Source organism: Paenibacillus sp. FSL L8-0470, from assembly GCF_038008625.1.
Lineage (GTDB): Bacteria > Bacillota > Bacilli > Paenibacillales > Paenibacillaceae > Paenibacillus_AQ.
The window spans coordinates 737672-795342 of the sequence record NZ_JBBOZM010000001.1 but is presented as its reverse complement, the minus strand read 5'-3'; the positions used below and the strand labels follow the sequence as shown (position 1 = coordinate 795342).

General features: G+C 44.4%; 51 protein-coding genes and 4 pseudogenes (1 of these 55 cut by a window edge). 21 read left to right on the top strand and 34 right to left on the bottom strand.

The window, feature by feature from the left end; genetic code table 11:
- Nucleotides 1–172, top strand: partial view of a Sapep family Mn(2+)-dependent dipeptidase gene (locus tag NST99_RS03655; RefSeq protein ID WP_341089781.1) — the final stretch only. 1280 nt of this gene lie to the left of the window's left edge; 172 of the gene's 1452 nt are visible here — the last part of the coding sequence; its start codon lies off the left edge, out of view; it ends in the stop codon at nt 170–172.
- Between the two features lie 115 nt (nt 173–287).
- Here NST99_RS03655 and NST99_RS03650 read toward each other — a convergent pair whose 3' ends face one another.
- The 6 genes and pseudogenes from NST99_RS03650 to NST99_RS03625 all read right to left on the bottom strand — a co-directional run bounded on the left by NST99_RS03650 (nt 288) and on the right by NST99_RS03625 (nt 7041).
- Complete coding sequence (locus NST99_RS03650; protein WP_341097540.1) at nt 288–857, bottom strand: GNAT family N-acetyltransferase; 570 nt, start codon at nt 855–857, stop codon at nt 288–290.
- Between the two features lie 222 nt (nt 858–1079).
- Nucleotides 1080–1664: pseudogene (locus NST99_RS03645) on the bottom strand (aminoglycoside phosphotransferase family protein); the annotation flags it as partial.
- A gap of 119 nt (nt 1665–1783) precedes the next feature.
- Entirely contained in the window at nt 1784–2701 is a 918-nt protein-coding gene (locus tag NST99_RS03640) for an AraC family transcriptional regulator (protein WP_341089777.1), read from the bottom strand.
- A gap of 187 nt (nt 2702–2888) precedes the next feature.
- Nucleotides 2889–3677, bottom strand: a complete 789-nt coding sequence (yaaA, locus tag NST99_RS03635) for a peroxide stress protein YaaA (protein WP_341089773.1) — start codon at nt 3675–3677, stop codon at nt 2889–2891.
- 169 nt (nt 3678–3846) lie between these two features.
- A complete protein-coding gene (gnpA, locus tag NST99_RS03630; RefSeq protein ID WP_341089772.1) occupies nt 3847–6009 on the bottom strand; it encodes a 1,3-beta-galactosyl-N-acetylhexosamine phosphorylase in 2163 nt (720 codons plus the stop codon).
- A gap of 12 nt (nt 6010–6021) precedes the next feature.
- The gene (locus NST99_RS03625) at nt 6022–7041 is read right to left on the bottom strand and encodes a glycoside hydrolase family 88/105 protein (protein WP_341089771.1); all 1020 of its coding nucleotides are present in this window, start codon (nt 7039–7041) and stop codon (nt 6022–6024) included.
- Between the two features lie 435 nt (nt 7042–7476).
- Between NST99_RS03625 and NST99_RS03620 the strand changes: the two genes are divergently transcribed.
- Nucleotides 7477–8418: an AraC family transcriptional regulator gene (locus NST99_RS03620; protein ID WP_341089769.1), complete on the top strand. Its 942-nt coding sequence runs from the start codon at nt 7477–7479 to the stop codon at nt 8416–8418.
- A gap of 20 nt (nt 8419–8438) precedes the next feature.
- On the opposite strand, the gene NST99_RS03615 is transcribed toward NST99_RS03620, so the two are convergent.
- Nucleotides 8439–8804, bottom strand: coding sequence for a winged helix-turn-helix transcriptional regulator (locus NST99_RS03615; RefSeq protein WP_341089768.1), 366 nt, complete (start codon nt 8802–8804; stop codon nt 8439–8441).
- Nucleotides 8805–8994: 190 nt separating this feature from the next.
- On the opposite strand from NST99_RS03615, the gene NST99_RS03610 reads away from it, so the two are divergent.
- Complete coding sequence (locus NST99_RS03610) at nt 8995–9528, top strand: NAD(P)H-dependent oxidoreductase (protein ID WP_341089767.1); 534 nt, start codon at nt 8995–8997, stop codon at nt 9526–9528.
- Nucleotides 9529–9626: 98 nt separating this feature from the next.
- On the opposite strand, the gene NST99_RS03605 is transcribed toward NST99_RS03610, so the two are convergent.
- Entirely contained in the window at nt 9627–10793 is a 1167-nt protein-coding gene (locus NST99_RS03605; protein ID WP_341089766.1) for a DUF4317 domain-containing protein, read from the bottom strand.
- A gap of 98 nt (nt 10794–10891) precedes the next feature.
- On the opposite strand from NST99_RS03605, the gene NST99_RS03600 reads away from it, so the two are divergent.
- Complete coding sequence (locus tag NST99_RS03600; protein ID WP_341089765.1) at nt 10892–11494, top strand: DUF4304 domain-containing protein; 603 nt, start codon at nt 10892–10894, stop codon at nt 11492–11494.
- A gap of 4 nt (nt 11495–11498) precedes the next feature.
- Here NST99_RS03600 and NST99_RS03595 read toward each other — a convergent pair whose 3' ends face one another.
- From NST99_RS03595 to NST99_RS03570, 6 genes are all read right to left on the bottom strand, one after another.
- The gene (locus NST99_RS03595) at nt 11499–12833 is read right to left on the bottom strand and encodes a metal-dependent hydrolase family protein (RefSeq protein WP_341089764.1); all 1335 of its coding nucleotides are present in this window, start codon (nt 12831–12833) and stop codon (nt 11499–11501) included.
- Nucleotides 12834–13001: 168 nt separating this feature from the next.
- Nucleotides 13002–13610, bottom strand: a complete 609-nt coding sequence (locus NST99_RS03590; RefSeq protein WP_341089763.1) for a TetR/AcrR family transcriptional regulator — start codon at nt 13608–13610, stop codon at nt 13002–13004.
- 376 nt (nt 13611–13986) lie between these two features.
- Nucleotides 13987–14829 carry a hypothetical protein gene (locus NST99_RS03585; RefSeq protein WP_341089762.1) on the bottom strand — a complete coding sequence of 281 codons (843 nt, stop codon included), beginning with the start codon at nt 14827–14829 and terminating at the stop codon, nt 13987–13989.
- A 293-nt stretch (nt 14830–15122) separates the two neighbouring features.
- A complete protein-coding gene (locus NST99_RS03580; protein ID WP_341089761.1) occupies nt 15123–17132 on the bottom strand; it encodes a serine hydrolase in 2010 nt (669 codons plus the stop codon).
- A gap of 340 nt (nt 17133–17472) precedes the next feature.
- Nucleotides 17473–20118 carry a MerR family transcriptional regulator gene (locus NST99_RS03575; RefSeq protein WP_341089760.1) on the bottom strand — a complete coding sequence of 882 codons (2646 nt, stop codon included), beginning with the start codon at nt 20116–20118 and terminating at the stop codon, nt 17473–17475.
- A 125-nt stretch (nt 20119–20243) separates the two neighbouring features.
- Nucleotides 20244–21053 carry a hypothetical protein gene (locus NST99_RS03570; RefSeq protein ID WP_341089759.1) on the bottom strand — a complete coding sequence of 270 codons (810 nt, stop codon included), beginning with the start codon at nt 21051–21053 and terminating at the stop codon, nt 20244–20246.
- 212 nt (nt 21054–21265) lie between these two features.
- Here NST99_RS03570 and NST99_RS03565 point away from each other — a divergent pair, with 212 nt between their 5' ends.
- From NST99_RS03565 to NST99_RS03555, 4 genes and pseudogenes are all read left to right on the top strand, one after another.
- On the top strand, nt 21266–22207 hold the full coding sequence (locus NST99_RS03565) for an ABC transporter ATP-binding protein (RefSeq protein WP_341089758.1): 942 nt from the start codon (nt 21266–21268) through the stop codon (nt 22205–22207).
- A 31-nt stretch (nt 22208–22238) separates the two neighbouring features.
- Entirely contained in the window at nt 22239–22982 is a 744-nt protein-coding gene (locus NST99_RS33630) for an ABC transporter permease (RefSeq protein WP_445744944.1), read from the top strand.
- A gap of 21 nt (nt 22983–23003) precedes the next feature.
- The gene (locus NST99_RS03560; protein ID WP_341089756.1) at nt 23004–23837 is read left to right on the top strand and encodes a MerR family transcriptional regulator; all 834 of its coding nucleotides are present in this window, start codon (nt 23004–23006) and stop codon (nt 23835–23837) included.
- Nucleotides 23838–23951: 114 nt separating this feature from the next.
- Nucleotides 23952–24125, top strand: a pseudogene (locus tag NST99_RS03555) (dihydrofolate reductase family protein); the annotation flags it as partial.
- A 130-nt stretch (nt 24126–24255) separates the two neighbouring features.
- Here the strand turns inward: NST99_RS03555 and NST99_RS03550 are convergent.
- The 8 genes from NST99_RS03550 to NST99_RS03515 form a co-directional block, all read right to left on the bottom strand.
- A complete protein-coding gene (locus NST99_RS03550; RefSeq protein ID WP_341089754.1) occupies nt 24256–25980 on the bottom strand; it encodes an ABC transporter ATP-binding protein in 1725 nt (574 codons plus the stop codon).
- Entirely contained in the window at nt 25977–27680 is a 1704-nt protein-coding gene (locus tag NST99_RS03545) for an ABC transporter ATP-binding protein (RefSeq protein WP_341089752.1), read from the bottom strand. The genes NST99_RS03550 and NST99_RS03545 overlap by 4 nt, the downstream gene beginning before the upstream one ends.
- A gap of 184 nt (nt 27681–27864) precedes the next feature.
- The gene (locus NST99_RS03540) at nt 27865–29586 is read right to left on the bottom strand and encodes a helix-turn-helix domain-containing protein (protein ID WP_341089751.1); all 1722 of its coding nucleotides are present in this window, start codon (nt 29584–29586) and stop codon (nt 27865–27867) included.
- 30 nt (nt 29587–29616) lie between these two features.
- Nucleotides 29617–30393 (bottom strand): IucA/IucC family C-terminal-domain containing protein, encoded by a 777-nt coding sequence (locus tag NST99_RS03535; protein WP_341089750.1) that lies wholly within the window; start codon nt 30391–30393, stop codon nt 29617–29619.
- A gap of 1 nt (nt 30394) precedes the next feature.
- Complete coding sequence (locus NST99_RS03530; protein WP_341089749.1) at nt 30395–31471, bottom strand: ABC transporter substrate-binding protein; 1077 nt, start codon at nt 31469–31471, stop codon at nt 30395–30397.
- Nucleotides 31472–31730: 259 nt separating this feature from the next.
- Nucleotides 31731–32891, bottom strand: coding sequence for a cobalamin-independent methionine synthase II family protein (locus NST99_RS03525; protein WP_341089748.1), 1161 nt, complete (start codon nt 32889–32891; stop codon nt 31731–31733).
- Nucleotides 32892–33152: 261 nt separating this feature from the next.
- Nucleotides 33153–34067 carry a Fic family protein gene (locus NST99_RS03520; RefSeq protein ID WP_341089747.1) on the bottom strand — a complete coding sequence of 305 codons (915 nt, stop codon included), beginning with the start codon at nt 34065–34067 and terminating at the stop codon, nt 33153–33155.
- Nucleotides 34068–34163: 96 nt separating this feature from the next.
- Nucleotides 34164–34895: a CPBP family intramembrane glutamic endopeptidase gene (locus NST99_RS03515; RefSeq protein ID WP_341089746.1), complete on the bottom strand. Its 732-nt coding sequence runs from the start codon at nt 34893–34895 to the stop codon at nt 34164–34166.
- A gap of 165 nt (nt 34896–35060) precedes the next feature.
- On the opposite strand from NST99_RS03515, the pseudogene NST99_RS03510 reads away from it, so the two are divergent.
- Nucleotides 35061–35275: pseudogene (locus NST99_RS03510) on the top strand (hypothetical protein); the annotation flags it as partial.
- Here the strand turns inward: NST99_RS03510 and NST99_RS03505 are convergent.
- On the bottom strand, nt 35271–35582 hold the full coding sequence (locus NST99_RS03505) for a YbjQ family protein (RefSeq protein ID WP_038585821.1): 312 nt from the start codon (nt 35580–35582) through the stop codon (nt 35271–35273). The pseudogene NST99_RS03510 and the gene NST99_RS03505 sit on opposite strands and share 5 nt — an antisense overlap.
- Nucleotides 35583–35873: 291 nt before the next feature.
- On the opposite strand from NST99_RS03505, the gene NST99_RS03500 reads away from it, so the two are divergent.
- The gene (locus NST99_RS03500) at nt 35874–36608 is read left to right on the top strand and encodes a response regulator transcription factor (RefSeq protein ID WP_038585811.1); all 735 of its coding nucleotides are present in this window, start codon (nt 35874–35876) and stop codon (nt 36606–36608) included.
- On the top strand, nt 36605–38344 hold the full coding sequence (locus tag NST99_RS03495; protein ID WP_341089745.1) for a sensor histidine kinase: 1740 nt from the start codon (nt 36605–36607) through the stop codon (nt 38342–38344). Before NST99_RS03500 ends, NST99_RS03495 begins: the two co-directional genes overlap by 4 nt.
- Nucleotides 38345–38649: 305 nt before the next feature.
- On the opposite strand, the gene NST99_RS03490 is transcribed toward NST99_RS03495, so the two are convergent.
- Both NST99_RS03490 and NST99_RS03485 read right to left on the bottom strand, forming a co-directional pair.
- Nucleotides 38650–39759 carry a nuclease domain-containing protein gene (locus NST99_RS03490; protein ID WP_341089744.1) on the bottom strand — a complete coding sequence of 370 codons (1110 nt, stop codon included), beginning with the start codon at nt 39757–39759 and terminating at the stop codon, nt 38650–38652.
- A gap of 62 nt (nt 39760–39821) precedes the next feature.
- Nucleotides 39822–40319: a hypothetical protein gene (locus tag NST99_RS03485; RefSeq protein ID WP_341089743.1), complete on the bottom strand. Its 498-nt coding sequence runs from the start codon at nt 40317–40319 to the stop codon at nt 39822–39824.
- A 152-nt stretch (nt 40320–40471) separates the two neighbouring features.
- On the opposite strand from NST99_RS03485, the gene NST99_RS03480 reads away from it, so the two are divergent.
- From NST99_RS03480 to NST99_RS03470, 3 genes are all read left to right on the top strand, one after another.
- Nucleotides 40472–40717 (top strand): helix-turn-helix domain-containing protein, encoded by a 246-nt coding sequence (locus tag NST99_RS03480; RefSeq protein ID WP_341089741.1) that lies wholly within the window; start codon nt 40472–40474, stop codon nt 40715–40717.
- A gap of 564 nt (nt 40718–41281) precedes the next feature.
- Nucleotides 41282–41728 carry a helix-turn-helix domain-containing protein gene (locus tag NST99_RS03475; protein WP_341089740.1) on the top strand — a complete coding sequence of 149 codons (447 nt, stop codon included), beginning with the start codon at nt 41282–41284 and terminating at the stop codon, nt 41726–41728.
- A gap of 2 nt (nt 41729–41730) precedes the next feature.
- Nucleotides 41731–42978: an MvaI/BcnI family restriction endonuclease gene (locus NST99_RS03470; RefSeq protein WP_341089739.1), complete on the top strand. Its 1248-nt coding sequence runs from the start codon at nt 41731–41733 to the stop codon at nt 42976–42978.
- Nucleotides 42979–42998: 20 nt separating this feature from the next.
- Here NST99_RS03470 and NST99_RS03465 read toward each other — a convergent pair whose 3' ends face one another.
- From NST99_RS03465 to NST99_RS03430, 8 genes are all read right to left on the bottom strand, one after another.
- Nucleotides 42999–44597 (bottom strand): DNA cytosine methyltransferase, encoded by a 1599-nt coding sequence (locus NST99_RS03465; RefSeq protein ID WP_341089737.1) that lies wholly within the window; start codon nt 44595–44597, stop codon nt 42999–43001.
- Nucleotides 44598–45651: 1054 nt separating this feature from the next.
- Nucleotides 45652–47544, bottom strand: a complete 1893-nt coding sequence (locus NST99_RS03460) for a DUF2075 domain-containing protein (protein WP_341089735.1) — start codon at nt 47542–47544, stop codon at nt 45652–45654.
- 20 nt (nt 47545–47564) lie between these two features.
- On the bottom strand, nt 47565–47894 hold the full coding sequence (locus NST99_RS03455; RefSeq protein WP_341089734.1) for a MazG-like family protein: 330 nt from the start codon (nt 47892–47894) through the stop codon (nt 47565–47567).
- 171 nt (nt 47895–48065) lie between these two features.
- Nucleotides 48066–48635, bottom strand: coding sequence for an SF0329 family protein (locus NST99_RS03450; protein ID WP_341089733.1), 570 nt, complete (start codon nt 48633–48635; stop codon nt 48066–48068).
- 266 nt (nt 48636–48901) lie between these two features.
- Nucleotides 48902–49210 carry a hypothetical protein gene (locus NST99_RS03445; RefSeq protein WP_341089732.1) on the bottom strand — a complete coding sequence of 103 codons (309 nt, stop codon included), beginning with the start codon at nt 49208–49210 and terminating at the stop codon, nt 48902–48904.
- A gap of 42 nt (nt 49211–49252) precedes the next feature.
- Nucleotides 49253–49594: an endoribonuclease MazF gene (gene mazF / locus NST99_RS03440; RefSeq protein WP_341089731.1), complete on the bottom strand. Its 342-nt coding sequence runs from the start codon at nt 49592–49594 to the stop codon at nt 49253–49255.
- Nucleotides 49588–49818: an AbrB/MazE/SpoVT family DNA-binding domain-containing protein gene (locus NST99_RS03435; protein WP_038585771.1), complete on the bottom strand. Its 231-nt coding sequence runs from the start codon at nt 49816–49818 to the stop codon at nt 49588–49590. The genes mazF and NST99_RS03435 overlap by 7 nt, the downstream gene beginning before the upstream one ends.
- Before the next feature lie 193 nt (nt 49819–50011).
- Nucleotides 50012–51001: a tRNA dihydrouridine synthase gene (locus NST99_RS03430; RefSeq protein ID WP_341089729.1), complete on the bottom strand. Its 990-nt coding sequence runs from the start codon at nt 50999–51001 to the stop codon at nt 50012–50014.
- A gap of 279 nt (nt 51002–51280) precedes the next feature.
- Between NST99_RS03430 and NST99_RS03425 the strand changes: the two genes are divergently transcribed.
- The 5 genes from NST99_RS03425 to NST99_RS03405 are packed head-to-tail and all read left to right on the top strand — an operon-like array spanning nt 51281 to nt 55485.
- Complete coding sequence (locus tag NST99_RS03425) at nt 51281–51982, top strand: lantibiotic protection ABC transporter ATP-binding protein (RefSeq protein WP_341089728.1); 702 nt, start codon at nt 51281–51283, stop codon at nt 51980–51982.
- Nucleotides 51982–52743 (top strand): lantibiotic immunity ABC transporter MutE/EpiE family permease subunit, encoded by a 762-nt coding sequence (locus NST99_RS03420; RefSeq protein ID WP_341089726.1) that lies wholly within the window; start codon nt 51982–51984, stop codon nt 52741–52743. The genes NST99_RS03425 and NST99_RS03420 overlap by 1 nt, the downstream gene beginning before the upstream one ends.
- Entirely contained in the window at nt 52740–53471 is a 732-nt protein-coding gene (locus NST99_RS03415) for a lantibiotic immunity ABC transporter MutG family permease subunit (protein ID WP_341089725.1), read from the top strand. The genes NST99_RS03420 and NST99_RS03415 overlap by 4 nt, the downstream gene beginning before the upstream one ends.
- Before the next feature lie 17 nt (nt 53472–53488).
- Nucleotides 53489–54160 carry a response regulator transcription factor gene (locus NST99_RS03410; RefSeq protein ID WP_341089723.1) on the top strand — a complete coding sequence of 224 codons (672 nt, stop codon included), beginning with the start codon at nt 53489–53491 and terminating at the stop codon, nt 54158–54160.
- The gene (locus tag NST99_RS03405) at nt 54136–55485 is read left to right on the top strand and encodes an ATP-binding protein (RefSeq protein ID WP_341089722.1); all 1350 of its coding nucleotides are present in this window, start codon (nt 54136–54138) and stop codon (nt 55483–55485) included. The genes NST99_RS03410 and NST99_RS03405 overlap by 25 nt, the downstream gene beginning before the upstream one ends.
- A gap of 71 nt (nt 55486–55556) precedes the next feature.
- On the opposite strand, the pseudogene NST99_RS03400 reads toward NST99_RS03405, so the two are convergent.
- Nucleotides 55557–55912 (bottom strand): annotated as a pseudogene (locus NST99_RS03400) (hypothetical protein); the annotation flags it as partial.
- Between the two features lie 96 nt (nt 55913–56008).
- On the opposite strand from NST99_RS03400, the gene NST99_RS03395 reads away from it, so the two are divergent.
- Both NST99_RS03395 and NST99_RS03390 read left to right on the top strand, forming a co-directional pair.
- On the top strand, nt 56009–56695 hold the full coding sequence (locus NST99_RS03395) for a response regulator transcription factor (RefSeq protein ID WP_341089721.1): 687 nt from the start codon (nt 56009–56011) through the stop codon (nt 56693–56695).
- Nucleotides 56682–57671 (top strand): sensor histidine kinase, encoded by a 990-nt coding sequence (locus NST99_RS03390; RefSeq protein WP_341089720.1) that lies wholly within the window; start codon nt 56682–56684, stop codon nt 57669–57671. Before NST99_RS03395 ends, NST99_RS03390 begins: the two co-directional genes overlap by 14 nt.

Sequence of the window (57671 nt, the reverse complement as noted above, 5' to 3'; positions counted from 1 at the left end):
GTTCGGCCCTCTGCGCCGGGACAAGCCCTCCCCCTTTCCTGCCGGAAGAGGAGGAGGTCACCAGCCGGACGAGGCCATGTATTTGGAGGCCATATGGGATGCCTTCCTGATTTATGTTAAGGCGGTTCTTGTGATAGACAAGCTGTTAAGCGAGGAGAAAGAACAAAATTAACAGTGTGAAGCACCGGCCTTCCAGGCCGGTGCTTCCGTATGTCTCTGCTGGCATGAAACTCGAATGGCATTCGACACACACACAAGAAACCCAACTTATAATAGCGCTTTCTTCATCATTTTACATAGTCTTCTTTTAAAATACTGTATATCTCTAAATCGACGATTCCTTTACCTGCCCATAGTGTCGCTTGTCTTAATGTTCCTTCTTTGATGAAGCCATTCTTCAACAATACCTTTTTTGAAATCTCATTTTGAGGCATCACTTCAGCCTGAATTCTGTTGACGTTGACATCCACAAACAAAAAATCGATTAATATTTTCACCGCTTCGCTAGCAATACCTTTACCCCAATGTGCTTCCGACAAAAAGTAGCCAATCGTCACAGCATTTACCTTCTGATTAAAGTCGACTGCTTCAATAATTCCAAGCAACCGGTCAGGGTCAGAGCTGGCAAATATCCCCCACTTAACCCTTGATCTTTTATTATAATCTCTCTCGAAATGCCCGATCATGCTTCTCACAGTATCTTTATTGTGTTTGGGTATTATGCCACAGTATTCAAATACCTTTTTATTGTTATAGATTTCAAAGACTTCGTTAAAATGATGATCTTCAATCTTCTTTAATACGAAATTATCTGACTTCAGGCTAGGAAGCTGCTCATAAACTGCTTCAATGTTCATTCCATCACCGCTCCATATCTTCTTTATAATTGATAAATCTCTAAACTCCAGCTCTTTTAAGAATGAATTTTGGGCTATTAACCCCTTTACCCTCTCTATCGTATTAATCCCTTTGGGTACGCCACCATTTCTATGAAGTAATATCCACCTAAGACAAGCCAACGCCTCAAAAACTTCAAGCTCATTCTGCTGAATATCATTATCTAACAGATAAGCGGAACGAAATACATGTGCATATCGCTCTGAGATGTATATTTTTTGTAGAGTAAGTGACCACGCAAAATCATATCTGGAATCCCCTAATTGTCCGTTCGTCCAATCAATTACGGTGTATCGGTCATTTTCCTCTAGAATATTTCCTAAATGGAAATCACCATGAATGATCCGATCCAGCTTGATTTGACTGATATGCACAAGAGAAATTAATGCGCTATTCAAGTCATCATGTTCCCTTACTCCAGGAAAAAAATAATCAATGAAATCGTACTTAGGTAGATGTATATTTCCAATCTCTTCTACATGAATTTGATGTATCCTTGATAATATATTCGCAATCTCAATCATTTTCTTTTCATTCAGTTCGTTAACCGGCATCCCGTCAAAGGTAGTCAACAGCACCTTATCTGCATTTGGATTTACCCCCCAGCCCAATGGCTTAGAGACTGATAATCCTCTTTCAAAAAGGGCATTCAATAAATGAAATTGAAAACTAACATCAGGTCTTGAGCTCTTATTCCATATTTTCAATACAAAGCTCTCATGATCTGAACTTATCTTCATGACTTCAGCTTCAAATCCATGATCCACTGCATGTATGGTCCAGGTATTCTCTTGATTTAATAATTCCTCTATTTTTTCATTTTTTTCCACCCAATCCACGATCCCTATAGGAGATCCCAATCATCATCTTCCTTCCATACGGTTATTCATATTCTCTTCTTGACCGGTATATATAAATCAACTTTGCATTTCCCTTCCACATCTTTAGCAGGATCATTCATACAGAATTCTAGGCACGGCCTATCGTCGGCATCATACTCACTATCCGGTAACCATAGACTGAATACATTCTGATAGGCGAGAACAAACTTATCGATTGTGTCGTAGAATGGATATACAGCATACATTCCACCGGGTAGTGTTTTGAATTCCACATGTTTTGTATGTCCGGATTTCTCGAATCCATTTGGCAATGTGACACAAGCATCGTAGCGGCAAGCAAATTCTTCTACGAGATTTCCATCATCCAACGATATGCCGATAAAATAATGATTGTTCGGAGTAAGTCCCTGCCAGCTTGCCCAACGTCCCAACTTGTCCCATGCAACATGAGTATCCATGTAACTCCCGACATGCCTAACATACGCCACTTCATATTCAGGAAGTTCTTTGATTGTGATCACGTTTTTCCACGCCCTCTTCAGAATGTGATTTCTCCCAATCCCATTGTAAGCCTCAAACTGGGAGAACTCTTCTTGCTTATTGCTGAAGTGTAATGAAATATTGCGATTCTTCTTCACGCTATTTCTAACGTCACTTGGGGTCTTGCTATAGTGCTTCTTAAAGAGAGCATTGAAGGTGGATACCGATTCGAAACCGCATTGATTCGATATTGCCAAAATAGTCTTGTTAGTTTCAGCTAAAAGAAAAACAGCCTTTTGTAGACGCTCTTGATTTACAAACGCAACTGGAGTCACACCGACTATGGATGTAAATATTCTTGCAAAATGATATTTCGAAAAATTTGAAACGCCGGCCAAGTTATCGAGAGTGAGTTTTTGATTGCTATTTTCCTTAATGTATTTAATTACGTTATCAATTCTATTAAAATAGTCATTATTCATCTATCAATTCCCCAATATCTAAGTATTTATCATTTACTAAAATCAGATTACCAAAATTATACACTATTTGCACCCATTATAAGTGCTGATACATAAGTGAGAATGAACGGGGCTATTGCAGCAAAAAGCTCAAGCACCAGGCATATAGCCGCAGGCTTGAGCTTTTTAACTGTTTTAATTCCTTCAATCAATTTCCTGTTCCTGTGCGGACTTTATTACCACCAGTTTTCGTAGCTTTTTGTATAAACACATAGGTGCACTCATTTGACAACTCATCTACAAATTCGAAATCAAACCCGGTAAAACCTTTGATATCCTCCACGCACCTGATTTGCCGTTCAGCAATGAAGCGTACCATTTCACCCCGGGCCATCTTGACCAGGGTTGCTTTTTCGATCACCTTACCACCGATGTGCTGCCCGAATACACAAGTAACCATTCGAACATCTCTGCCCAGATAAGGGGAAATGCATTTGCTGTATTCCTTAGAGGCTAAATTCAGAATGCAGCCGCTCTCCGCAAGAAGCTGATCGGCCAGTTTTCTGCCCCAAAATCCATAAATCGAACTGAAGCCCGGTCCTGCCAGCTTGGCCTGCATTTCCAGTCTGTATGGAACAACCCCGTCAAACGGCCGGAGTATCCCGTAGAACCCTGACAAGATCCGTAAATGCTGCTGAAGATACTCCAGCTCTTCCGTTTGTAGCACCCCCGGTGCCATGTATTGGTACTGAATCCCTTCGTAGGCGAAGAGAGCAGGTACCAAATTGCGGGTTAAATCCATATTCTCAATCCGCTGGGCATTCAGCGTGGTGATAGCATCATTGCATTTCCATAGAGATTTTGCTTCTTCATAGTTCAGCTTTTTTAATGTGGCCAGCAGAATTTCCGACTCGTTTATAAACTGCGGCATCTGGCGGCTAGTAAAGACATCCGTGTCCGGCTTCATCTTTTTGGCAGGCGAAATAATAATTCTCATGGTACTCCCTTTTCTTGCCCCGTGGGGAAAATAAATGTACCCTTATCCTATCACAATTCACTCTCATAGGGCCTCCCTACTATTTATAAGCGCTGGTCAACCGCTGCATTGCAGCAAAAAGCTCAAGCATCGGCAGTATAGCCGCAGGCTTGAGCTTTTTGAATGTTATTTATTCGCCAATAGTTGAGATAATTGTGTCATACGGAGCTAACTCCATCGTTTGTTGCCCATACTCCGTATCAATCGTAGTGCTTTGAAGTTGATCACTATTGTTAATCACAACGAGTATTTTACTTTCTGGATAATAGGCACACTCTGTAAATAAGTTATCCGTAATGTACTTCGTTTCATGCAGCTCATTGCCCGCAAAGCGGATTAGATTCAGCAGCAATCTTGTATTCGCAAAACTAAATTCAAACGAAGGAAGGTAGATCCCCTTGCCTTTACCAAAGGCATGAGTAGACAGTGTGATCTTGCCGCCCGTTTCATCCACTACCGCAGCTGACCCGTCGGTAAGATAAATGCTATTCTTAGGTGTTATGCTGGCCCCTTCAGGCACCAAGCTGTGCTCGTCCCGGGTCTCATAAGTCCATTTGCCATGAGCGACCCTGGAGCCGGTATCCTCATCCAGACCGAGAACATGTGCCATTCTGAAGTAGCTGTCATAGCCATCGACCGCCGAAGGCTGGTTAATCCCGATAAAGGTACCGCCCTCATACACCCATTGGGTCAATATATCCACACACTTGTTGTCTTTCCAGTAGTCCCCGCCGCTCCAGGCAGATCCGGCAGAGCCGGCATTGATCACTACATCACAATCCTGCAATACGCCCTGACGGATATCCTCAAAATCAATGAACTGCACGTCAACCGGCAATCCGGATAAAGCTTCATTAAAATGAATCAAATCATGCATATACGTTTCATGGAAATGGCCGGACAATGTCCACGATCTTAATTTGCCCCAGCTGTGCAGAATGGCTACTCTCGTCTTTATTTGATAAGGCTTGCCTTGTTGATGCAGCTCTTTAATTTGTCTAAATTCACCCGCAATCTTTTCGATGTAATCGCAGAAATCCGGGTAAGGCTCTACCAGATGCAAATACCCGCCCAGTCCGATCCGGTCAATAGACTCCCGCAGGAGCGCGCGCCGGATGTTGATCCAGTACTTTTTGGCATCCAGCGTGGGGTCGCCGCCCTCCATAAAGGTAGGAAGTCCGCCTAGCCCGACCGGAAAAAGATACGGATGCAGCCGGATCTCATGTGTATCCACTTTTACACCTGAACACAGCCGTGCCTCATAACCCGAGAACACGCATTTAATCATCCCGTCAAAGCCAAACTCCTGAAAGCGGTCATTGTAAGGCTCTACGCCAACCCAGCTATCATCATAGAAGACATACGCCAGTTTGTCGTGCCGATGCACAATGTCAATCAATTGCTTGCCAAATCCGATTACAAAATCATTGATGAAGGCCATCCAGTCGAGCTTGCGCTGCTTAGCCGGGATGTGACTGACGCGATAGTTGCCGCCATTCACAAAATCCTCGGCCGTCAGCGAATAGCCATATCTCTTAGCGAACAGATCAAGCGCTCTTGAACTTACCGTGAAATCATATGAACCCCAGTCCGAGAACAAATGGCGGTTGCGCTCATTGCTGCCCCAGATCCAGGCGAAATTATAAAAAAGCGAAGTAAACCGGACAACCGTTGTTTCCTTATGCTGTACACACCAGTCTTCCATCCAGTCCAGCAGATATGCCTGCGTTTCCGGATAGATGGGATCAATCTGCATCAAATGCTCTTTATCCCAGTTGTTCGTCGTATGATTGTACATGGAGATCTCTTCCCAGATCCGGTAGGCCATGAAACTGACCGTGTATTTATGCCAAGGTGCAATTCCGGTAAGGACTACATTTCCCGATTCCCGGTCATAATTCCACTGTTCTCTCGGAACTTCCTCCCCGGTCGTCCGGTCTACAACCTGCCAATACTTAAACGCCTCTTTGGAATCATTCACTCTGAATTGTTCAGCAAAAAAATCCTCCATCAGATAGATGGATACATAATCTAGTACAGCCACCTTTGGATTCGTAATTAAAAAACACTGCTGCAGCTTATCCGGATTTTGCGACGCCCACACATTATGTTCCCTAATGATACAGATTGTAGAGTAGATACCGTACCCTGCATTGATAATCTCATCGGACAATTGTGTGCCGTCACTGTCACGGATGACATCGGCTCCCCACCGTTCAGCGAGTTTCAGGGTCAGCGCCTCATAACCGGATTCTCCCGGCAGGGTAAAGGCCCCCTTAGTTAGATTGGACAACCTGGTTCCCTCCTATTTAAGCATATCTGATAGAAAAGCGAGTGCTAGACCTTGACCCCAGCCTTGAATCCATTCTTTGGGGATATTGCGATACCCTTCCCGGTCCTTCATCACCGCTGTTCCGCCCGATACACCCAGCACCCGTCCATCTTCGCTGATATTGTCCAATATGCCTTTCAGGGCCTTTTGCACATATTTGGTATGCAGCGGATTACCGTTATTGATCATAGCCGCCGCAATCCCGCAAGAGGCGGATACTTCTTCATAGGACTCTTCGTCATCCAGCACCGTCCGCCACAAACCGTTCTCCGTCTGAACAAGCTTGAGTGCCGCCAGCTGATCCCGGAGTGAACACTCCACGTCCATACACTGAGGGTACAAATACCAGTCCTTCAAAAGCGGTTTGACCTGCGACATGGTGTAGGCGCCCCAAGCATTCGCTCTACCCCAATATAATCCCGACATGTGATCCTGCTTGATGTTATTGTAGCCGTGGTACCAGAAACCGCTGCTAGGGTCCTGCAGGTATTTGATATGCCAGTAATATTGATTCAGGGCATCCTGGATCATTTCCTGATCATTTAGCTTGCTTCCTACACGGAGCAGAAAAAATGCCGCCATAAACAACGTATCCGCCCAGGCCTGTTCCGGAAAATCATTCGACACAGATACGGTATGCTGCAGCACATTGTCCCCAAACCTCAGCGCATTGCTGCGGAGATAATCCACCTTGCTCATCACAATATCCCAATATTTCTGGTTGCCAGTCTCTTCATACAAGGTGATCAGCATGTGGCCCATGGCACAGGTGTTCACTGTCCAGTCCGGCAGGCCCAGCTCGATATATTCATCTGCCCACTGGACAAGCATATCCAAATACTCTTTATTCCCTGTGGTCTGATAGGCTCTGGATACCCCATAATATGCCACCCCGCAAGGCCATTCCCACGTTAAATCCATCGCAAGTGTTTTTCTGGTGACTTTGTCGATAACGCTTAATATTTCTTTCCTGTCATAATTGATTTGAAGCATCTGTATTCCCCTCTCCTTCGCACACGCCCCCAAAGGCGCCTTTAGAGCCGTCCGTCTTATTGTAAACGCTTTATAGATTCTATTGTAAGCAGTATAATGGTATACATCTAAGCACATTCGCAGCAAAACTGCGCAATTTCAACCATTTGTTGAAGAGAGGTATAAAGATTGAACTTGTGGTTTTTCTACTTTGGGGTTGGCAGTGACTCCAGAGAATGTTTGGACTTTCGGCCGCTGTTAGGTTTGGATTTCCTGAATTTAACCGCGATTCGCGGTAGAAATCCAAACCTAAAGGCGGACGCTATCGCTCCTACAGTTCCAAAATTCCCTTCCGCCACTTTTCCCTAAGTTTATATTCATAAATTCAATCTATATAGTTGAAGTTACCTACCTCCAACCCACACAAATTCACGTTATGGAATGGGAGCAGCGAATATGCCCAGAAAAAAGAAGCCTGTCATTGAGTACCGCCATTATAGCTTGCCTATCCATTTCCCTGTCCTGCTGTTAAGCGGGGACCGCTGGAGGATTTCCGATATCAAAAGCGAACATCTCCATTTCCATAACCATTTGGAGATTGGCATTTGCTATTCAGATAGCGGCATCATGGAGATCAAAGGAGAAGACGTCCCCTTTAAAGCCGGAGATGTGACCTTCCTTCCCAGATACTTGCCCCATACCACGTACAGTTCGCCGGATACAGCGAGTCTGTGGTCCTATCTCTTTTTTTCACCAGAGGAGCTGTTTCAGCATTCCTTCAAAAGTGCCTACAGCAGCTTCGAGCCGAACCTGTGGAGAGTGCAGGGAAAGAACTGTATTTTGAACAAGGAGCAATATCCCAAAGTCTATTCCCTTGCCACATCGGTCGTGGAGGAGCTCAAGGAGCAGAAGCCTTACTACCAGGAAAGCGCTTACGGATTATTGTTGTCTCTTTATATAGAATTGCTTAGAATTCATTCCACAAATGAAGCGCTGGCCGAACAAGAAACAGAGCATAGTATGAAGGGCTATTTCGCTATTTCTCCAGCTCTGGAGTATATCACGAAAAACTATATGACCCCCATCACCATTGATTTCCTGGCGGATTCATGCCACTTAAGCACAACGCATTTCCGCAGAAAATTCCACGAAATCATGGGAACGGCACCTCTCGATTTCCTGAGCAGCACCCGAATCGAAGAGGCCTGCAAGCAGCTAAAAAGCACGGATGATTCCATTCTTTCGATCTCTGAGCAGGTCGGATTTCGTTCTATTTCCAGCTTCAACCGCTGCTTCTCCAGGCTCATGGGAGAGTCGCCCAAACAATGGCGTAAAGGGGCACAGTCCGAAGCGCAGTCAGCGAAGGCGTCGATATTGGAGTTTACGGGGTGGGTCTGAGGTGGGTGTATATAGTTTTACTAAGGTATCATCGTGGACTTATCCTCCAGCAAGACGATATCTTCTCCTTGCCGTTGTCTCATTTTAATATTCTCTTTTCCCCAGGTACACATAACGTCAACGATCTTATTGGCTGTAACCCCATATTCCGTGAGGCTATATTCGACTTTTGGCGGCATCTGCGGGTATACATATCTTCTGACGAGTCCATCCTCCTCAAGCTCCCGAAGCTGCTGGATCAGAACCTTTTGTGAAATGCCTTGAATATTCCGCTGTAATTCGCTTGTTCTCTTCGCACCGGGCATCAGTAAGCAGATGATCAGAGATTTCCACTTTCCACCGAGGATTTCAAGTGTTGCCTCTATGCCCAAATGATATTGCTTCATTGAATAACACCTCGTTAATGACGATCTTATACCACCGGTCTAAAAACTCATTGTTGCATATCTTTTTTTCCGAGTCCAGTACGTACTTTGAAGTAACCATCTTACTTTATTGTGTGTATTTTCTTTTTTTGGGGCCTGCAAGATAATGATGATATTCAAAAAAATACAGGCCTGTGAAGGGAGATTCCCAATGAAAACACTGGTGATTCTGGCACACCCAAACCTTGAGGCTTCAAGGGTCAACCAGCGCTGGAAAGAAGAATTGCTGCAATATCCAACCGATATTACAGTTCATGAGATTTACAAAGAGTATCCTAACTGGAATATAGATGTTCCTAGAGAGCAAAATTTATTAGAAGCCTATAATCATATTATCTTTCAATTTCCATTGTATTGGTACAGCTATCCTCCACTATTAAAAAAATGGTTTGACGATGTTTTTGCTTACGGGTGGGCTTATGGTTCAAAAGGTGACAAGCTTAAAGGGAAGAGGTTAGGGCTTGCCCTGTCCATCGGTGATAAAAAAGAAAATTATTTGCCGGAGGGCTCTGTTTCTTTTACCGTGGATGAAATGATCGCGCCTTTCAAAGCCAGTATAAGACATGTAGGTGCAGTAGCACTCCCCTACTTTGCTGTCTTCGGAGCTTCATTTCAAGCCAGCGATGAAGAAATTAATAATAGTGCAAAAGAATATATCAACTATATCTTTAAGCACCAAAAGTAACGAAATACAAACACAACAGGGGCTATCCTAAGTCCTTATCTAAGACTTTATAGATAGCCCCTACTTCACAAAAGTGGACAACGCACAGTCAAATGAGTCTACAACGTTTCCGTACTGAGCGTAAATCCTTCGATCACGACATCCTCGTCAACCTCAATCATGATGCAGCGTTTTCCTTGATAGTTCACCTGCTTCACATACCTTAAATCCTGCGGGCTGACGGTAATGGTGGCTACCTTGGTCTCGATCTTAATCGATTTTGAAGTAAATTTCGGTATAACACTGCTTGCCTTCATTTCGTAGTACTTGTCATCGACGACCGTTTCGAACGCCCGCTCCACCTTTTCCGCCGTCACGTTCTCTACGCCGCTTGCCGCCAGAACACGTTCCACATCTTTGTAATCCAGCTTAGGAGGTTCTTCCTCCCCTTCGCCCCCTTCGATAACCAGCTGGATTTCCTCATACACCTGGGCAAGGGTGGTCGTATCAAGCTGTTCGCCTGCCAATTCCTTCACGATATCTTCGAAGAAGCTTCTCTCTTCCAAGGCTGTTACAGATCTCTCGGCATTCAGGACCTGCTCGATGAACTGCGGATCGGGATAATTCGATTTTCCCGTACAATACAGAATGCGGTTCACATCTGAATAGTTGTCCGTTACGCTGGGATAAAAGAATCCTTGCTCCGGCGAACTGAGCTTGATAATCGGATCGACAATGATATTGTACTTGAATTCCCGCTCCACATAATCGAACATGAGGTTTTTGCGCTGCTGTTCCGTGGAATTCACGCTGCACAGAATGAACGGATGCGCGAACATCTCGTCCTTCTCACTCTCTTCGGCTTCTTCATTTCTGGCCTTAGTCGGCCGGTAATATTGCCCGCGAACAAAAGTGATCACCATATCCTTCTCATACTTAACATCCACCAGCATCTTGTCAACAAGCAGCATCATCAGGTCCTGCCATTCTTCAGCATCACCTGTCACCAGGCCTTGGTGAAGCATTACCCGCGTCGGGTCCTCCGCTTCCTCCTGAAACTTCAACTCGAACAGCTTATGGTCCAGCTCACCAGTGAGCAGTTTTTTGAAATTACCCATATACAGCTCCTGCTTCTCTCTATCCACGAGGCCAAACGGCAGGCGCTCCCAATGATAGATCTCGTTGCTTTCCTTCATAATGTACACGTTAAGAATATCGTAGATGTTCATCAAATCATGATCCAGCTTAAACTGCTTGCGTATGTGTGCGACTTCTTTTTTATTCATAATGGGTTCGGCGGCTCCTTAGATGTGTAATAACTTTATTCAGTATAAATGATAAGGAATGAAAATGGTAAGGACGGATTGTCATTATTAATTTTGATTTGGGAGGGATTCCTTTGCAAGAGTTATTTAAAGCAATCATCACGAAAGACGTCAAACCCTTTTTCTCCAAACATGATTATCTTAAAAAGGATCTGAATTTCTACAAACCGGATGAAACTCTCATCTATAAATTCAATATTCAAAAATCGAAGGCGAACACCTGGAACCACGTCCTGTTCTATATCAACTGCAGTATTCATTCCACCGAGTTAGCGCTATTGCAATCCACTCCGCCCTCGGCGTCTCCTCTAGAGGCCAAGTCTCACTTTACCTCCCGAATCAGAGAAATCTGTCCCTCCGCTCCGGACCATTATTCGTTAACGCCTGATATCGATCCGGACCAATTATCAGATGAGCTAATGCTGCAATTGGAAGAGGCCCTTACTTTTATGCATTCAATAACCAGCGCCAGAGCAATAGTCGATTATTACATGGCAAGGGTTGCGCTGCATTTAAGCGAAGAGACCTTCCGGTTTTTGCTGCAAGCAGGAGATACAGAAGCCGCCGGGCAATATCTGAAACAGCTGCAATTGAAATACGGAGCCGAAAAGCGCTGGGCGATATTTGAAAAGAAGTATGCGGGTATTTTGGGTGTCCGCTAAAACCTCACTCCCGACTGCCCCAAACCGAATCAAGCAGCTCGTCTACTGCCTGAATTCTGGTCACCGATGGTGTCTGTATAAGACTTCCTTTGACCATAACCATAGCAACCTCCGACAAAGCTTTTATGTTGTCCAGCGGGCTCTGCTGCATCACGATTAAATCGGCCTGTTTGCCGATATCTATGCTCCCTGTCAGGTGATCAATTCCTAAGATTTCCGCATTAGATTTGGTTACCCGTTCAATGATCTGGCTCGAATTCAGCTTCGTTTGTCTCATGTAATGGTCCAGCTCCCGCCACAGATCATAGTGGGTGACATAGGACATCGCGGCATCCGTTCCAATACCAATCTTGATATCATGTTCTACAGCCTGCCGCACCCCCTTCAGCATGGAGTCATACACAAGCCGGGAATTTTCCTTAACGGTTTCATTCACCTTCGTCAGGCTCAGGTCCAATTTTGCGCTGGGATACGCCGCCTGCAAAGTAGGGATCAATGCAGTGTAGCCCTTTAATGCTCTGGGATTATTCTGGTACAGGCTGATAATCTCTTCATCCATCTCCGCGCCGTGTTCAATAGTATCGACCCCGCCCTTTAGCGCGATTCTCACCCCTTCGGTACTTTCCACATGGGCCGCCACACGTATGCCGATTTTATGGGCTTCCTCGCAAATAGCGGCAACCTCTTCCTCCGTCATTTGCAAGCGGCCTGCTTCTCCGACCACTTTGGCATCGGTAACCCCGCCGGTCACGCAGATTTTGATGAGGTCTACCCCGTTTTTTACGTTGATTCTTACATTCCTTCTCGCTTCCCAGGGTGAATCGCCAACCAAAGCCAAATAAGGTGCACCATGACCGCCCGTGACGCTCAGGAAATAACCGGACACCAGAAGATTGGGTCCCACAAACTGATTCGCCTTAATTTCATCCCTCAACTGTACATCGGTATAAAAGAATTCCCCTACACTGCGCATCGTTGTTACACCGGAATGCAGTGCGTTCAGGGCATTTCGCTTCATCCGTTTTTTCAGCACGCTTCTGCCTAGTCTCGTATCCAAAAGATGCTGAAACGCAAAATTCAGCAGCCCTTCGCTGGCAGACAGCGTAAACGGCTTACCGTCGGCAAAAAGATGGACGTGCGCATTGATCAGACCTGGCATCACATATTTCCCCGAACAGTCGATCGTCTGATAATGACTCGGGATAACCACATCGCTTGCCTTCCCGATCTCCTGAATCAGTCCGTTTTCATGGATTAGAATCGTCATATGGGTAGCTACGCCTCTTCCCGCGTCTCCATAAATCACATTGCAGTCCTTAAATGCATAACCTGTCTTCATCGTTTCTTCCCCCTTGTTGTGATTATACAATCGAATAGTGAATCAATAATTCATTATTCGATTAAAAAAATAGGAACTATTTTTAGATGCAAAATGTCCCTATCGTGACCTGAATATTCCCGATTGCAGCGCTACGCCCCAGCTCCAGCTTTATTACGCCCATAGGCATTATTCATTTATGCCTTTTACTCCATGCAGCCAGTATAAGCTCAGCGCCTCAAAAATCCGCTTCCGGCTATCGGTGCTCATCTCCCGCTTCAATAAATCCAGAATCATATTAATGACATTGCTTGCGATGATGTTCAGCAGAATCATATTTTCTTCGGTTCCGATCTCATATCTTCTATAATGATCCTTCAAGTAGGGCTTCTTCGTCTCGATCATCAGATCGATCAGCTCGTTTTTGGCATTGCTATAGACGGTCCCTTTATTCTTTTCAAAAATAATGACGATCTGCATGCTATACTCAGTTAACAGGTTCATTTGCTCCTGTACGATGGCTGATTTCTTATCATTATTGGCTTCCTCAAAAAAAGTCTGGTTATCGATACGAATGCTCTCCACTAGAACATTCTTCAAATAGTCTACTAAAGACGGCGGAACCACTGAATAAAACAGCTCTTTTTTATTTTTGAAGTACGTATAAATATTTCCGACGGAAATGTGGATCTCATCAGCTATATCGTTCATTTTGGCATCCGCAAAGCCTTTTCGGAAAAACACCTTTAAAGCGGCGGATTCGATTTCCTTTTTCACTTCATCTTTTTTGGCCTGCATGAGGGATGCTCCTTAATAGTGAATAGGTTATTCATTATTAGGGTAAACCTTTGCTGTAGGTTTGTCAAACCAAGCTTGGGTTTAATAGAAATTGATCTCCTTAGCAAGTAGCTGAACATATGGCAGGCTATTATAGAATTTCCCCGTTCGTCTATTCGCTAAAAAACAAGTATTTCGAAGAGTTAGTATCGGAACAAAAAGACCCTGCCTTTTCAGACAGAGCCATGTGGATTTTTGACGAAAATCCACCGTTAAACCACATTCATAATATTAGTGTCCTGCTCCATGATTGTTGAGAGATAAGCTGCTGATGGATACTGGCTTTGCTGAGAAATCCTTATCATCTGCGCTTGCGGAAGTCATGACTACGCTAGAACTAATTAACAATACGGCTGCCAATAACAAAAATGTTCTTTTCATCTTTCAAAAACTCCCTCTCTAAGATATTTTTCATTATATTTTGATGTATCTCTTGTTGCGAAACTGAAGCGTAACACCTGAGAAGTTCATAAAATGCAATAGCTTTTCTGAACCCTGCCCCATCATCAAATTTATCACAGAGTATTAGAATGTCTAGTGTCAGGTTTATTGTATCAAAAACCTTTCCTCTTTTATACAAATATATTGTATGGAGGTACATGTAATCTATGTAATACCTTACATCTTCTCTTCTTTCTTTACTGCTTAACTCTTTGACTTGTTCTTTGAATTCGTCAAGAACCCAATCTATAGAGTAATTATATTTAATTGATGATTCCAATACTGTAATCAGACCAGCAAGAAGTTCTTCCTTATCGTTCTTCCTAATGAATTCTATATAATCAGAAAGCACATCTACCTTGCCTTCGAGCAAATCAAGTACGTATGTGTTAGCTACAGCAATGTTCTTGTAATAACCCTCTTCAGTAAGACCTTCAGGAGTGGAATCCTTAATCCAACTCAAGTCTGAGTATTGGGCTATACACTCCCTTGCTTCAGGAAGTCTCCCCAACTTCTGAAGCGCAATCCCTTTCATACATGAACTGTATCCGAAATAATACACGATGCTTCTTTTAAAAGTAATCTTATTGAAACTATGCTTATTTGAATCGTATGCTATAGCTGCGACTTCGAGCAGTTTGTCTGAAATTTCGAGAATTGCTGACCAGTTCTCCCATGAAAAGGACATTTTAATCATGTCTATTAGTGAATCGGCATTTACACCATCTAGTTCCAGCAATTTCTATATCACTCCCTTGTATACCATTTTATGACAATTGTAGCCTTTAACTTTCCAACGGTCAATTACCAAATAAATTCACACACTTAATAATCCAGACAAATTAAACGAATTAACAAAAGCGAAAGCCAGCATTTCTGCTGGCATTATTTATTGAATATTATGTTTTCACTCAATACATTCCTTCATCTTCTTCGTGTACCGTTAAATATAAGTCAGGGTATTTTGCATATAAATATTCAGACCCGCCTTATCTTTGTAGACAACATAAGTTCCAGGGATAGCCTTTAATTTCAATTCAAGGACAGCCGATTGCAAAATAGGCTCAGCAATGCGGCAGCTTCCTGCCTTAATAGGGGGTCGTTTGACTGGTAGTCCAAGGTTCCGGCGGAATTCCGTGCAATTTCCGGCCCGTACATGCCATTATTCACAATATACTGCACGGCATCTACGGCCCAAGGCGCCGTGTCCCCCGCAAGCTTGAACCCGGAGGATTTGCTCATATTTACTCCGGCCATCATCGCCGCTCGCCACATCAAAACAGCAGCCTCCTGGCGCGTAATGGCCGCAGTGACAGCAAAGCTCTGTTCCGGGCCGCGCCCTTGCATAAGCCCCAGCTCAATGGCTTTCTGCACATAGCCCAAGTAGTCCTTCGCTTCCAGTTCGCTTGTTAACGACGTGTTTTTAGAAGGGGCCATCCCTGTCAAACGCATAAGCCCCGAAATAAACTCCGCCCGGGTCATTTCTTGCTGCGGATGAAAAACACTATCCCCTCCAGGAGTCAATACACCGAGCTGACCGGCTTCATGAATCCATGACGCATAAGGATGCTCATTCCCCACATCCGTATACACATTGGGTTCAGGAACTTTTTTCGCCCAGCTATCCATTTTATTGTAAAAGGCATATTGGGTACCATTGGAATTGACTTGAAAAGCCGCCTTACTCCCGAGCTCATCTTCAAACAACAAGGGAGCTATTTCCCGGAGTGTATGCGAGCCATAGGGGTCCTTGATTTTCAGCTTGCCATCGTCCGTAACGGAAACCTGAAGAATCCAAAATGGAAGGCGCAGATCCTGATAAATCCCTGTCAGCTTGCCCAGTTCCGCCTGGGATGCGACTGGAGTGGAAGTAGTTGTTGGTGTTCCGGGATAATAATGATTCATAAAGGCTTTGAAAAAAACCTCCCGCAAATCCGGGCCGTCACCGTTAAAAATAACGAACCCGCCTACTTTCTGTTCCGGCATAAGCCACATCCAGGAATGATACCCTGGCAAATCCCCGCCCTTACCTATGACTCGCTGGCCATTGTAGCTATTTTGATAAAAGGATTCAAAGCCGTAGCCTGTGCCAGCAACCTGCGGATGAATTTGATGGTGGATTTGCTGCATATCCTTAACCGAATCCCGGCTCAAAATCCGAGCCTCTGCCAGCTGTCCGTCATTCAACTGCGTAATCATAAATTTGGCCATGTCCCTTCCGGTGGAGAACATGCCGCCATCCGGAGACTCAGCAGGCCTGGACGGATATTCGGGTATCGGATCTTTTTGGGCCGTATAGGGTACAGCTAGATACTTCCGCAGCTCGGGCGTCAGCTTAAAGCTGCTGTTCCCCATGCCAAGCGGCTTGAAAATATGCTCCTGAACATATTGGGTAAACGGAACACCGGACAACCGTTCCACGATATACCCCTGCAAATTAAAGGCATAATTATCGTACCGGTAAGCTTCACCGGGCTCCCGGACAATGGTAGGCACATTTTCCTTGATGAACTGCCTATTGGGAACCTCTTTTGCTGAGCCGCCTGCGCTATCCGTGTAATCAAATCCCGAGGTATGGGTCAACAAATGCTCCATGGTGAGTGTTTTATTGGTTTTATTGACAATTTTCAAGTCTCCCAGATAAGTTTGGAGATCAGCCTGTAATTCAATGGCCCCCTGTTCGGCCAACTGCATGACAGCTGTTGCGGTGAACAATTTCGAAATGGAAGCAACACGGAAAACAGTCTTTTCCGGATCAATGGGCTTCTTGCTGCTGATATCGGCGTAGCCATAGCCTTTTTCAAGCAAAACCTGATCATTCTTGACTAAAACAACGGCAGCCCCTGTAAGCTGCTCCTTGATTTTTGGCTGATTGAAGAATTGGTCTGCAAAAGCTTCCACTTCCTTCGCTTCCGTTGCCCGGGTGGCTTGTTGTTTAAGGGCAGATGCAGATGCTGTCGGCTGCGGGACAAACGAAGATATCAGCAAACTGCTTAATACAAGCAAAAGAACTAAACGATGTACGAATGTACGAATATGCATTAGACTGCCTCCTGTTTTTGAATGTCTAGATGAATGTGTCGCATCAGCAGCAAGAGGTCCATTGATATTATAATCGCCTTGCTGCCTATTCCTTTGTGAGCTCGCCAAGCTGTAATAACGGCAATGACACCCCTCCTTTTCATATATTGCGGGTTAATCCGGGACCTCCCCAACCTAACAGAAGCATTGTCATAAAGCCGAGTGACAACTCGTCATAACTTTCATACGACAAGAAAAAGCCGGGAAAAACAGGAGTGAGTCCCTGAATTTCGCGCGGCTCTTAGCATGATTTTTTAGGCATTATTACGACTATTTAGGCTTTGTGTGAACTTTGATTGATTTAATGTTTAAAGTCATTAACTATCGCAACAACCTGATCCATGCAAACCGCGAACTCTCTGATTTTTGCCGCAATTGTTGTCCGCTTCTCCTTGTCCTGCAACGTGTTTAAATTCGCATTAAAACCGCCGCCCAGAGCCTCTAAATCCTCACCGTTCTGATCGTTCCAATAATGCCCCGTTTGACGGTACAGATCCATGATTTGTTCGATAAAAATCAAGTCAGGATTAAGCTTTTGCGCCGTTTCCAAAAAGCCTCTGCATCCGCCGCTATTGGTGGCCAGATTGCACACATACACCTTATGCATACCCCAGTCGTCGTATTCTTCCGGGTTCATTCGTTCAAAATAACCGTTTTCGATCGAATCCGCCCAGTCACGGAACGCCTTTGCTCCGAAGCAATAATGATTACTTTCAAATGTCAGCAAATCGGGCAGGCTTAAGATCCGGTTGCGATAAATGTCTGCAAGGGACATCTCTTTTTTCTTTTCGCCCAGGAAAATCCAGCCCTTGCAATGCCCGCCCTCCATTATATAATCCTCCGGCAAAAGGTCCTTAACCGGGATCCGGTCCGGTTCGGTAGCATCGCCGCCCATGTAAAGCAGGGTTTTGCCATAATCCTCGTACCCCACGAGCACGCCCCAGCCAGGGCGATTATGGGGGTTGTTACCATGATCGTTAAGAATGACAGGAATGCCCTTATCAATATAAGCCATCAGCGTTTGAACATACATTTCCCGATTGCTCAGAATCTGCTTAAGAGGCACAAAACTGCTGGCGTATCCGCATTTTCCAAAAACATCCTCGATAAAGCCGTGGTTCCCCTTTTCGCTCAAGCGGTAATCCGTTACCCCGTCGCCTCTGAAATGATTGTGTGAATAGACCTGTGTAAAATTCTCTCCCGTCAGCCCGGCGAAAAACCAATAATCGTAATCCGGTTCACCCAGGCATTCCATAACGAAGCCTGCGCAGCCGTTAAACCAGTAATTTTCTCCGTAATGCGGCGTTACCATTGGATGAATCTTAGGCAATCTGTTATTGCTTGCTTTGACTTCCATCACCAATGCTCCTTTTTTGACATTAATTTTCGGTGTGGATTTTAGCTGGGATATTGTAATGGAACGAAACAGCTTTTTACCCTGACCATTTGAGCCGATGAAGATTGGAGCGGGCTGCCCAAGGTGTAAATCCATGTTCATATAAGGAAAATTTACTCCGCAATACCGCACCTCGCCGTTGATCACAACCGAAAAATGCTTTTCGCCGATAATCCAGGAGAACGTATTGTATTCATCATATTTGATCATTCCGGTTTCAGGAAAAATAAAGCGGTTACCCATTATGGGCTGGTCAAACAAAATGGCGTGCTTGGATAGACTGCTTTCTGAGCTGTTCTCCGCATTGATGCAGAATGTGTGATTGTTATGGGAAAACCACAGACTCCCTTCGTCAGCGCCATAGCCGTAAGCTTCGCTTGCCGAATCTGCCATGAATACAATATCCACACGAAAAGGCAGTTTCACCGCAACATTAGTATTAAGCATGCGTGCGCTGATCCAGCAGATGAACTCCGCTTCTCCGTTATCGAGCACCTGATAGTGCGGGTTATAAATGGGGGTCATTTGGTGAAAGTCAACGGGGTATTCCTTCAAAACAGGGTTAGCTTGCTCGATTTCTGCAAAGGTAACGCTCTCTAATTGCTGATTTTGCTCGATATCACTGGTATCAGGCAAGCGTTTCTTTACTGGCAGGTAGAGATTGATTTTTTCCCTGCCGCTGTCAGGCGAAAGTACGGATTCCACAAGCGTGTCATGACGCAGCACTCCGCCATGTTGAAAATCCACCTCATAATAAGCGTTATCATCAAAGCTATGGATCATCTGATATTGAATTTCGCCAAGGTCGTTCTCGACAAAGACGCTACACATGGCAAACAAGCCGCCCTCAAATATATAATCCTCAAAAATGCTCGTATTTTGAAAATTGTCATCTATTTTCTGAATGATAATCGTTTCTGTATGCTGTTGATATTCAAAAAGATGATGGCTTCCGGGAGCTCCGAAGGGAATCTGGTTGCTGGACATATAATCCCAAAGTCCGCCTGAATCCGAGCTTTCGGTTCCCTTAAGTCTGGAGGATAACACACGCATTGGAGGCAAGGAAATAATGCTTAGCTCCGGCAATTTCACCAGTTTCTCCGATACTTTTGAGAGGCGTTCCAAGTCGGGGATTTCAGCCTTTTTGTTGCAGCCGAATTGATGTTCAACTTTCTCATAAATTAAAGGCAGCGCTGAAATATGAGAGATCCCGTTATCCAGCATAGCTTCAAGAAAGTCATTCACGATGGCTTTTAGTTCTGAAAGTGTAGCGATTTCATCATTAATCGTCTGAATACGGCTGACAAAGGTTTGCACGAGCACCTTCATGTCACGGCTTTCATAAATCCTGATGATTTCTTTAATCGGAATTTGCATTTTTCGAAGCACTAGAATCTGCTGCAGCCGGTTAATGTTCTCCTGATCGTAATAACGGTACTTCTCATGGGATTGCCTGGTGCTTTGCAGTATGCCCACCTGCTCATAATAGCGAAGGGTGCGTGATGTTACGCCAAACCTCTCCATGATACCGGTGATTTTTTCAAGTTTCATACTATGCTCCTGCCCCCTCTTTCATCATCTTTATTAGGATTATATCTCTTGACGTTACGTCAATGTAAAGGGGGGGGCTTGATCGCAATTAGAATTAACAAGAACATTCGTGTCAGATGAAATATTTAGAATGGCAAGCCGAACAAGCAGAACCGGATAAAATCAACCACGCCATGCCCAATCATCGCTGAAGTCACATCCCGCTTCCACTGCAAATAAGCAAAAGGCAGCCCGAAAATGACCGTATACAGTATGACAACAACAAGACCAGAAATCACGCCTTTGCTCATAAAGGCCTCTGGGGTATGAATCAGCACATGCGGAATGACCATCATAAACCAGCAGGTAAACCGCTGCCCCTTCGTAGCAATTCTCCCTTGCAGCAGGCTGTAGCAAAAGGCAAAAAACAAGGTTCGCATAGCGATCTCTTCAAGAACTGCCGGACTCAGCGATACGAGAAAGCGTGACAGCGAAAGCTGAAAATCGAGTTCATTATTGGAGAGCATCAGCCCTACATTTACAGCACCTAAAGCCAGCCCGAAGAGCAGCCCCCATACAAGACTACCCGTCACCCCGCCCTTTCCTTTCCGTCTCAAAAATTGAACCGGACTCTCCCGATAAACTGCAAATGTACTGAATACAGCAAGTGCAGCCATCACGGTAATCAGAAAGCTGCTGATTATGGAAAAGGCACTTCCTTGAAGATAGGACAAGGATACCAGCCCACCCAAAATCAACGAGATACAAATTTGCTTGGCCGACGGCAACCGATGCCGGAAAAGCAGAACAATCGAAAGGACCAGCGACCACACATCCATTACAAGCCACATCCGCTGTGTTGCAGTAATAACCGATACCATACCCATATTCAAAAAAAAGATAACGACAAATACGGCAAACATGATCCATATGCCTCGAAGCGATTTGCCCTTCATACTAGCCCTCCCGAACCCTATGTTGTTCCTCGGCCACCATCATATCGGAATAAGCCGCAGCTTGTCTGTGAGCTTAACAACATTAAGGGCCCTATACTGACAGAGAATATAATGGTGGGGGGCGGCATCGCTAAGGTCCAAATAGACCCTTGACTTTCCCATTGTAGGATAGTTTATGATCGCTTTACATAACCAGTAAAGGAGTGAAATAATTGGAGGCTATTACGGTGAAGGAACTGAGTAAGATATTTAAAAATGGAAAAAAGGCTTTAAGCAATTTCAGCTTAACTGTTTCACAAGGAGAAATATTTTCTCTGCTTGGCCAAAACGGGGCGGGAAAATCTACATTGATTAACATCCTTACCACTTTCATCTTACCAACTTCCGGTGAAGTTACAATTATGGGACATAATTTAAAGAATGAAAGCCAAAGCATCCGAAACTGCATCTCCTGTGTCGCTCAACATACATCCATAGACAAACACATGTCACTTAAGGAGAATTTAGAATTTCAAGGCAGACTGTTCGGTCTAGATTCTACCGCCATACACGCTCGCATTGAAGAACTAATACAAGCCTTCCACCTAACAGAATATTGTGATTACAATGTATCCGAATATTCAGGAGGGGTGGCAAGGCGGCTCGATATTGCAATGAGTATGATCTCCCATCCAAAAGTTTTATTTTTAGATGAGCCGACCGTTGGCTTGGATATAGAATCAAGAAAGATTTTGTGGCAAATGATTAAAACAATTCAAGAGAAGTTTAGCACGACTATATTTTTGACAACTCATTATTTGGAAGAAGCTCAATTATTAAGCAACACAATTTGCATCATGAAAGACGGGCAACCTCTAATTCAAGGCAGTATGGAAGAACTTAGACAATATTTCAGCGAGCCTGTTATTAGAGTTGAGCTTAATACCGTTGATAACATTGCTGCTATTGTAGAACGTTTGAATGCTCAGAATTTTTTCAAACATATAAGAGTCGAGGAAAAGACATTATTTATTTCTGTAGATGACAGCTCTGAAGGCTTTGCTAAAACAAATTTATTGTTAACCGAAAATAATATTGGATTTTGTGCCATAGAAATTCAAAATCCTTCATTATCCGATATTTTCCTGAAATTCACTAGTAAGTCCATAAGCTGAGCTTTTAAATAATTATACGGGGGGAAGTAAAATGAGAACCTTCAGCATTGTCTTAAGAAATGTAAAATGGCGATTCAAAAATATGGAAACTATAATTATGACACTCATACAGCCGTTAATTTGGCTGCTATTATTTACAACGATATTCCAATCGGAAACGTATGTTGGAGATAATTATACGGCTTATACGCTTCCTGGAATTCTGATTCTCGTAACACTTACATCATCCGGTATGAGCGGGATTTCAAATTACTCTTGGAAATCCGAAGGGATTTTCTATCGAATATTCATCTCTCCTGTAAAAAGAAGCTCTATTGTATTAGGACATATTTTTGATGCAGCTATTTTAACTTTTGTCGAAGTTTTTATACTCCTTATTTTTTCTTTTTTCCTGTCAGTCAAAATAGCAACTGGAATCCTCGGGTGCCTACTCATTATTTGTTTAATTTTCTTGTGCGTTTTTTTTGTAGCCAGCCTATCCTATGCTCTTAGTATGATTTTCAAAACGGAGAATTCCTTTTTAGCCATTGTTAATACATTTACCCTTCCCATCTTTTTTGTGAGTACTTCATTGATGTCTTATGAATATATCCCGGCCGCTTTCAAAATCCCAGTATCGGTAAATCCTTTCACCTATGTTATAAATGGTATAAGGGATCTAATTTTGCAAAACTCTATTAACTGGAACTCGATATTAGGTACTTTCTTATTATTTCTGATCTTGGGCGTTTCGACATTTCTGCTCGCTTTACATTTATTGAAAACCAGAAATTAGACAATGTTAGGGAGGATTTCGATGCTTAGAATTAGTGACTTTTCCATTCTTTCGCAGTTAAGCACTAAGATGCTTAGGCATTATGCTGACATTGATTTACTTCCTCCAGGCTTTATTGATGAAAGTACTGGTTACCGGTATTATTATGAACACCAGCTAGCAGTAGCTAACAAAATAAACATGCTTAAAACCATGGGATTCAGTCTGCATCTAATAAAAAAGATTTTATATGAATATGATGAGGATATTCATCTGATGAAGTTCTTAAATATGCAAGTGGCACAATTGCAGGAGGAAATAAACGAGAAGCAAGATAAAGTATTGTTGATAAACTCCATGCTTAACCACCTAAACGCTCAGAAAGAATCATCAAAATATACGGTAACGGCAAAGAAAATACCACAACGGCGGGTCATTTACTTACGCGCACAAATCAAGCAGTATCAGGATGAAACTCTGTTATGGAAAAAACTATCCAGGATCGTTCATGGCCAGAATGTACGACTAAGCTATCCGCATTTTAATATAACAGTTTTTTACGAAGAGGATGTTCAAAATCAAAGGATTGATATTGAAGTCCAAAAATGCATTTCAGGGGATTATGAAAATCTGCAAGAAGCAAATATTAAAATAGAAAAGGAACAAACCGTGGCTTCATTTATCTATGAAGGAAATTATAACAAGCTTAGTGAAGTGAATGAAACAGTCGCTCGATGGATATTAGATAATGATTATGAACTGAACGGCTCCCCTTTTAATATTTATCATATCTCCCCTGAAGAGGCCAACGAAGCTGCCGACTTATTAACGGAAATTTGTTTTCCTATAAAGAAAAAGACAAATATCCTAGGATAATAAAGAATATTTGACCCTCTCGATGAATGTACCCCTTTCTTTAATTAATATGACATAAGGTGACATATTAAAGTTCTATAATGGGTAGTAGATCAACGAAAGGAGTAACAAATCATGAACCGGAAAATAATTTTAGAATTAGCAGTTACTTTAGATGGTTTTATTGAAGGGACAAACGGGGAGCTTGATTGGTGCATTATGGATTCTGAGATGGAGTTTATTCATTTCTTAAATCAGATTGACACTATTTTGTATGGAAGAACAAGCTATGATTTATGGGGACAATTTTGACAATGGTTAATACAAGAAAGTTCTCCTCTGGCGTTGTGCAACTAATCTATCATTTGAATGAGAATTAACCAAAAAAATGAAGCGGGCATACGCCCGCTCCATTCCTTAAGCTTCTGTTTTCCTTAAATCAACCTGCCATATACTGACTTTGGAAAAGCAAATCATAGGTTTCGTTTCTGTTACATAGGTTTTGATGGGTATCAAAGGCTACCACCCTGCCATCTTTTAGAACCATTACCTTGTCGCAGTCCAGAATAGTAGATAAACGATGAGCAATGGAAATCATGGTTTTTCCCGATGAAAGGCTCTTGAGTTCTGTAATGATGTCATTCTCATTTTCGTTGTCAAGCGCGCTGGTACTTTCGTCAAAAATGATGATGTCCCTGTCCTGTAAAAAAGCACGGGCAATCGATAAGCGCTGTCTCTGGCCTCCTGAAAGCTGTACACCTTTTTCTCCGATTATCGTATCCAATTGATTCTGCAAGGTTTCAATGAAGTCATAAATACTCGCTCTGCGGCAGCACTCTATCAATTCCGCATCGGTTGCATCGGCTTTTGCCAGCAATAAGTTTTCTCTGATCGTCATATTGAAAAGAACGGGTTCCTGCACAACTATACTAACTTTTTCTGACACACTCTCGCTGTTCACCGTATAGATATCAATGCCGCCAATCTGTACAGTCCCCCCTTGCGGGTTAATCTGCCCGGTCAACAGTTTAGCGATTGTAGATTTGCCGCTGCCGCTTTCTCCCACGATGGCCAGATGTTCGCCCTTACTCACGGAGAACGAAATACCGTCAAGAGCAAATGATTCGTTCCCCTCATAGGTAAATTTCAGATTTTCAACGTTTAGATCTGTCCCGTCAATTTTCTTATAGGGTCTCTTGCCTGCTTCTAAATTTAATATCTCGATCACTTTTCCGATATTCACCGAATCATTCTTATAATTCATCATGGAATTACTAATGCTCTCTATGTACCCGAAGAATTGCCCGTAAAAGCTGATAAAAACGAGCAGCACACCAACTTGCGAGTAGCCCTTAATTACAAATAATCCGCCAATAAAGTAGATAAACAGCTGGGTAATAAAGTTTTTCGTGAAGAACGAATAGGTAATCCCCAGATGCAAATAGAGCTGGTTGAGAAACCAAATATGCCTTATTTTCTTGTAGTGTCCGTTTAATTCATCCAATTGTGCGTCTTCAAGGTTGTTGGTCTTAACATCCTTCCAGTTCTGAAAATTCGAGTGTAGGAAGGATTCATATTTAATTTGCAGTTTCCATAGTTCCTCTCCGGTTGTCTTCGTTTTACCTCCCAAAAAATTAACCGTAAATAAAGAGACCGGAACAAAAACAAAACTGAGGAGCGCGATTCGCCAGTCGTAGCATAATAAAATAACTGCCAGCGCAACAGCGTAAACGACAGCGTAGATAAAATCTAATATATGGGTCGTAAAAAAGTTCCCGGCAGCAATAGAATCGTTCTCAATCCGGCTTCTAACGTCGCCAATGCTATATTTGCTATATACATCATTATCAAGGCTGATATACTTTTTCAGCAATTTATTCTTTATTCTCAGGTCATATTTTAGTATTAACCGGTTGGAGAACCGCTTACTGACCGCAATTCCGATTGTCGCGAACAGGATAACAGCCAGATAACCGGTGATGACCGGCCACAGCTCGTTCATATTCTTATCTACTAAAACGCGATTAACCAAAAACGAATACAAGAACAGAGGGATAAGCCCGAAAATTAAGTTCCACAGCTTGAAAAATCCGAGCACAATCAACGGCTTGTTAATACCGTCTATATCCCGGGTTAATGCCTTAAAGGTGTCCAAGCGTTTCATACAGCCTCACCTCCTAAACACTGTTCGCTGAATAAGTCTATATACGTTTTATTGTTTCTAATCAGTACGTCGTGAGTATCAAAGCCTTTGACAACGCCATCCGCTAAAACCGCGATTTTATCACAGCTTTTAATGGTGGAAAAACGGTGGGCAATGATAATAAGCGTCCGGTCTTGTGACAACTCACTCATCACGTTCCGGATAAGCGCTTCGTTCCGGCTGTCGAGGAATGCTGTGGCTTCGTCGAAGACCAGAATCTTAGGATTCTTGACTAGTATCCTTGCGATAGCCAGACGCTGCTTCTGCCCGCCGGATAATTCTTGCCCTTCAGTCCCAAGCAGCGTGTCCAGTCCGTCAGGGAATGTCAGGACAACATCATAAAGGGCGGCTTTCTTAATAGCTTCCATTAATGCGTTATCATTATCCTTGTTGTTGGTAAATGAAAGATTGTAACGCAGGGTATTATCGTAAAGGATGGTCTCCTGATGGACAATCCCCACCTGGCTCCGCAAGCTGTGCAGGTTATACTCATTGACATTCATTCCGTCGATCAGAAGCTCGCCGCTGTCAACGTTATATAAATTGTAGAGCAGGTTCCCCATCGTTGTTTTACCTGCGCCGCTCTTCCCGACAATGCCAATCGTACTTCCTGCATCCACGCGGAGATTGAATCCGTTCAGAATAGGTCTGTCTTCGGTGTATCCAAAGGTGACATTGTTAAATTCAATCTTGCCCTCCTTTATTTGTTTTGGAGGATGGTTTTCTTTATAATCTTCTTCCTCTTCATTCAATATATCCACGACACGTTGTAAGGAGACGTTCTGTCCCCAGACATCGACAATTTTGCTGTTAATGGAGCTGAAGTAGTTCACGGCTATATTGAAATAGCTTATGGCGGCTACAAAAACGCCGAGCTGCATTTGGCCTTTAACGATGAAATAGGCGCAGATCACAAATATCAGCAGCTGTGCGATAAGTGTGATGAACGAATTAAGCCTTTCTGTCGTCACTTCGATTCTTCCGTTTTCCACGTTCATTTTATTGATGGATGTCGTTTTTCTTAAATAAACGCTCCTTACTTTTTTACTTGCGTTAAGGATTTTTATCTCCCGCAAATTTTTCACAATCTCAAATAAGTAAGAGGATAGTTTACCCTGTTCCGCTGCAATATCTTTGTTGACCTTCTGCGCTCTTGCCTTGAAATATTTCGAGGTAAAAAATACGACGGGAACCAGCACGACCGTAAAAGCCCCCAGAAAGATATTGTAGTAAAACATGAAGCAGACAGCGAATAGGATATGCAGAAGGTTGGAGTATCCCCAAAGTCCGCTCCAGAAAATGAGATTCATAATATCCGCGGCGTCGTGGTTCATTCGGCTGATCATATCTCCGCTGTACATCCCGGAGAGGTCTTTCCCTTTTTTATGTAATATCTTTTTGAAGAGAGCCCGCCGTATATCAAAGACAAACCCCGTCATCAATTGCGACGAAATGAGATTGTTTAACGTCGCAACGACAAACTGATTGAAAATGAGTATGCCGGCATAGATTAAGCACAAATTCAAAAAGGCGCTCATGTCTTTATCATAAAATGCGATATTGATGATTTTCCCGCCCAGGAACGGATAAATCAGATTGATCATCGTCATTAATGTAGTGATTATGAACCCGCATACAAGTACCCATTTGTGCATCAGCATAAATTTAGTGACCCATTGCCTTTTTGTCATAAACTCACCGCTTTCCATATATTCACAAAGGATATTGTAGCACAAATGTTCGTATGTAAAAAGCTCAAAACACCTGCCAATGACAGGTGCTTGTGAATTAATAACAAATTTATTCAGCGGCTCCGCACTAAGCTGAGGTTCCTTGGCTTGCCGCTCAGGCCAGCAGGGCGCGGGCCACCTGATCCACAATGCAATTGATGCCTGTCGGTCCATAGCAGCCGATCCATGTAGCGGCATCCACCGGATATATATGCTGCCGCCTGTCTGCATCCAGCATGCCCCAGACGCTTTGCTCTGTCACAGATATTCCCTCCTGCATCATCTCGTTGCTAAGTAAAAAGTAGTGGTTAGCATGCACAGCCGGTAGTCTGTCGACTGAAATATGATAAGCCGTGTCGGAGGTGTCTGCGACAAATAGCGGAGCAGGCAGACCAAGGTCCCGGTACAGCACGGCGCCTGTGCGATGAGAGGCAGTATGTACCCGAACCACTGACTCACGCGGGCGGATCAGAGCCACGCTCTTCCCCGCCAGTACCGGGGCAAGTTCTTCTGACAGTAATGCCGTCCGGCGAATGTAATCCGTAATAATACGTTCCGCCTCCGCCCGCTTGCCCGTCAGTTCGCCGAACAGGCTCAGAATTCTCTGCCAGCTCTCATTACGCTTAAACATTATAGTTGGAGCAATCCGGCTTAAGCGTTCATAGTGCTGATCATGCACCTCGGTACAGATAATCAAATCCGGCTGCAGCCGTTCCACAGCCTGCAGGTCCGGGTACTCATAGGTTCCGAGCATTTCCGTTGCCTTAAGCCTGTCCCTGATATATGGGGGGAAATTTAACGCCGCACTGCCTAGTCCTACACTTCCTGCCGGTAGCATCTCAAGCGCAAGCAAATGGTCAGCATATTGAACGTCGAGTACGGCGATCCGCCGCGGAGAGGCTGTAACGCAATATTCGCCTCGCATATGGCATATCACCGGTCCCTGCAGCGACTCGTACGAGCAGGCCAAGCGGTCCGGCAGCCCGGAACAAGCGGAGAGCGCACCGGTCCCGGAAGCGGCAGTGCGCCTGTAGAGCTGTGGGGGAACTCCATAATATTTCTTGAACGCTCTGCTGAAGTAATACATGTCGTGGTAGCCTGTTCTTTCAGCGATTTCGCCGATGGGAGCGTCCGTATGACGCAGCATCCGCTCTGCATTCTCCATCCGCAGCTGGATCACATATTCCATCGGTCCGAGCAGCTTCTCCTGTTTGAACCGCCGCTGCAGCTGTCTCGCGCCGCAGCCGGCAAGCGCAGCCAGCTCTTTAAGCTTCAGCTCCTGACGATAATGCCCCGCTATATAGGCAGACACAACATCCACCATGTCCGGCGCTGCGCCGCCCCGGCCGCGTTCATGCTCCATAATAAGCTCATACAGCACTCCTTGCAGCAGCGCATTGGCATGGAAACGTTCCAGCCCCTCTCCCCGGCTCCATTTGGCTACGATCTTGTCCGCCGCCTGATGCAGCTCCGCCGGGAGCACAGGATAATGAACAAACGAAGTGCGCAGCGGGTGATTACGCTGCGGGAACAGAACATGGGCGGCTCCCGTCATAGGAATTGCCTTGTAGATAATAATGGTATAATGAATGTTTTCTGATCCGGCAGTCAAAGTAAAAGCTGATCCCTTGACAGCATGACAAGCAAAAGAGGCCCGGATATGGCAAACCTCACCATTCATCACAAGCCCCACTTCTCCGCCGCCTGCCAGCAGCAGCAGATTGGCTGTCAATCCCGTTTCGCTCATCACACCGCCAGGCGGCAAAGTACCGCTGCGCACGTCAAGCGTTTTGATTGTCGTATCACTCCATAAACTTGCCTGCTCTTGCAGCGGCATTCCTCTCATCTCCTGACAATGTTTCTATTGTCATTTTAATTGAGATTCATTCTCATTGTCAATTTTCGGACACTTTACGCAATATTCTCCTGACATCCGGTAATAAAAGCAGCAGGTGATGCGCTTGTTCTTCGCAACCTGTACCCGATCATTGTTCTCTGTAAAACGGGTAAACGGATTCCGCCTTTCGCCAAACAGTTGCCCGGGGGCCATCCGGGTCAGGAATGTAAAATCTGCATGCATCCGCTGCCTTTCTTGTCTGGATTCGTCTGCTCCAGGAGAATACAGCGGAGCAATACGCACCATAATATTCTCCCAAAGCACCGCTATAGAGACGGGGCCAATGGCGGCAAGCGTCTGCAGCAGCGGCGCAAGTCTTACCGCAAAAATCTCCTCTACGACCTCTTCCCGCCACGCTTCCCTGTCTTCCGGTGGCGATGCAGCCCGAAGTCCGTTCAGCGCCAGGAAAGGAAAAGGCGTATCCACTTTAAAAGCCGGGGAAGCCGGATGATAAAGGAAGCTGTTCTCCATCGGGAAGGAGACTTCCCGATTATGAAAGGTCATAGCTGTCAGAAGCGGCGCGATCCACAGATAGCCGATCCGCTTGGCCAGCATGGAAGCGGCAACCTGCATATCCGGCGCGCCGATATAATCCTTAAGCCAGCTTACATATTCACGGCATGCAGCTTCTTCATGCAACTGGCTCAGGGCAATAGTACGGACGCTGCCTTTAGGCGGCTCGCCTAGCCACAGCCGGTATTCTTCCGCTATTTGCTTCCAGGAGACAGACGACAGATAGTTGTCCATTTCAATGCGATCCCAGCAGCGCTTCCGAGGCCTGATCTACGATAATGTTAAGAGCAATGGGACCATAGTAAGCGATCCAGAGCGTTGAATTCACGTTATATGCACGGTTATTCTTGACTGCATCAAGGGATTTCCAGACCGGACTGCTTGCCAGAGCCTCTGCCTCTTTGGCAAACAATTCATCCGACAGCAGGAAATAGTGATCTGCTCCGATATCAGCGACTCTCTCCATCGAAATTTCAACGGAGGTGTCATCTTTAATCTCCTGAACGAATGCAGGAACATTTAACCCCAAATCCTCATAAAGAATGCTTCCGGTCCGATGCCCGGGACCATGTACACGAATACCTTCCGGTCTAGGGCGAATCAGCGCTACCGTTTCGTCGCCCAGCTTCGCCGACAGCTGCTCCCGCAGTCCGGTGATCTTGTCCTCGTAAGCCTGACGCACTACCTCCGCCTCCGCCTGCTTGCCTGTTATCGTACCGATGGTAGCCAACGTATCCCGCCAATCCTCGTAGAAGTCGAGTACTATGGTAGGCGCAATTTTACTGACGCTGTCATATACCTGCTCCTGAAAGTCGGTCATCAATATAAGATCCGGATTCAACGCCACAATAGCCTCAAGATTGGGTTCATCGCGTGTACCGAGGACCTTCACCTCACCCAGTTGGTTGCTTAAATATTCTGGAAACTTGGCGTCCTTCCCTCCAGCCACAACGCTGCCTGCCGGGTGCTCACCAATCGCTATCAATTGATCGACAAATTTCACATCAAGCGCAGCAATCACCTTCGGCTTCCCGGTCAGCGTATATTCGCCCTTCATGTGCTGGATGGTAACCGGGAAGGCTGCTGCAGCCTGCGCCTCCGGCGATGTCTGAGCCTGTGTTTCAGACGCTGAAGACGGCTCGGTTGAAGCTGCAGCAGACGACTGTGCGGCTGTGCCTGCATTGGTGCCCCCTCCATTGCCGCAAGCCGTCAGCACAAGTACCAGTGCCAGCATCCATACCATTAATGGTCCTGATTTTTGGGCGGCATTTATCCTGCTGCCGGTTGCCTGCCTCTTTGTTGCTCTGTTCATGCTGACTCCCCCTTTTGTATGATAATGATTTTCATTATCATATTATATAAAGCGAGTATAATCGATCCACACACTCCGTTTCCATGTACTTTTGCGACATTGCAGCCGGATTAATGCGACATTGTGCTCCATAGGAGCATGTTTCCTTTTACACAGTATCCCTTCGGGATTCCGATAATCCAATATAAAAAGACTGCCGACAATACCTTCGACAGTCTTAAGGAAGGGGACCTGCTCCCCTCTTTAACTAAGTTAAATCTTAATTACCCCAATATTCCTGGGCAATCTGTTGTCCTTGTTTGATCTTCGCCCACTGTTCATCTTCCGTTAATTCATTGCCGCCATCACAGGACGCGAACCCGCATTGATGAGAAAGTAATAATCTATCCTTATCAATAATTTTAGAGGCTTCATCCAGCATTTGAACTACACGGGCCTCATCGTCAAGCGTATTGGTCTTAGAAGACAACAATCCAAGTACAATTTCTGTATTAGGCTTATCTTTAAACACCGCAAGCGCCTCAAGGGAGCCTGCACGGTCATCATCCCATTCCAGGAAAAAGCGGTCGTACTTAAGCTGCTTCAAGAACAGATTAGCAATTTTGGCATAGGACCCACCACCCATATTACGGGAATCATAGTTACCACGGCAGTTATGAGTCCACATTTTGAGGCCTAAGCTATGACCATAATCAATGATTGTATTGTTAATGTCAATAAATTCTGTAGCTAGAGCCTGTACTTCCTCTTGATTGATATTCTCGCCGGTATATGGAGAGTTCGGGTTATCATCTGCAAATAGCTCCCATAAGCAATCGTCGAATTGCAGGATTTGTCCTCCAGCGGCGGCAAAATCCGCAACGAATTCCTTATAAGCCTTAACCAGACCGTCTTTAAGCTCATGTCTGTCCTTATAAACCGCTTCTGTGCCGCCAATGTTATCCGACCACGATAACTCACCAAAAATATGGGATGGAGAAGGTACGCACAGCTTGGTTTCACGGTCGCCCGCAAGGGCTTGAAGCTTCTTAAATACATCAATAAAATGATGGTTCTTTCCACCTAATTCACCTGTGATGCGCAAACCAATATCTTTTCGGGTCTCATATTTTGAAGCCCCATCTGTATCTCTGAAAAAATATCCATGATCCGCTATATAGCGGCTAATTCCTTGGAAGCCCCAGACAAAATCCAAATGCCACATAGATTTGGAATGTTCCCCATCCGTAAGAATGGACAAACCATTGTTAATTTCTTTATCAACTACAGCCTGAATCGCCTCAGCTTCACACTGCTCATACCCTTGGAAATCCTGGTAAAAAGGATAACTGATATCATCACGATGCTCAATCTGATGTTTATATTCTAATAAATTCGACGGACGCAACAGGCTGCCTACGATTTGAAATCTATTGCACATATAAAATCCTCCTCATATTAACCACATGTCTTTCTCTAATGGTTAGATTCTAGCATGGAGGATTATTATCTACATAACACTTAAAAGTAATATCTGGTTATAGTTAAAAGGTATAATGAGTATCTTAGCTTTCTAAGGTTATCAAATAAATAGCTATTATAGCCTTCTTAAAGGCGAACTATATAAACAACAACCCGAACTTAGAAAAGTTCGGGTATCATAACCAATACCGCAACGGATTCCACATGCCTTGAGCGGTTATCACGGAAGACGCTTCAATTCCGGAAAGAAATAAGCAACCTCCGCTTCATATCTGTCCTGTGCCGACAGGCAGGTGTCCAGCAAATATCCTTTTTCCGAAGAGTACTCCTTCAGGCCGCGGTAATAAAACAGCTTATACTCATGGTCGATGATAAAGGGGAGTATACCATTTTTCAAACATTCCTTGAACAGGATGATCCTGCCGACACGACCGTTTCCGTCCTGAAAAGGGTGGATGCTTTCAAATTCATGATGGAAGTCTACGATGTCCTCAAACGAAATTCCGGGTTTTTGGTGATACATGGTGAGCAGCTTCCCCATCGCGCTTGCCACTTTTCCCGGAGCAGTTGTTTTCATATCTCCTACCACATTGGGCCTGACTTTGTAATCCCCCACGCGGAACCAGTCTTTTCTTTCATCTGAAGTATTTCTTTTTAAGATTCTATGGAATTCCTTGATCATTTCTTCGGATAAGTCTTCATGTGCAAGGTTCAACATATAGTCAAAGCAGGCGAAGTGGTTTACCGTCTCAATAATATCGTCAACACTTGCTGTTTCTTCAGGTTCTACGTTTATAGTGTTGGTTTCAAAAATATATCGTGTCTGATCCTCAGATAACCGACTGCCTTCGATCCGGTTGGAGTTATAGGCAAGCTTAATTTGGGTCTGATGGTACAGCCCTCCTTTAAGCCCCATCTTCATTTCTTCCTGTAAGAGCTCTATTAATGTTTCATATTTCATCCACATTTCTCCCAGTAAATTCAGAATGATTCCATGAATCTTAACAGTCAAAATAGCCTTACCTATTGTTATCATTATAGCATTCTCTATTGTAAAATATGCAGTTGTGCAAGATTCTGTCTGAGCTTCTCCACATCCGCGAATTCCGCGAGCACGCCCGACGATGATGAGCACTACATCTATGCTAAAACGCTACGATCATAGACAGCCACGGTCGCGCGCAGCTGACCGAGCTGTTTGTCTCTGCCACGATGTCTCATGAAATTAGATCTATAGCGTAGAATAGTAGAGAAGATTGAGGCCGTTATACACGATATGCACCACGACCCCGGGCCAGATGGAACCCGTCTTACGGAACAGTATACCATTCAGGATGCCGACCATGAATGCGTCGAACAGGATGACGTTGAATCCATGAACGACGCCGAAGATCGCAGCGCTGCCAACCACGCCGGCCCATGCTCCGTAACGGTTCAGCGCATTGGCAATAACGCCACGGAATACAAACTCCTCGCCGAGCGGCGTGAGGATAGCGCCAGTGATAAGCAGAACGAAGAGTGAGAGCGCACCGCCTTGCGCCGCCGTCTGGAAGTCCGCTTGATTGTTCAGCTCGGTGATGAAGTGAAAATACACCCCCTCTATAACGAAGCATCCGCCGAACGCGACAACACCGAGGCCGGCTCCCACAAGCAGCCATTTCCGTTCGACCGCCCGGAAACCGAAAGCGCGCAGATCGCGAACCCGCAGGGCGTAGGCTGCGAACAAGGCGGCGAGGCCAACGAGACCATTGCCTACACCCCCGATGTTAATTCGCAAGATGGCTTGCTCGTCAGGGATTTGCGCCATCCAAAGACCGAGCATAACAATGCCGATCAGATAGAGACCCAGTGCAGTTAGGGTCTCTGGCCAGCCAGGTCGGGCTTGGGGCATAGTGGACGTGGAAGAGCTAATTACCTCCATGAGTTCCTTTTCAGTTTCAGACAATTTTTGAACATTTTTCACGGGTGTACACCTCTTTGCATCGTTATGCGTAGATAACGACTTATTTAGTATATAAGTTGATGCGCTAGAGATTTCAGAGATTATCGGCAGAACGGAACGAACGGTCTATAAATATTTGCGGCTGACGAAGGAACAGCAAGAACAACTGAAGCAGACCATCGTATCACCTATACGCTAGCTGCGGTGGATGAAATCAAGCAACAAGCCTTCACAGAAGTAACTTTTCCTACTTTGAAATAAGGTGAATGGACGAGAAAATCGCTCATTTGCTCTTCAAAGATGAGTCGATGATCCGCGATTACCAAGCGCTTCAGCATACGTGGTTTCTCAAAGGCAAGCAACGTGTCATCCAGACAACAGGCAAACATCGTGGTGTTAAACGATCACGGCCGTCCCGCTTACGGCAACCATCAGCATGCCATCGCGAATGACTTCATAATCAATGTCGACTCCGACAATCGTATTAGCTCCCATCCCTGAAGCTTTCTGAGTCATCTCAGCAAATGCCGTATCTCTCGCTTCCTGAAGCTTGCCTTCGTAAGCGCCCGAACGCCCCCCTACGAGGTCGGTAATCGAAGCCTTAAAGTCTCTGAATACGTTGGCTCCTATAATGACTTCACCGGTGGCAATGCCCAGATACTGCCTTATCGGGGAACCTTCAATAGTTGATGTAGTGGTTATAATCATAATTTATCCTCCTCAATTGGCCTGGCTATAGGGTAATACTTTTGTTGCTGTTTTCCGCTTCAGGCCCCAACCGGCCTTTTTCGGATGACATGAATACAACAAGAGCGGCGGTGACTAGGGACGATCTTCTCATAAACCAATCCTTTGTATGTTCGAATAGCTTTCTCACCCCTATCCTACCAGCCCCAATGAAACAGAACCTAAACGGATAGACAAACATCAGCTTAATTTCACTCCCGCCGTTTAGGTTCTGTTAAAGTGATTATGCTACTATGGAAATGGGTGAAAACAATGACAAATCTATCCGATTTTAAAATCGCAATCGTCGACGACGAGCCTTCGATTGTCACGATGCTGCAAATGGTGCTTCGCAGGGAAGGGTTTCATCAGCTGTATGCGGCTTCCACCTGTGCGGAAGCTCTCGATTTAGCGAAGCGTGAAGCCCCCGATATCCTCCTGCTCGACATCATGCTCCCCGACGGCAGCGGCCTGGAGCTCTGCTCCAAGCTCCGCAAATACGGGAATCCGCATATTTTGTTTCTGACGGCCAAGGCTTCCGATCTCGATGTCCTGCGAGGCTTCGCTATGGGCGGGGACGATTATATCACGAAGCCCTTCAATCCTCTGGAGGTGGCCGCAAGAATTCAGGCACGCATACGCCGACTGGAGCCAGAAACCTCGACGTCCAGTCCGGCGAAACGGCCCGATCCGGGGATTTACCGGTTTGGCCGCTTCACCGTCAACGAGGTGGAGGGCGAACTAATCGTGGAGGGACAGCCAGTTCCTTGCCCCGCGCAGGAGTTCCAGCTGCTGCTGCACTTCTGTAAGTTTCCCGGCATCGTATTTTCCAAAACACAGCTCTACGACAAGGTTTGGGGGATCAACGGACAGGGCGATGATTCGACGGTAATGGTGCATATCCGGCGCATCCGAGAGCGGATCGAGATCGACCCCGGTAATCCGAAGCTGCTGCTTACCGTACGCGGGCTTGGCTACAAGCTGGTGAAGGAGCCGCAGGAGCGATGAAGATCCAACAGCGCATGGCCTTCCACTTCACGTATCAATTGATTTTTTATGCCCTGCTTATGGTGGCTATTACTCTGGTTGCCTGCATCTTGTTTTTCCAGAACATGACGAGTAATGAGATACGCCGGAACTTTCCGGTTGGCGTCCTGCAACAGATCGCTCAAGAAGCTCATCACAAGGACGGGACGATTCAGATCTCCCCCGAGTGGGACAAGCTCATCGAGGAAAAAGGCATGTGGCTGCAGGTTGTCAGTGCCGAAGGAGAGGTGATCTACGCCGTCAATACAACTCCGCATCATACGCTGCCGGCCTCCTACTCCATCGCTCAACTGCTCGATATCCAAGAGACACGGACGTTTGGGACGTATGCCGTACACACTCAGCTTAATTTTGCTTTCCAAGACCCGCTTCTGTATATGCTGGGCTATCCTAGTCCTGACCTTGACCAGCTCGTTGCCTGGTTTGATGCCTACGGGCAGCATGGAATCGTGCGTAGCGAAGCGGTTTCCCACTTGGACCGGCGGCTGCGCAAAACCGGCAGCTATCTGCAGGTGATCGACCCCAAGAGCCATATTGTACAAGGCATCGGCGATGAAGCATACGTGCAGAAGGCGTATCGACCGCTGGATATCCTGGCCATCCAGCAATCGCCCAGCAACTATGACACGAATATTGTCGCCCATCGGGACAAGCTGAGCGGAATGACGTGGATTCTCTATACACCCCATGCAGCGGGAGCCCCTCTGAAGCATCCTGTGATGGAAAAGGCAACGCGTGGACTCGTCCGGATTACAGTTCTGATCCTGCTCTTGGCGCTGCCGATCTCCATCTGGCATGGCTACCGCTACGGTCAGCCGCTGATTCTGTTCGCAGGCTGGTTCGAACGTATGGGCCGGGGACAGTACGACCAGGTACTGACCGCCAAGGACATGCGCAAGGTATTCCGCCGCAACGGCATGATGCGCATCCGCTACAGGCTCTATAAGGAAGTGATTGAATCCTTCTATCAGATGACTCATCAATTGGCTCAGATCGAGAAGGAACGCGAGAGGCTGGAAAAGGCGCAAGCGGAGTGGATGTCAGGGATTTCCCACGATCTGCGCACGCCACTGGCCACAATTCAAGGTTATGGGTATATGCTGGAGAGCTTGCCTGAGCAATGGAGCCAAGAGGAGATGCGCATCATAGGCTCGACGATCCGGGAAAAGGGGGATTATATGCTGGAGCTGATCTCCGACTTCTCATTGATTCATCAGCTCAAGCAGGGCGATTCGATCATGAAGTTTCGGGAGATCGACTTGGTTGAGCTGGTGCGCTGCTCCGTACTGAAGTACGTCAACGACGCCATGATGTCTGAGTATCAGTTTCACTATGTTGGGGAGGATTGTCCCTTGCTGATACAGGCCGATGAAACCTGGCTGATGCGGTTGATGGACAATTTGCTGTCCAACGCCGTGAAGCATAACCCGCCTGGCGTGATTGTCAACGTCTATGTCGGCAGGATGAACGACAAGGCATGCATAAGAGTAATCGATAATGGCAAAGGGATGGACGAGGAAACGCTGCATCATTTGTTCAATCGCTACTACCGGGGAACGAATTCCGATGAATCGACGGAAGGCTCCGGGCTCGGGATGAGCATCGCCAAAACCATCGTGGAAGCGCATAGCGGCGAAATCCAGGTAAAATCCAAAGTGTGGCAAGGCACGATAATTGAGATCTTATTGCCCAACTGAGCGTTTGGCTGGGAATGATTCTTCCCTGTGTAAACGCTCAGCTGAGCAAAATCAGGACACCGCTCTTTCTCATCTCTAGGGGGAGACTGATCTGTAAGCATAATTGTAAGCGGCCCCCCCACCCATAAGCACGTATAATATTCAAAAAAACTGCAGTCTCCAGTATGTACTCCCAACATTGAACACGATTCCACATGTGTGGAGTAAGCAGAGTCAACACATACAACAACAATTAATGGGAACGTGCAGCCATCACGGTAATCAGGAAGCTGCTGATTATCATGATGATTTGGCCTCCCGTTACTTCAAATATTCCGAACCTCCACAACCCTCCCTAAATCCACATACTGCTCATGATCCAGTTTCACCTTCACTTTACCCCTGCGGCGTTTCTCACGCCATTCGCGAATATCTTCCTCCGTTTCTAAACGGAGCTCTGCAAGCTCCAAGGCCCGGTCCAGGATATACTTACTGGTATAGAGCACCGTATAAATCCCTTGTCCTCCCAGCAAGACAGGCGCCGCTAACCGCTGCCAGGCCTCAATCGTGAAGCGTACATACAGCTCTTCTTCTGTACCCGGGCGAGAAGGAACCTCCTTGATCTCCTTACGCCGCAGCACCTTCCAATCGGCTACTTTCCCAACCCAATGAATCCCCGTTTTCGCAGGATCATAGAATTTTTTTCTGGATTGGCACATTGCCACGTATTCGAGCTGAGTGAGGATCTTTACATCTGAAAGGTTTTTTAATGGCATATGATAAAAAGATTTCTGCAACGCCACCTCAACTTGCTCCGGTCCCCGCACAGAACCGACAAGCACATTTTTGCCCGCAAGCTGATTGGCATAGTATTCTCTCGTCCCGCGTGGACGCGTGGAGCGTTCGTAAGCTTTTTCCGGACTATCCTGAATAATCTCATCTAAGAATTGCTCCACCAAGCTTGTAGAATTCGGTAGGAACGGTAACGCGCCGATATTCAATAGCTCAATGCTTTTGTAAAAGTGGTGGGCTTTGTACCGCTCCTCATCCGGATACGGAAATAACACATACGCTCCAAACATGCTTCGCTCATATTCCCCTGTGCCTTTTTCCTGATACACAATCGCGTCCCGATAACGGTGCATCGTGTTGATGTCATCCTCTTCAGGCCCAGGCTGTCCATAAGTCCGATGATAGGAAGTCCCCTCGTAAGCAGGGTTTAAGCGATACTTGGCATCGAAGACATACTTGTACTCTTTGATTGTGCCCGCATCCTTCTTTTTCAGGGTTAGCACATTATCCGGGCGTTGACTCAGCGTCGGGGTCTTGTCCGTTCCAGGAATCGCATTATAATACAGGATGAACTGCTCGCCATTGATTGGATTCTCGTAGACCATCTTGGCGAATATGGGAAGTTTCCCCTTCCAAAAATGCACATAAGAAAAAGACTGTCACATGGACAGCCCAAATATAAGTATGTGTATGCCTTTTGTTCATGTTAATCCGTAAGAACAGAAGGAGCAGTAAAGGCATGTGCAAGTTGCATTCCGTCCTTCAGTCCTTGTAGATATAGACGTTCGTAAAGAACGGCCTGCTTCAATTGAAGTTTATTCTCCCAATCCTCAAATTCCGGCATACCTGCAACATCCATGGAGTCAAACAACGCCTGAAAAGCCTCGCTCTCTTCTTCAAAAGCTTGTCTAGGCTCCGATTGATATTCTATTTGTGCAGTCACTTCATTCAATCGACCCTGAATCGTTTGTATAAACCATGCCGGAAAACTCACCGCATCTCCCCCAGAACAGAAATTTAAACGCAAACCCTCTGAATATCCGTTCTTCTCTTGATACATCCGATTAATAAGTTCATCCACTCTACGACTCTGAGTCTGAAGTGCCTCATTGGTGCTTAACGGAATTCCTTGCTCCAGTAATTGCTCCCCGAGTTCATTCAGCTTACGCTTCTCCTCCTCGTATTTATGCGTCAGATTGTGCATTGCATCCTCACCTTTCTGGCAAAGCTAAGTCTGTAGACGATGTACAGAGATTTTAGTGCGTTTATCGGTTTATTTTATTTTAATTCGATATTCGCATTAAAACAATACTTGCCTCGCATACAATTTGGTTAATATTGTGAGGTGACACCGAAATGAAGCATCGCAAAGAGCCCCCAGGTGACAAAAACATCATCGGGATCCGAGTAGTAGCAATACGAAAGGCTAAACGAATGAAGCAAAAGGATTTTCTCGCCCGATTGCAAACCTTTGGATTGGACATTAGCCCGACCAGTTTATCAAGATTGGAAGGTCAACATAGGCTTGTACAGGATTATGAGGTAGTCGCTATTGCGAAAGCGCTGGAGGTTTCTGTTGGGGAGTTGTTAGACGAGAACTAAAAGAGCAAGTGATAATTACTATTTACTTAACTATCGCAGCCCAATTCTCCAAACAAATCCCTGATATAGCTGGGCAAACCTGAGGTCCATTCCTGTTGTTTACAAATTACATCTTTTTTTGTACTTCCTTGTTTTCGCTTGAGACATTTCGAGAAATAAACTCATGAGCTGCTAAAGGGCAGACGGGTAGTCCAAATCGCGGACCTTATCGGCAAAGAGGAAAAAGAGTCCTCTCAGTTTCAGGGCATCACTCGTCATACTTTTGTATTGTATAAGAAATAAACAAGTTCGTTGCAATTATTTCAAGATAGAAACACCTCTTACTTCTTGAATATAAGTTATTAAAACAACATAAAAGAAAGCATTGGATAGAAAAACTCAGCGTTTTTCATCCAATGCTTTCTTTTTTAAGTTGTTGAATATCACAGAGTAAATGAGCCATCCTTTCGGAAGGGTTAATCAAGAGCACCAAGAGATAACAACCACATAAAATGTCCCTTTTAGCATAATTTTCATCTGGCTGCTCAAGATATTATTAAATAAATATCAGAAGGAGATGTGGGAATGGAGGTATTTGGAAAGAATATAAGAAACGCTCGTTCCTATCGTGCTCTTTCCCAGAATGAGTTATCGAAAAATGCTGGTATCAGCAGATCTTCTTTATCATTGATTGAAAACAATGAAATTGACATCTATTTGGAAACTGCTAAAAGACTTGCCCAATCATTAAATATTAGTTTACCTCAATTGTTTTCTCGAAATTTCAGTAACGGAAACATAGCAGCATATACTGATGATAATTTTCTTTTAATCTTTTCTGAAAATGCAAAAAGTCTGTTAAAGAAACAAAATAAGCTTCAGATATATCTATATGCGTCTACTACTCTTAGTGCTTCAACAATTAGTGAGATCTTCAATCAAAAAGTAAATCCTAAATTATCATCCCTTAACCAGATTGCAGATGCACTAGGAGCTACTATTAGCGAATTAATTATTAGAAAAGAGGAATGAAAATGATTTTTACACCCTACGATGATGAAATCAAAGTGATAAATAAAATCCACAAATATAACAATAATGAATATGCCTTATTGAGACTCACACCAACAATGATTGAAAAGAATAACATTGATGCAAACGTACTCTTTCGAGATTTGCTCTTTAATAAAAACATAGTTGATTATGAAACTCTACCAAATGGAGCTAAATATGGAGTTATAACAAAAGCTATATTCTTATATGATGATTCGCAACTAGAAACAAAAATGAATTTTTATCGAGTTTCTAATAACCGTGGTGATCGAAGATTTTCAATCTATGGAATTAGTAAACTTCTTTGCGATCGAAAAGTTAATGTAGGTGATTTATTATACCTTACTGTAACAGTTGGTCCCAAATCAGGAGTTGTAATTATCAATGTAACCAATAATATTCCATCAAAATCTCAGTTAAAGAAATTTTTCGGTATAGATGATATTGCTGATTCTGCAAGTAGATTGATTCCTTTAGTAAAAAAAATTGCACAGGCAGGATATCATAAAAATTCTAAAGGCAGTGGTAAAATTTCACCCAAAGATGCCGGTGATACCCTAGAATCATTGTTGGGGATAAAAGCAAATAATAGTCAAGAAGCAGATTTTGAAGGAAAAATTGAATTAAAGACAAAATCCGCCAAAACACTAGATACATTATTCACCCTTCGACCACAATTTGATGGAACAACAATAGCTAAATATGAAATAAAAGATAAAAGTAGAGTTTCAGCGTTTGCTAGATACTATGGGTATGAATCTGATAAACACTTAGGGTATAAAAGCCTTTACATTACAATTGGTTCAAAAGAAACCCCACAAAATGCCCAAGGTTTCTATTTAAATGTCAATGAGGAAGAAAGGAAAATTGAATTGTGGGGAAAGGATCCAAAATCCAATAAATTAGAAATCACAGGGTATTGGAATTTCTCTGATTTGCAGAATGAATTATATAGAAAACATCCTGCAACTCTATGGGTAAACGTTAAGCAGCAAATGATTGGAGCGACTGCTGAGTTTAAATATATCGAGGCAGAATTGTCAAGATCTCCTCAATTTTCAACATTTATCGCTTTGATCAAATCTGGGGGAATTACCTATGACTGGAGAGGTTATATATCACCTGATGGAGCTTACACAGGGAAAAACCATGGAAATGCTTGGCGTATCAAAGGAAAGTATAGATCCTATCTATTTGGCAAAATCGAAAAAATAAACTTATTGGAATAAATAAAAACAAAACAGGGAGCCTAGGCTCTCTGTTTTGTTTTTATGTTTAAATTAGATTGTTCTTCACCCAGTTTAATTGCTTTCATAGCTTCAGTTGCAATTGCCTTTGCTAATAAAGGTGGGACAGCATTACCAACTTGCGTAAATTGAGGAGTTTCTTTTGCTCGCATACTTCCACCAGTAGTCCTTTTCCCTAAAAACTGGAAGCTATCATCAAAAGACTGTAATCTCGCCATTTCTCTAACCGTTAAAATCCTGTTAAAAAATGGATGGATGAAATCATCTGGTAATGTAACCATTGTAGGGGCTACCCCCTTTGAATTGAGCCTTGTTCGAATTCCTTTTTTTGTGAATATCGCATCAGCCATTAAATCATTAATGTTACCCTTGATAAATAAATTATTCAGAGTTTCAGCATCATAAGACCTATTTAATTCGATTTTAACGATATTCCAGAATTCAAGAGCATTCTCTAAAGTGGTGTTAAGTCTACGGCTTAGGGAACTTATGGCTGTGTTGAAATCAATATCAAAAATATGATTGTTTTCAATCATACTAATCAATGATAGTTGTTTATTAGTATGGTTTAACCACAGTTTTGTAATCTTTAATGACTTATGATAATCAAATTTTTTCAAATTCTTTTGAATAATTTCAGCATTTTGTTCGTTATTAACTTGATAAAGTGTTTCATAGAACAATTCCGGAGCTACTTCTAACAGATTTATTCCTTCTTCTCTCAATCTAGTTAACGATCTTTTTCTATTTTCACCTTGTTTGTAAAGTGAAAATCTTTGAATCACAGATTGGTCATGAATAGAAGTTTCCATATTGGTGATGTTTAATCTTTCAACTTGTTTCCTTGTAGTTACATTTGGTGTCCTTCCCAAAACTGATTCTTTAGAGTATTGGGTTGAATAATTAATATCTGTATAAAGATCCCCAAGAGCATCATGAACTGTAAGCATACTTTTCTGAGGTTTAGGATAGGAAATCGGATAAGTTCCATTTCTATAAGCAAGAAAAATTGCTCTATTTCTTTGTTGAGGAACACCATAGTTAGCAGCATTCAAAACCTGCATACCTACGACTTGATATTCAAGACCTTCGAGTTCTTTCCGAAGAATAAACGGAACTAGATTTTGCCCATGATAAATACAACCATCCTTTAAGACACTCGGAAAGTCTAACATCTGCATATCTAAAATACCCTTCACATTTTCCATTACGACATATTTAGGCTTCACATCTTTAATTATTCTCAGATATTCGTGAAATAGCATATTTCTTGGATCACTAGAATCACGTTTTCCTAGACGGCTAAATCCTTGGCAGGGAGGGCCTCCAAACATAACATCAATTTTACCTGGGGAAAAAATGTTTCCATATTTCAGAGAATTTATTTTATTAAAGATAAATTCCGAAGAAAGCTCTCTAATATCAGCTAACTCAAAGTAAGTATCTCTTCCCTGTTTTATGCCAAGCTGTTCATGACGATTCATATAAGTTTCTTGTACCATGGGGCTTTTGTCACTGGAAAAGACAATATCAAACCCTGCTTGTAAAATACCCTCACTGAATCCGCCTGCGCCACAGAAGAGGTCGATTGCATATGGCATGTATTTCCACCTTTCATACTACTTAGTCTTGTTAGTATATCAAAAAAAGAATATCAAGTCCAGGACTATTAAAAGGGAATTAATTACATAAAAGTAAAATGTGCAGTTAAATAAAATTACTATGTGAGTCAATTTCATAAATCATTTTCTCAGTAACCAGACTAATCGAATTGTAAATACGTATTTTTTGGAAATCGAGGCTAAGCAGCAAGTTTATTAACTTTAAGCATTTATTTCAAGCGATTAACGGTTAATCTACTAGCCGTGTAGGCCAGACAAGCCACTTCGAAATCAACCTTCTTAATTCAGAGAACAGTTACTTAAGTCTTATTCTAGGTATCATCCGTTACAGGATAACTATATTGAGCTGTTAGAGGGCTTTTTCATTGCAGCACTGCTTGAAACTATGAATTTCTTACTGGGCCTACCTGACTCGCAAAAATGGCTGCCAGAGCATATTCGTAGATTAGCCAGTAGATGAATTAATTCCCATGTCCACGATGAACCGTACCTTTTCAGCGGGTGTACCCCATTGGGAATGACAATTCACCTGAGCTTGGCACCAGCACAAGAATAAAGACGCTGCGAGGAAATCCCCGAGCGTCTTTCTACCTTCTTTTAAGTCTTCCCCCCATCCCCCTTATATGTAGCGTAAACATCATTGGCATATTGATCTGCCAGAGTAGGATAGCCATAGGAATCCGTAGCTCCCGGATACCAGTTGTCCCCTCCGTTATAGTGCAACAATCCCTTATATATTTTTCCGAATCTGACAATCTTCTCATCGAGAATCAATGCGCCCAGACATACCTGATCCTGTTCACTGCTGTGATTATACGCACGGCCAAATTTGGCGCTGAATTGAGATAGATAGGCATTAACGCAGGGCAGAGAAAGCCCTCCAGTTGTTGCTTCAATTTACTCTAGAAATGTAATCCTCTCCATATACAAAAAGAGGAACGGCTTTCTGGCTCAGGGCTTGCCCCCGCTCCATTCATCCGATCCTCAATCTTTTCAAATCAATGATATAACTCTCCATCGCCCTCAATTGGCCTTATCCCGAAATTACCGCCGAACTTTGGATAGCCAAGCGCCTTTGCAAGTACGCCTTCAGATGAGGGTCCACACAGTAGATATAGCATCCCTTCGTTCCCCGGGTCATTAACGTCCTGTAGGTATTTCGTATAATTTGATCGGCCATTCGGAGCGCCTCGTCCTTATCTTTCTTATACAAGGTCTTGAAGCCAGAAAGAGACTTATCCGTCTTCGCACGTTTGAACGGATCGGTGACGATACGGTTATTCTCGTAACGCATATCTTCGCCAATGATAACTCCGACATAGTCAAATTCAAGGCCCTGTGAGGTATGTATGCAGCCCACCTGTTCTATGGATTCAGGGTCGATTGCCCAGGTGGTTGTGTTGTTCAGATTCCAGCTCATGAAGAATTGGTACTGATCTAATTGAATATCATGAACGCCAGGATTGTTCTTTCCATCCGTCTTCCAATCCCAGCAGTATCCGGCAAGCATTCTTGCCTTATTATTTATCTGATTTTTGCTGAAGATTTCGTCCCGTAATTCATTCGGGTCATCATAGAGTCGAATTTCATAGTCGAAATCGAACCCATCTGCGTTTGCCGTTTCACGGATATCCAGTACATCATCGAGCCATGCCAAATATCCATCGGAGCCATTGCACCTGAATTGAGAAGCCAATGTCAACTCCGTGATATCAGCATCCATTTGTTCGGCATACTTTCTAATCTGCTCTTTGCTGCCAACATCGTGCATCGCGATTTTCTGATATTCATCGATAAAAAATACAGAAAACCGGGCAGCCCGGATAATCTCCATGGTTTGATTAATGCCTTTATTTTTGAACAGACCCGACTTTTCATTTAAGCGATGCGCCTCGTCAACAATCAAGCAACCGAATTCATCGGGCAATGCTTCATAGTAAACGCCTGATCCCTTAAACAAGTTATCTATGACCGATTTTTTCACGTTTTGCTGTAGCTTTTTCATGTATACGGCACGAGGCGCACTATTCTTGGTTACATATTGGCAGACTAGCTCCCGTGCCGTAAGCTCTACCAAAAGATTAATTCCGAGAACTGACTTACCTGTCCCTGGTCCGCCTTCGACAATCAGGACCTGTTTCTTTCCCGACTGAGCCTGCAGCGCCAATCTTAACGCTTCCTCATATACTACCTTCTGATCGTCTATCATGATGAATTCTTGATTTCCCTGCAGCATGCTGACGAGTGAATCCTGCAGCGATTTAGAGGGTTTAATTTTGCCATGTTCAATGAGGTACAGCGATTTGCTTCTATCCGTTTTTTTGATGTAGGTTGAGATAAACCCTCTTAACTTTAGAACATCCCCCTTTGAGAAGATAGGAGCTTCCTCAATGTATTGATTGTAGACAGGATGCAATAGAGGGTCGTTATCGATCCGTATATAGTTATGTAAATAAGCACAAGGATAGAGCTGGACAGCTTCGTTCTGCACGGTCTCATTATAATCCCTAATCAACCTGGCATAAGACCATGCCTGATAAGAAGGATGTTGAGTTTTAGTCTTTGTCCCGTTAAAGCGGGTTTTAACAAGGCCATCTGCATCCTCAACCGTTTCAACTTTTGACCACTGCTTAAGCTCGACGATGACGACGGAGTATTGATCCTGTTCGTTCAAGCCTGTAATCATGAAGTCGACTCTTCTCGAGGTCGCTGGAATTTTGTATTCAATCGCGATTCCTACGTCATCTGGAATGGTTGATGTGTTTAATACTTTATATAGATAGTTCATGGAATTGTTCCATGCATTGATTTCACCCGGAGAAACCCTGCCGACTTTTTGGACGTACTGGTTATGAATCTTTACCGCAATGCTGTCTTCGGTTACATCATTCATAAATTGCTGCTTGGTCGATTCATAAATAATCATGGTGATTCTCCCCTATCCGTTCACTGCCGCGTACTTTTTTGCGAACTTCCCTTGAAACGGGATACCGGATATTTCTCCGCATTTTTGTTTATTTTCTGAAGGATGGCATCCTTTACGTCGATATTTAAATCATGAACGAGCGTTAGCGTGTAGATGAGAATGTCAGCGATTTCGTCCTGCATGTCGGAAAAATTTTGCTCTATGGCTTGCTGACTGTTCTTCCATTGGAAGAGTTCCAGCAGTTCGCTCGACTCCAACGAGATGGAGAGAGCCAGATCTTTGGGATCATGGAATTGCTTCCAGTCCCTTTCGTCGCGGAATTGGATGATTTTCTCGATTAGTTCGTCCATATGTAGCACCTCATCATGTTGATCTAGTTCAATCTTTAATACTTGCATTGCACAATAATGATAGCCCAATCCTCAATGTAAATCCACGAAATTCCTACAAGTTAAACAGAAAAAGATTCCTGTTATCAGAAGGCCCTTATTAAATCACACAGCTAATTATGGCTTTGCCCCCTACAACCCACCACGCCGCAGCTCATAAAACCACCGCACAACCGGATGCTTCAACTCCATCTTCTCCGCCATGCTCAAGATCCGCTTCTTCCCAACCCTTCTATCGACCAAAGCCAGTATATTCAATACCATATCGCTGCTCTCCAAGCTCTCCTCTATAGGAGTAGTCAGAAACTTATTCGCCACAACGATAAAATTTGATTTACTTAATGCAGCCTGTGCTGACATTAGCTCTTTTGCATGTTCTGTACTTTTTCTGCTTCTAGCCATTACGATTAGGCGATCCTCAGGCACTGGCCCCTTGGTAGCTTGTCTGACCGCTTCAATGTCGTCACTAGTGATAGGAATCTGGATATCCGGATCATTCTTAATTTCCAGCTCTGTTTGATACCATCTGATCGCGTTCGTTTTATCACTCATATTGAGTACGTTCTTTTTATCTACGGAGATATAACAAATTCCTGATTTATCAGGCAGATAACGGTAACCTGGTGCGCGGTATTCTACCCTTCCATTTAACGCAGGACAGAGAAAGCCCTCCAGTTGTTGCTTCAATTTGCTCCAGGACATGTGATCCCCTCCATATAAAAACAGAGGAAAGGCTTGCTGGCTCCGGGTTTGTCCCTTCCCCATCATCCGATCCTCAATCATTTCGCTTCAATTTTCTATTTAAGCCAAACGCCCGTGCACAGCTTCATTTCTCTCGGAATGGCAATTCCGAGCCTGAATAACATTCAAGCGTATACAGCAATTTCATCACCCAACAAACGGACTCTCAGGCAACCCTAGCGCTATACGTAAAAGGTTCGCATCGTTTATTTGAAGTTACAATCCTTTCACATAAATCCATCTTCAGGTTCACCAACGTCAAAATCTAATACCTTTGTTGCTTCTGATTTAAACCTTGTTATCCAGGAATCCCAATCGCTCTGATTCATCTGGGCATAAAATGACAATCCGCCCGGCTCAACGGATGCTTCAATAAAAACATCATCCTCTTCCTGCCCGAACCAATATGGAATCCCGTCTTTATACCCCATCCAACCGGGCATAGACTTATATATAGCAGCAACTTTACTCCATACTTCATCAGGTAGATGATACCATATATTGAGATTACAATGATGAGAGTTTATGTTATTCATTTACTGGGCACCACTTCTCTTATTGCTGCCTATAATTGTAGGTCAGCGAATCAGTAAGTCGAGTTTGGCAACGATATCTGACAGTATGATCTGTGGTACTTTACAGATGAACACTGCCTGTCGGGATTGCCAATCTAGACTCTTTACTTGATCGGCAAGGATAACCCCTTCGATGGGCAGATCCTGCGGAATGACTACTTCAAACGGGTAGCCCTTTTGTTTAGAAGTTACCAGACAGAGCAAGGAAAGTCCGACCTTACCATTATAGGAAGCAGGAGACACGACCAAGGCCGGACGTTTGCCTGCCTGTTCATGCCCCGCTTGCGGGTTGAACTGCAACCATACCAAGTCGCCTCGATCCGGCACATACCCGCCCGTTACCATACTTCCCGTCCTTGTTGTTCGCCTGTAGAGACCTCATTATGGAGATTTTCCGGGGTGACCTGGGAAAGGATTTCGTCCAGTGTAGCCGACTTCGGCTTGATGATAAGATGTCCATCTTCCACATCAAGATCGACTTCGGAGCCTTCCTCAATACCGACCTTTAGGGCAAGGGATTTCGGAATGCGAATGCCCAAGCTGTTACCCCATTTTCGAACCTGAAACATAGACCCGCCTCCCAGAATGTATAAACAAAGTGTAAACAAAGTGATTTTAGAAGTCAAATCCTTGTGGAGAATATATATAAAAAACAGAGGAAAGGCTTGTTGGCTCCGGGCTCATCCCCTTCCCCATTCATCCGATCCTCACTCGTTGAGCGTCTATTCTATTTTCTACTCGGATTTCTACAAGCTTGGCAGCTTAATCCCCACTTTCCTCAGCCCCATCAGGCTCCTTGCTTCCAAATTCATCGAGCAGCGCACGCACTTCACTTGTCGACTTAGTGTTCATTAAGTTATTTCTTAATTCACTGGCCCCGCGAAATCCGCGGACATATATTTTAAAGAATCGTTGAAGAGGGCTGAATTTACGTGGTTCCTGTACGGAGTATTTATCATAGAGATCCAGATGCAGCCGCAGCAGATCAAGCAATTCCTCACTACTGTGTTCCTTCGGCTCCTGCTCAAAAGCAAACGGATTCTGAAAAATACCGCGCCCAATCATAATACCATCCACACCGTACTCTTCAGCGAGCTTAAGACCAGTCTGACGGTCAGGGATATCCCCGTTAATGGTCAGCAGTGTATCTGGTGCCACCTCATCACGAAGCTTTTTAATCTCCGGAATCAGCTCCCAGTGAGCATCTACTTTACTCATTTCCTCTCTTGTACGCAGATGAATGGACAGATTCACAATGTCTTGCTGCAAAATATGGGTCAACCAGCCGCGCCATTCGTCTAAGTCACTGAAACCGAGTCTTGTTTTCACACTGACAGGCAGTCCCCCGGCTTTGGCGGCTTGGATGATTTCGGCTGCGGTTTCCGGACGGCAGATCAGGCCGCTTCCCTTCCCGTTCTCAGCTACATTCGCTACAGGACATCCCATATTAATATCGATGCCTTTGAAGCCTTCTTTCGCCATACCGATGCTCATTTGACGGAAGTATTCCGGCTTATCTCCCCAGATATGAGCTACAATGGGCTGTTCATCCTCTGTAAAAGTCAATCGCCCGCGCACAGCATGATTCCCCTCCGGGTGACAATAACTCTCTGTATTCGCAAACTCCGTAAAAAACACATCCGGTCTGGCTGCTTCACTTACGACATGGCGAAAAACAACATCCGTCACATCTTCCATGGGCGCCAGTATGAAAAAGGGGCGTGGTAAATCACGCCAGAAATTATTTATCATCTCAAAAACCTCTCTATAGATACCAGGACAAATCCTTATCCCGTAGTGGTAAAACTAACCTGTATATGCCTTTACTTCTTCTTCACTTACAGCATGTTAAATCAAAGTATATCATAACCCCGGGAAAGGCATACATATCCCAAAAAATTCAAAAAAGAGGGGCGGGGTGAATTTTCGAGTAAACACCCGCTTCTTTATAAAATCCTTAAAAATGGCTGTTACCATAGCAGTAACAAATCAAAAGTGTACAAACTGGAATTTAAAATGGAGGAATTTAAGATGTATGAGTACATAATAAAAACCAATAATGTTTCTAAAAAATTCAAAAAGACATATGCAATAAAAGATTTATCTATGTCTGTAAGAAAAAATTCTGTCTACGGTTTATTAGGACCTAATGGTGCTGGCAAATCAACATTATTGAAGATGATTACAGGAATTATCAGACCGACTTCAGGTGAAATATTATTCAACAATCTCCCTTGGACTCGAAAAGATTTATTGAATATTGGTTCATTAATCGAATCACCTCCACTGTATGAGAATTTAACGGCATTTGAGAATTTAAAAGTGCGAGCGACTCTTATGGGGATTTCAACAAATAAATGTAATGAAGTTTTACAAAAAATGGACTTAATGGATACTAAAAATAAAAAGACCTCTGATTTTTCATTGGGAATGAAACAGAGATTGGGTATAGCATTAGCGCTGCTAAATAACCCCAAATTATTAGTCTTGGATGAACCTACAAACGGGTTAGACCCTTTTGGTATTGAAGAATTAAGGGAAATGATTCGAACATTTGCGGAGTCTGGGATTTCTGTAATTATATCAAGTCATATTTTAAGCGAGGTCCAACAAGTTGCCGATGACATAGGGATCATATACAATGGTTCGCTCCTGTATCAAGATAAAATTGATGCAAATGAAAATCTGGAACAACTATTTATGGATATCGTCAGAAAGGAGCGTGAATCCTGATGTTACGAACATATTTAAAAGCAGAAAACATGAAATTCAGACGCTCCCTATTTAGAAATCTTATTATCTTTATTCCAGTAGCTTTAATTTTAATATCAATGATATTTATATTTATTGGTATTGGTTTAGGTGGTTTTTCAAGCTCTATAGTTTGCAATTGGTGTATGCCTATTGCGTCTTTGTCCATTATGCTTTTATGTCATTTAGTGAATAATAAGGATCAAAAACACAAATACCGGACTCTTTATAGTTTGCCCGTCGACTTGAAGAAGACATTTATTTCTAAAACAATTTTGATAGCACTTAATCTTTTGATAATATCATTATTGCTATCGTTTATCACTGTTATCTCTGAGTGCATATTGTCAGGTGTTTCAGTTGCAATTGGTCATAGCGGATATTATCTTTTAGGATACTGCTTATTGTGGCTCTCTTTATTATGGCAGATCCCTTTCTGTTTATTTTTGGATCAAAAAGCCGGATTTGTTGGTTCTGTGATCATAAATTTGTTTGCCAGTGCGACAGGTGGTTTATTTTTTTCTTTGACTCCTTTGTTTTGGTTCTTCCCATATAGCTGGGCTGCGAGGTTTATGGTTACAATATTTGGAGTTTTGCCAAACGGATTATTAGTCGAAGCAGATTCAAGATACATTTTAAATTTAGGAGAAAGCTCATTGCTGGTATTGATATCCTTGCTTGCTGTGCTGGTTCTTTCAGCATTGTTTTCGCGCTGGTACGGAAGGCAGGTGTATCGCAAATGACGATTATAAGAGAGTTCCTTTCCAACTTTACCAAAATCAAACGAACTCCACTTATTTTATTGCATTTGTTACTGCCTATCGTGATTACAGCATTATTTTTAGTTTATTACGCTTATGCCGGATACCATATTATTCCTGATGTGAGGTTGTTTTTCGTTATATTACAAATCTGTTATCCTATTTTTGTTAGTATCGTTGTGCCAATTTTCATTCATTTAGATAGGAATATAAACAATATTCAAAATGCTCTAGGTTTAGTGGAGTCCCGAAGAAGCGTATACCTGGGGAAATTGTTCTTTCTACTGTTTCTTTCAGCCATAAGTATAATAATATATGAACTTTGTTTCTATATTGGAGTCGATTTTTTTCTGGATATCACCATAACACACTTTGGTTCATATCTTGTCATATTTTATATATTTTTGTTCAGCAACTTATTTTTATATATATTACACGTTCCGGTTGCTTTTCGGTTTGGTTCAAGTATTTCTGTTCTGTTAGGGATATCTGGTACAATTTTAGCAGGTTACTTTGAAAATGCGATCGGTGATAAAATCTGGCCGATCATTCCTTGGGAATGGGGTGTTCGGTTTTTGGATAATTATTTTGACTTTTCAAGTGCACCTATTTTTCCTGGAATTATTTCTCTGATCATGATTACTTCGATTGTTCTGGTCTTATCAATCCTATGGTTTAGCAGATGGGAGGGTAAAGTCATACAAGAATAAAACGAGGAGGATAGACTATGCCGAAACTGTTGGTGGTCGATGATGACCTTGATATGCTGGCCCTGGTGCGCGCCGCCCTGGAAAAGGACGGCCACCAGGTAGACACCGAAGCCGATTCCGCTGCCGTGCAGCCCGCCCGGTGCCAGCTGTACGATCTTCTGCTGCTTGATGTGATGATGCCTGGCGAGGATGGCTTCTCCCTTTGCAGCCGTATCCGTGCCGAGGTGGATTGTCCCATCCTGTTCTTAACCGCCAAGGCGGAAGATGCGGCCCTTGTACGGGGCTTTGGCCTGGGCGCCGATGATTACATTAAAAAGCCATTCAGTATTGCGGAGCTGCGCGCACGGGTAAACGCCCATCTGCGGCTCAGGGTGCGCCAGACCCGCACCCTGAGCCGAGGCGGTGTGCTCTTTGATATGCAGGCAAAGGTGGCCATCGCGGGCGAACACACACTGCCCTTTACCAAGGGCGAATACGCCATCTGTGAGCACCTGGCCCTGCGCGCCGGACAGGTGTTTACCAAAGAACAATTATACGAAGCGGTTTTCGGCCTTGATGCCGAGGGTGATTCGTCGGCCATTGCGGAGCACATCAAAAATATCCGCGCCAAGCTGAAGGCGGGTGGCCTCAGCCCCATAGAAACCGTTTGGGGGGTAGGCTACAAATGGCGAAAAGACATCGTTCTGTAAGCCTTTCCTTTGTGCTTTTGCGCTTTGCCATAGTTATGCTTGGCTGTATGCTGTTATGCTGCCTGGCATGGTACGTCGTCATGGTGCGGTTTCAAAAGACCGGCATTACTTACCAGGGAGCCGTCTCCAACCAACAGGTGGAGCAAATGCTGGCAGGAGAGCCAAAAACCTTCGTTTCTCCTGGTGACGATTTTCTGGCCGAGTACGCATTGTTTGGCCGGAACGGCGAAGTGTTGAAAAGCAACGTAGAGGGAAAGAGGCTGGAAGGCCTGGCCGGGTTTTTACAGGGGGACGCCTACAGCATAAATGTTTCGCGATACACCTACACGAATGGAAGCACCGTAATCTTTCGCTGGCATTACAGGGCAGAGTTTGTCAACCCTGCGCTGCGCGGCATGCTGCCCCCCGCAGAATACCTGGGGATGGCCACACTTGGTGTAGCGTTAGTGCTTTGTCTGCTGTTTAACACCCTGTGGCTCCGCCGGCACCTCGCCGCCAAGCTGAAGCTGTTCAGCGAGGTGAGCGAGAAGGTAGGCGCGCAGGAACTGGATTTCGCAATTCCCCACGCGGGCATACGGGAGTACGACCAGGCGCTCGGTGCTATGGAGCATATGCGGGAGGCATTGTACAGCTCCCTGTCCTCCCAATGGGCGGCACAGCAAGAACGCGAGGCGGAAATAGCAGCACTCGCGCATGATTTAAAAACCCCGCTCACCCTGGTGGGAGGCAACGCCGAACTTCTGCTGGATGAAGAACTGCCTGAGAGCAGCCGCAAAATGGTGGAAACAATTGGGGCAAGCAACGACCGGGCCAAGCAGTATGTTGCCAGTCTGCTGGAAACCTCCGCCGGTGCGGATGAGGCATTTGAAAACACCAGCCTGCCCGCCATGTTTGACGAGCTTTGCCAGAGCACAATGGCCATTGCAGAAGCCAAGAGGGTTTGCCTGCAAACCCAAAACGGCCTGGAGGGTGCTGCGAGCATTCAGAAAGACCATTTACTTCGCGCCCTCGGTAATGTGGTGCAGAATGCCATCGAGCATACACCGGCGGGTGGAAAGGTGTGTTTGGAAGGCAGCATGATAGATGGCGGCTGGCAAGTCACTGTGTGTGATGAAGGCCCCGGCTTTAGCAAGGCGGCGTTACACCATGCAACAGAGCGCCTATGGCGTGGTGATGCAGCGCGTGGCGCCGATGGACACAATGGCCTTGGCCTTTGGTTTGCAGCACAAGTAGCAAAAACGCACGCAGGACAACTAGAGCTGCGCAACTGCAATTCTGGTGGGGTGGTTACAATCAAGTTCCCAGGGACTATTCGGAACACTTGAAAATATGAGAAGTTAGATTTAAGGTCTGCTTTTCGCATAGTGTTGAGGAAGGTGATGCGGGACCCGATGTAAAAGGCGTAGCGTCCGGCCAGCTTCATTGCTCTGTAATACATATCGCCAAGCTCACTACTCAGATCAAGCAGTATGAGCGGTTGGTCCACCGCTCCCCGTTTTAGCCCGAACCCTCTGCTCCCGAATGGATTGGCAATCCACACACAAAAAGATATGGTCGACCTTTCCGTTATTGACACAGCCTACTCCTCGTCCATAATGCCCTCCAATCGGCTGACGGTAGCCTTTATGATGATCTGCCATGAGCAGGGTTTGAACGACATTTCCTGTTTCAGCGCACGTTTTTGCCTGAGCCAGCGGTCGGGATTACCCCAGCCCCCCAGACCTGCACACCGTCTATATTTTTATAAGCCATACCACGCTCTTTTTCACGCTCCCGGATTGCTTTTATACCTCTACTTGTATATTTCCGTCAAAAGAAATTTAATAAAGTAAAGGATGGTGAACATAAATGAAACGGATATTTTTGGTTGAGGACGATAAGGCAATCGCCAGAAACCTTATACTTTTGCTCCGCTCGGAGGGATTTACAGTCATCCACGCCCCTTCGCGGAGTGAAGCCCTTGCCGCACTTGCCGGGAATAAATTTGACTTGGCGTTGATTGATATTTCTTTGCCTGACGGAAATGGCTTCACGGTTTGCACGGAAATCAAAGAAACAGGGGATGTTCCCGTTATCTTTCTGACGGCTTCCGGCGATGAGGCGAGTGTTGTTACCGGGCTGAACATGGGCGCGGACGACTATATCACCAAGCCCTTTCGTCCGCGTGAATTGATTGCGCGAATTGGAACCGCCCTGCGAAAAAGCGGGCGTTCCGGGGCGGATTTTGAAATTTGCGGGCTTCATGTCGATACGGCAAGCGGCGTTGTGAAAAAAAACGGCAACGAGGTTTTTCTTTCAGCATTAGAATACCGCTTGTTGCTGGTGTTTATTAGCAACCCAAAAAGTATTATCACGAGGGGCAAGCTACTTGACGAATTGTGGGACGCGGCGGGCGAGTTTGTCAATGACAATACACTTACCGTGTACATCAAACGCTTGCGGGAGAAGATAGAGAACGACCCGGCCAGCCCGCAAATCATTCTGACCGTCCGCGGGACAGGATATAGATTGGGGGACGGGTATGCTTCGGAATAGAGAGTTTCGGCAGCTTGTCATTTGGTTCTCCTTAATAGCTGCCGCGACGGTGACGCTGGGATTTGCAATCAATACAGCGGCTGGAATCCTTGCCATTGCTTCTGCCGCCGCCTTTGGCACAGCGTTTTTCGTGTTTACCAAAGCCCGATATACAAGCATTGCGCAGATTTCAGATCAGATCGATCTTGTGCTTCATAACGCTGACCATCTGTATATTGGTGAATCGGACGAGGGCGAACTTTCCATTCTGCACAGCGAGATAACAAAAATGACGCTGCGTATTCGGGAGCAAAACGACGCACTGAAAAAAGAAAAAGAACATCTTGCCGATTCGCTGGCCGACATAGCCCACCAACTCCGCACCCCTCTCACATCCGTGAACCTTATTCTGTCATTGTTAGAGAATAGCCCTGACGAAAATGACCGGAAAGCATTTGTGCGGGAAACAGAGAAATTGCTTGTACAGATGGATTGGCTGCTTACTTCCCTGTTGAAATTATCCCGCCTGGACGCGGGCATTGTGGTGTTCCAAAGCGGGCAGACCGATGTAAACGCTCTTGTATGTGCCGCGCTTCGCCCGTTCCTTATCCCAATGGAGCTGCACGATATTGATTTGCAAATAGATGTACCGAAAGGGATGATTATTCAGGGCGATTCAGGTTGGCTTTCGGAAGCCATTCAAAACATCCTCAAAAATTGCATAGAAAGCGCAGGCGAGAACGGGAAGATTGAGATTGTATGTAAGGACAACCCCTTGTTTACCGAGATTGCCATCCACGACAGCGGCCCGGGCTTTGACAAAGAAGATTTACCCTGCCTGTTTGACAGGTTCTATCGCGGGAAAAACCCAAACGCTACAGGCTACGGGATTGGACTTTCTCTCTGCAGGATGATTATAACCCGTCAAGGAGGGACGATTACCGCAAAAAACCACCCCCAGGGCGGCGCGAACTTTGCCATTCGTTTCCCAAAGTGA

Bases quoted from the DNA above. Each gene is read 5' to 3' on its own strand.
- NST99_RS03430 (WP_341089729.1), bottom strand. From the start codon at position 51,001: ATGATAAATAATTTCTGGCGTGATTTACCACGCCCCTTTTTCATACTG.
- NST99_RS03620 (WP_341089769.1), top strand. From the start codon at position 7,477: ATGCCCAGAAAAAAGAAGCCTGTCATTGAGTACCGCCATTATAGCTTG.
- NST99_RS03545 (WP_341089752.1), bottom strand. From the start codon at position 27,680: ATGCTGATGCACAAATGGGTACTTGTATGCGGGTTCATAATCACTACA.
- NST99_RS03480 (WP_341089741.1), top strand. From the start codon at position 40,472: ATGAAGCATCGCAAAGAGCCCCCAGGTGACAAAAACATCATCGGGATC.
- NST99_RS03525 (WP_341089748.1), bottom strand. From the start codon at position 32,891: ATGTGCAATAGATTTCAAATCGTAGGCAGCCTGTTGCGTCCGTCGAAT.
- NST99_RS03460 (WP_341089735.1), bottom strand. From the start codon at position 47,544: ATGATTATTTATGAATCGACCAAGCAGCAATTTATGAATGATGTAACC.
- NST99_RS03500 (WP_038585811.1), top strand. From the start codon at position 35,874: ATGACAAATCTATCCGATTTTAAAATCGCAATCGTCGACGACGAGCCT.
- yaaA (WP_341089773.1), bottom strand. From the start codon at position 3,677: ATGAGAATTATTATTTCGCCTGCCAAAAAGATGAAGCCGGACACGGAT.
- NST99_RS03470 (WP_341089739.1), top strand. From the start codon at position 41,731: ATGATTTTTACACCCTACGATGATGAAATCAAAGTGATAAATAAAATC.
- NST99_RS03530 (WP_341089749.1), bottom strand. From the start codon at position 31,471: ATGAACAGAGCAACAAAGAGGCAGGCAACCGGCAGCAGGATAAATGCC.
- NST99_RS03615 (WP_341089768.1), bottom strand. From the start codon at position 8,804: ATGAAGCAATATCATTTGGGCATAGAGGCAACACTTGAAATCCTCGGT.
- NST99_RS03540 (WP_341089751.1), bottom strand. From the start codon at position 29,586: ATGCCGCTGCAAGAGCAGGCAAGTTTATGGAGTGATACGACAATCAAA.
- NST99_RS03605 (WP_341089766.1), bottom strand. From the start codon at position 10,793: ATGAATAAAAAAGAAGTCGCACACATACGCAAGCAGTTTAAGCTGGAT.
- NST99_RS03445 (WP_341089732.1), bottom strand. From the start codon at position 49,210: ATGAATAACATAAACTCTCATCATTGTAATCTCAATATATGGTATCAT.
- NST99_RS03570 (WP_341089759.1), bottom strand. From the start codon at position 21,053: ATGAAGGGCAAATCGCTTCGAGGCATATGGATCATGTTTGCCGTATTT.
- NST99_RS03610 (WP_341089767.1), top strand. From the start codon at position 8,995: ATGAAAACACTGGTGATTCTGGCACACCCAAACCTTGAGGCTTCAAGG.
- NST99_RS03390 (WP_341089720.1), top strand. From the start codon at position 56,682: ATGCTTCGGAATAGAGAGTTTCGGCAGCTTGTCATTTGGTTCTCCTTA.
- NST99_RS03560 (WP_341089756.1), top strand. From the start codon at position 23,004: ATGCTTAGAATTAGTGACTTTTCCATTCTTTCGCAGTTAAGCACTAAG.
- NST99_RS03590 (WP_341089763.1), bottom strand. From the start codon at position 13,610: ATGCAGGCCAAAAAAGATGAAGTGAAAAAGGAAATCGAATCCGCCGCT.
- NST99_RS03420 (WP_341089726.1), top strand. From the start codon at position 51,982: ATGTTACGAACATATTTAAAAGCAGAAAACATGAAATTCAGACGCTCC.
- NST99_RS03535 (WP_341089750.1), bottom strand. From the start codon at position 30,393: ATGGACAACTATCTGTCGTCTGTCTCCTGGAAGCAAATAGCGGAAGAA.
- NST99_RS03475 (WP_341089740.1), top strand. From the start codon at position 41,282: ATGGAGGTATTTGGAAAGAATATAAGAAACGCTCGTTCCTATCGTGCT.
- NST99_RS03650 (WP_341097540.1), bottom strand. From the start codon at position 857: ATGAACATTGAAGCAGTTTATGAGCAGCTTCCTAGCCTGAAGTCAGAT.
- NST99_RS03575 (WP_341089760.1), bottom strand. From the start codon at position 20,118: ATGAAACTTGAAAAAATCACCGGTATCATGGAGAGGTTTGGCGTAACA.
- NST99_RS03625 (WP_341089771.1), bottom strand. From the start codon at position 7,041: ATGCTTCAAATCAATTATGACAGGAAAGAAATATTAAGCGTTATCGAC.
- NST99_RS03495 (WP_341089745.1), top strand. From the start codon at position 36,605: ATGAAGATCCAACAGCGCATGGCCTTCCACTTCACGTATCAATTGATT.
- NST99_RS03455 (WP_341089734.1), bottom strand. From the start codon at position 47,894: ATGGACGAACTAATCGAGAAAATCATCCAATTCCGCGACGAAAGGGAC.
- NST99_RS03505 (WP_038585821.1), bottom strand. From the start codon at position 35,582: ATGATTATAACCACTACATCAACTATTGAAGGTTCCCCGATAAGGCAG.
- mazF (WP_341089731.1), bottom strand. From the start codon at position 49,594: ATGGTAACGGGCGGGTATGTGCCGGATCGAGGCGACTTGGTATGGTTG.
- NST99_RS03405 (WP_341089722.1), top strand. From the start codon at position 54,136: ATGGCGAAAAGACATCGTTCTGTAAGCCTTTCCTTTGTGCTTTTGCGC.
- NST99_RS03465 (WP_341089737.1), bottom strand. From the start codon at position 44,597: ATGCCATATGCAATCGACCTCTTCTGTGGCGCAGGCGGATTCAGTGAG.
- NST99_RS03415 (WP_341089725.1), top strand. From the start codon at position 52,740: ATGACGATTATAAGAGAGTTCCTTTCCAACTTTACCAAAATCAAACGA.
- NST99_RS03595 (WP_341089764.1), bottom strand. From the start codon at position 12,833: ATGAAGACAGGTTATGCATTTAAGGACTGCAATGTGATTTATGGAGAC.
- NST99_RS03640 (WP_341089777.1), bottom strand. From the start codon at position 2,701: ATGAATAATGACTATTTTAATAGAATTGATAACGTAATTAAATACATT.
- NST99_RS03450 (WP_341089733.1), bottom strand. From the start codon at position 48,635: ATGTCCTGGAGCAAATTGAAGCAACAACTGGAGGGCTTTCTCTGTCCT.
- NST99_RS03550 (WP_341089754.1), bottom strand. From the start codon at position 25,980: ATGAAACGCTTGGACACCTTTAAGGCATTAACCCGGGATATAGACGGT.
- NST99_RS03410 (WP_341089723.1), top strand. From the start codon at position 53,489: ATGCCGAAACTGTTGGTGGTCGATGATGACCTTGATATGCTGGCCCTG.
- NST99_RS03395 (WP_341089721.1), top strand. From the start codon at position 56,009: ATGAAACGGATATTTTTGGTTGAGGACGATAAGGCAATCGCCAGAAAC.
- NST99_RS03425 (WP_341089728.1), top strand. From the start codon at position 51,281: ATGTATGAGTACATAATAAAAACCAATAATGTTTCTAAAAAATTCAAA.
- NST99_RS03580 (WP_341089761.1), bottom strand. From the start codon at position 17,132: ATGCATATTCGTACATTCGTACATCGTTTAGTTCTTTTGCTTGTATTA.
- NST99_RS33630 (WP_445744944.1), top strand. From the start codon at position 22,239: ATGAGAACCTTCAGCATTGTCTTAAGAAATGTAAAATGGCGATTCAAA.
- NST99_RS03435 (WP_038585771.1), bottom strand. From the start codon at position 49,818: ATGTTTCAGGTTCGAAAATGGGGTAACAGCTTGGGCATTCGCATTCCG.
- NST99_RS03485 (WP_341089743.1), bottom strand. From the start codon at position 40,319: ATGCACAATCTGACGCATAAATACGAGGAGGAGAAGCGTAAGCTGAAT.